The 57,671-nt window shown below is 60.4% G+C and carries 48 protein-coding genes (1 of these 48 running past the window's edge); 14 read left to right on the forward strand and 34 right to left on the reverse strand.

Annotation, left to right across the window (positions count from 1 at the left end; genetic code table 11):
• Positions 1-24: 24 nt before the first annotated feature.
• Entirely contained in the window at positions 25-399 is a 375-nt protein-coding gene (locus HX812_RS24160; RefSeq protein ID WP_038851520.1) for a hypothetical protein, read from the reverse strand.
• A gap of 19 nt (positions 400-418) precedes the next feature.
• Entirely contained in the window at positions 419-2,611 is a 2,193-nt protein-coding gene (locus tag HX812_RS24165) for a multiheme c-type cytochrome (protein WP_038851519.1), read from the reverse strand.
• 172 nt (positions 2,612-2,783) lie between these two features.
• Between HX812_RS24165 and HX812_RS24170 the strand changes: the two genes are divergently transcribed.
• Positions 2,784-3,452, forward strand: coding sequence for a DUF3313 domain-containing protein (locus HX812_RS24170; RefSeq protein WP_038851518.1), 669 nt, complete (start codon positions 2,784-2,786; stop codon positions 3,450-3,452).
• A 43-nt stretch (positions 3,453-3,495) separates the two neighbouring features.
• On the opposite strand, the gene HX812_RS24175 is transcribed toward HX812_RS24170, so the two are convergent.
• The 13 genes from HX812_RS24175 to HX812_RS24235 form a co-directional block, all read right to left on the reverse strand.
• Positions 3,496-5,988: a fused MFS/spermidine synthase gene (locus HX812_RS24175; RefSeq protein ID WP_038851537.1), complete on the reverse strand. Its 2,493-nt coding sequence runs from the start codon at positions 5,986-5,988 to the stop codon at positions 3,496-3,498.
• A 94-nt stretch (positions 5,989-6,082) separates the two neighbouring features.
• Positions 6,083-7,669, reverse strand: a complete 1,587-nt coding sequence (locus HX812_RS24180; protein ID WP_038851517.1) for an arylsulfatase — start codon at positions 7,667-7,669, stop codon at positions 6,083-6,085.
• A 76-nt stretch (positions 7,670-7,745) separates the two neighbouring features.
• Positions 7,746-8,747, reverse strand: coding sequence for an HAD family phosphatase (locus tag HX812_RS24185; RefSeq protein ID WP_038851515.1), 1,002 nt, complete (start codon positions 8,745-8,747; stop codon positions 7,746-7,748).
• On the reverse strand, positions 8,744-9,793 hold the full coding sequence (locus HX812_RS24190) for a BatD family protein (RefSeq protein ID WP_038851514.1): 1,050 nt from the start codon (positions 9,791-9,793) through the stop codon (positions 8,744-8,746). The genes HX812_RS24185 and HX812_RS24190 overlap by 4 nt, the downstream gene beginning before the upstream one ends.
• Positions 9,790-11,244, reverse strand: a complete 1,455-nt coding sequence (locus HX812_RS24195; protein WP_177128154.1) for a VWA domain-containing protein — start codon at positions 11,242-11,244, stop codon at positions 9,790-9,792. Before HX812_RS24195 ends, HX812_RS24190 begins: the two co-directional genes overlap by 4 nt.
• The gene (locus HX812_RS24200; RefSeq protein WP_038851535.1) at positions 11,231-12,223 is read right to left on the reverse strand and encodes a VWA domain-containing protein; all 993 of its coding nucleotides are present in this window, start codon (positions 12,221-12,223) and stop codon (positions 11,231-11,233) included. The genes HX812_RS24195 and HX812_RS24200 overlap by 14 nt, the downstream gene beginning before the upstream one ends.
• Positions 12,210-12,665: a DUF4381 domain-containing protein gene (locus HX812_RS24205; protein ID WP_033902906.1), complete on the reverse strand. Its 456-nt coding sequence runs from the start codon at positions 12,663-12,665 to the stop codon at positions 12,210-12,212. The genes HX812_RS24200 and HX812_RS24205 overlap by 14 nt, the downstream gene beginning before the upstream one ends.
• Positions 12,662-13,585: a DUF58 domain-containing protein gene (locus HX812_RS24210; protein ID WP_038851511.1), complete on the reverse strand. Its 924-nt coding sequence runs from the start codon at positions 13,583-13,585 to the stop codon at positions 12,662-12,664. The genes HX812_RS24205 and HX812_RS24210 overlap by 4 nt, the downstream gene beginning before the upstream one ends.
• Positions 13,582-14,556, reverse strand: a complete 975-nt coding sequence (locus HX812_RS24215; protein WP_038851510.1) for a MoxR family ATPase — start codon at positions 14,554-14,556, stop codon at positions 13,582-13,584. The genes HX812_RS24210 and HX812_RS24215 overlap by 4 nt, the downstream gene beginning before the upstream one ends.
• Before the next feature lie 12 nt (positions 14,557-14,568).
• Complete coding sequence (locus HX812_RS24220) at positions 14,569-15,591, reverse strand: hypothetical protein (RefSeq protein ID WP_371318383.1); 1,023 nt, start codon at positions 15,589-15,591, stop codon at positions 14,569-14,571.
• 98 nt (positions 15,592-15,689) lie between these two features.
• Positions 15,690-17,090 carry a DUF1254 domain-containing protein gene (locus HX812_RS24225; RefSeq protein ID WP_038851509.1) on the reverse strand — a complete coding sequence of 467 codons (1,401 nt, stop codon included), beginning with the start codon at positions 17,088-17,090 and terminating at the stop codon, positions 15,690-15,692.
• Between the two features lie 63 nt (positions 17,091-17,153).
• Positions 17,154-17,936: a hypothetical protein gene (locus HX812_RS24230; RefSeq protein ID WP_033902901.1), complete on the reverse strand. Its 783-nt coding sequence runs from the start codon at positions 17,934-17,936 to the stop codon at positions 17,154-17,156.
• Positions 17,937-18,127: 191 nt separating this feature from the next.
• Positions 18,128-18,493: a response regulator gene (locus HX812_RS24235; RefSeq protein WP_033902900.1), complete on the reverse strand. Its 366-nt coding sequence runs from the start codon at positions 18,491-18,493 to the stop codon at positions 18,128-18,130.
• A gap of 239 nt (positions 18,494-18,732) precedes the next feature.
• Here HX812_RS24235 and HX812_RS24240 point away from each other — a divergent pair, with 239 nt between their 5' ends.
• The 5 genes from HX812_RS24240 (at position 18,733) to HX812_RS24260 (ending at position 25,306) form a co-directional block, all read left to right on the forward strand.
• A complete protein-coding gene (locus HX812_RS24240) occupies positions 18,733-22,230 on the forward strand; it encodes a response regulator (protein WP_038851508.1) in 3,498 nt (1,165 codons plus the stop codon).
• Positions 22,231-23,061, forward strand: a complete 831-nt coding sequence (locus HX812_RS24245) for a protein-glutamate O-methyltransferase CheR (protein WP_012724198.1) — start codon at positions 22,231-22,233, stop codon at positions 23,059-23,061.
• Entirely contained in the window at positions 23,058-23,663 is a 606-nt protein-coding gene (locus HX812_RS24250) for a chemotaxis protein CheB (protein WP_038851506.1), read from the forward strand. Before HX812_RS24245 ends, HX812_RS24250 begins: the two co-directional genes overlap by 4 nt.
• Positions 23,657-24,850 carry a hybrid sensor histidine kinase/response regulator gene (locus HX812_RS24255; protein WP_038851505.1) on the forward strand — a complete coding sequence of 398 codons (1,194 nt, stop codon included), beginning with the start codon at positions 23,657-23,659 and terminating at the stop codon, positions 24,848-24,850. Before HX812_RS24250 ends, HX812_RS24255 begins: the two co-directional genes overlap by 7 nt.
• Before the next feature lie 78 nt (positions 24,851-24,928).
• Positions 24,929-25,306 carry a response regulator gene (locus HX812_RS24260; protein WP_003217591.1) on the forward strand — a complete coding sequence of 126 codons (378 nt, stop codon included), beginning with the start codon at positions 24,929-24,931 and terminating at the stop codon, positions 25,304-25,306.
• Between the two features lie 55 nt (positions 25,307-25,361).
• Here the strand turns inward: HX812_RS24260 and HX812_RS24265 are convergent, their stop codons facing one another.
• The 8 genes from HX812_RS24265 to HX812_RS24300 all read right to left on the reverse strand — a co-directional run bounded on the left by HX812_RS24265 (position 25,362) and on the right by HX812_RS24300 (position 37,463).
• Entirely contained in the window at positions 25,362-29,237 is a 3,876-nt protein-coding gene (locus tag HX812_RS24265; RefSeq protein WP_152514772.1) for a hypothetical protein, read from the reverse strand.
• A gap of 205 nt (positions 29,238-29,442) precedes the next feature.
• On the reverse strand, positions 29,443-30,159 hold the full coding sequence (locus tag HX812_RS24270) for a hypothetical protein (protein ID WP_038851503.1): 717 nt from the start codon (positions 30,157-30,159) through the stop codon (positions 29,443-29,445).
• A 4-nt stretch (positions 30,160-30,163) separates the two neighbouring features.
• Complete coding sequence (locus HX812_RS24275) at positions 30,164-30,664, reverse strand: hypothetical protein (protein WP_050572511.1); 501 nt, start codon at positions 30,662-30,664, stop codon at positions 30,164-30,166.
• Positions 30,648-32,024, reverse strand: a complete 1,377-nt coding sequence (locus tag HX812_RS24280) for a hypothetical protein (RefSeq protein ID WP_050572510.1) — start codon at positions 32,022-32,024, stop codon at positions 30,648-30,650. Before HX812_RS24280 ends, HX812_RS24275 begins: the two co-directional genes overlap by 17 nt.
• A 103-nt stretch (positions 32,025-32,127) precedes the next feature.
• Positions 32,128-33,798, reverse strand: coding sequence for an ATP-binding protein (locus tag HX812_RS24285; protein ID WP_038851501.1), 1,671 nt, complete (start codon positions 33,796-33,798; stop codon positions 32,128-32,130).
• The gene (locus HX812_RS24290; RefSeq protein ID WP_038851500.1) at positions 33,798-35,297 is read right to left on the reverse strand and encodes an ATPase domain-containing protein; all 1,500 of its coding nucleotides are present in this window, start codon (positions 35,295-35,297) and stop codon (positions 33,798-33,800) included. The genes HX812_RS24285 and HX812_RS24290 overlap by 1 nt, the downstream gene beginning before the upstream one ends.
• A gap of 143 nt (positions 35,298-35,440) precedes the next feature.
• On the reverse strand, positions 35,441-36,499 hold the full coding sequence (locus HX812_RS24295) for a tetratricopeptide repeat protein (RefSeq protein ID WP_038851498.1): 1,059 nt from the start codon (positions 36,497-36,499) through the stop codon (positions 35,441-35,443).
• A gap of 70 nt (positions 36,500-36,569) precedes the next feature.
• Complete coding sequence (locus HX812_RS24300) at positions 36,570-37,463, reverse strand: bestrophin family protein (protein ID WP_038851497.1); 894 nt, start codon at positions 37,461-37,463, stop codon at positions 36,570-36,572.
• Between the two features lie 200 nt (positions 37,464-37,663).
• Here HX812_RS24300 and HX812_RS24305 point away from each other — a divergent pair, with 200 nt between their 5' ends.
• From HX812_RS24305 to HX812_RS24320, 4 genes are read left to right on the forward strand one after another with little or no spacing between them, the layout of a single operon-like run.
• Positions 37,664-38,431: an SDR family NAD(P)-dependent oxidoreductase gene (locus tag HX812_RS24305; RefSeq protein WP_038851496.1), complete on the forward strand. Its 768-nt coding sequence runs from the start codon at positions 37,664-37,666 to the stop codon at positions 38,429-38,431.
• Between the two features lie 12 nt (positions 38,432-38,443).
• Positions 38,444-39,628 (forward strand): acetyl-CoA C-acyltransferase, encoded by a 1,185-nt coding sequence (locus tag HX812_RS24310; protein ID WP_038851494.1) that lies wholly within the window; start codon positions 38,444-38,446, stop codon positions 39,626-39,628.
• Positions 39,629-39,637: 9 nt separating this feature from the next.
• Complete coding sequence (locus tag HX812_RS24315) at positions 39,638-40,765, forward strand: acyl-CoA dehydrogenase (RefSeq protein ID WP_038851493.1); 1,128 nt, start codon at positions 39,638-39,640, stop codon at positions 40,763-40,765.
• A gap of 11 nt (positions 40,766-40,776) precedes the next feature.
• Positions 40,777-41,550, forward strand: coding sequence for an enoyl-CoA hydratase (locus HX812_RS24320; RefSeq protein WP_038851491.1), 774 nt, complete (start codon positions 40,777-40,779; stop codon positions 41,548-41,550).
• Between the two features lie 77 nt (positions 41,551-41,627).
• Here HX812_RS24320 and HX812_RS24325 read toward each other — a convergent pair whose 3' ends face one another.
• From HX812_RS24325 to arnC, 11 genes are all read right to left on the reverse strand, one after another.
• Positions 41,628-42,779 carry an acyl-CoA dehydrogenase family protein gene (locus tag HX812_RS24325; protein WP_038851490.1) on the reverse strand — a complete coding sequence of 384 codons (1,152 nt, stop codon included), beginning with the start codon at positions 42,777-42,779 and terminating at the stop codon, positions 41,628-41,630.
• 3 nt (positions 42,780-42,782) lie between these two features.
• Positions 42,783-43,886, reverse strand: a complete 1,104-nt coding sequence (locus HX812_RS24330) for an enoyl-CoA hydratase/isomerase family protein (protein ID WP_038851489.1) — start codon at positions 43,884-43,886, stop codon at positions 42,783-42,785.
• A 141-nt stretch (positions 43,887-44,027) separates the two neighbouring features.
• Positions 44,028-44,738 (reverse strand): HPP family protein, encoded by a 711-nt coding sequence (locus tag HX812_RS24335; protein WP_038851488.1) that lies wholly within the window; start codon positions 44,736-44,738, stop codon positions 44,028-44,030.
• Positions 44,739-44,910: 172 nt separating this feature from the next.
• Positions 44,911-46,533: a glycosyltransferase family 39 protein gene (locus HX812_RS24340; RefSeq protein WP_038851486.1), complete on the reverse strand. Its 1,623-nt coding sequence runs from the start codon at positions 46,531-46,533 to the stop codon at positions 44,911-44,913.
• Between the two features lie 3 nt (positions 46,534-46,536).
• The gene (locus HX812_RS24345; protein WP_038851485.1) at positions 46,537-47,916 is read right to left on the reverse strand and encodes a UDP-glucose/GDP-mannose dehydrogenase family protein; all 1,380 of its coding nucleotides are present in this window, start codon (positions 47,914-47,916) and stop codon (positions 46,537-46,539) included.
• Positions 47,913-48,314, reverse strand: a complete 402-nt coding sequence (gene arnF, locus HX812_RS24350) for a 4-amino-4-deoxy-L-arabinose-phosphoundecaprenol flippase subunit ArnF (RefSeq protein ID WP_033902883.1) — start codon at positions 48,312-48,314, stop codon at positions 47,913-47,915. The genes HX812_RS24345 and arnF overlap by 4 nt, the downstream gene beginning before the upstream one ends.
• On the reverse strand, positions 48,311-48,658 hold the full coding sequence (arnE, locus tag HX812_RS24355) for a 4-amino-4-deoxy-L-arabinose-phosphoundecaprenol flippase subunit ArnE (protein WP_033902882.1): 348 nt from the start codon (positions 48,656-48,658) through the stop codon (positions 48,311-48,313). Before arnE ends, arnF begins: the two co-directional genes overlap by 4 nt.
• Positions 48,655-50,310, reverse strand: a complete 1,656-nt coding sequence (gene arnT, locus HX812_RS24360; protein WP_038851484.1) for a lipid IV(A) 4-amino-4-deoxy-L-arabinosyltransferase — start codon at positions 50,308-50,310, stop codon at positions 48,655-48,657. Before arnT ends, arnE begins: the two co-directional genes overlap by 4 nt.
• A complete protein-coding gene (arnD, locus tag HX812_RS24365; protein ID WP_038851482.1) occupies positions 50,307-51,191 on the reverse strand; it encodes a 4-deoxy-4-formamido-L-arabinose-phosphoundecaprenol deformylase in 885 nt (294 codons plus the stop codon). The genes arnT and arnD overlap by 4 nt, the downstream gene beginning before the upstream one ends.
• Positions 51,191-53,182: a bifunctional UDP-4-amino-4-deoxy-L-arabinose formyltransferase/UDP-glucuronic acid oxidase ArnA gene (gene arnA / locus HX812_RS24370; RefSeq protein WP_038851481.1), complete on the reverse strand. Its 1,992-nt coding sequence runs from the start codon at positions 53,180-53,182 to the stop codon at positions 51,191-51,193. Before arnA ends, arnD begins: the two co-directional genes overlap by 1 nt.
• Before the next feature lie 2 nt (positions 53,183-53,184).
• On the reverse strand, positions 53,185-54,210 hold the full coding sequence (arnC, locus tag HX812_RS24375; RefSeq protein ID WP_177075063.1) for an undecaprenyl-phosphate 4-deoxy-4-formamido-L-arabinose transferase: 1,026 nt from the start codon (positions 54,208-54,210) through the stop codon (positions 53,185-53,187).
• A 401-nt stretch (positions 54,211-54,611) separates the two neighbouring features.
• Between arnC and HX812_RS24380 the strand changes: the two genes are divergently transcribed.
• The 4 genes from HX812_RS24380 to HX812_RS24395 form a co-directional block, all read left to right on the forward strand.
• Complete coding sequence (locus HX812_RS24380; RefSeq protein WP_038848971.1) at positions 54,612-55,424, forward strand: M949_RS01915 family surface polysaccharide biosynthesis protein; 813 nt, start codon at positions 54,612-54,614, stop codon at positions 55,422-55,424.
• Positions 55,425-55,532: 108 nt separating this feature from the next.
• Complete coding sequence (xerC, locus tag HX812_RS24385) at positions 55,533-56,447, forward strand: tyrosine recombinase XerC (RefSeq protein WP_038848970.1); 915 nt, start codon at positions 55,533-55,535, stop codon at positions 56,445-56,447.
• A 45-nt stretch (positions 56,448-56,492) separates the two neighbouring features.
• A complete protein-coding gene (locus tag HX812_RS24390; protein WP_038848968.1) occupies positions 56,493-57,080 on the forward strand; it encodes a hypothetical protein in 588 nt (195 codons plus the stop codon).
• Positions 57,081-57,224: 144 nt separating this feature from the next.
• Positions 57,225-57,671: the 5' portion of a GntR family transcriptional regulator gene (locus tag HX812_RS24395; protein ID WP_177128152.1), read on the forward strand. 309 nt of this gene lie beyond the right edge of the window; the window shows 447 of its 756 coding nt (coding positions 1-447); it begins with the start codon at positions 57,225-57,227; the stop codon falls past the right edge of the window.

The following is a 57,671-nucleotide window of genomic DNA, read 5'->3' on the forward strand; positions in this document are numbered from 1 at the left end:
AAGCCCGCTCACCACAAGGGCCTGTCACTTCAGCCCCCTCTGCGCTTCAAGTACAAACACCCAGCGGCTGAGGGGCGGTACATACCCTAAGTCCAGCACATCAAAAACCACCCAACCCCGAGTCCTCACTGAGAGCGCTTGAACGGTTTGGCTGGGAAAAATAGCGAATCCTTTACTGATCGAAAAGAGTTCATGCGGGGCATTGCCCGTGTAAGGCGGCCGTGGGTCGCCCAGGAGGGCAACCTGGAGGTTCCCTGCCACATCAGGAAGGCTTAAATTCAGCGTTTCGCCGGTCGCCAAACGACCAACGACCACACCGTCAGCGAGGATCGCAAGCAGGCCATTTCTTCCAAGGGCATTGGCGAAAAAGCCGTCCTTCCTGTGAATGGTAATGTCCATAAAGCTCGCCTCAAGAGGTTTATTTCAACGCAGGATCGCCTGGGTTGAGCGCTTTCCAGCCCTGCATTACAACCTGCGCCTTGGGCTCCTGACCGTTTTCCAGGTAGTACTGGATCAACGACAGCCGCGCATTGCGGTGATACGGCTGGCGCTTGAGCAGGTTTTCCAATTGCTGGCAGGCTTCGTCGACACGGGCGCTGTCATGCAACGCCACCGCCAGCACAAAGGTGAACTGGCCGTTGGCAGGCTCCAGGCGGGCGGCGTTGCGCAGGTGGGGCATGGCTTTTGCCGTCTCGCCCGAGCGAATCAGCATCAAGCCTTGGGTGTGCTGTAACAGTGCGGTGTCTGGGTGCCGGGCCAACTCATCAGCAATCAGGCCGCGTGCTTCTGGCGTACGGCCGTTGGCTTCCAACCACTGCGCCAGGGTGACCAGCGCCGGGAAGAAATCCGGGTCGCGCAGCAGCGCGGTGCGCAATTGCGCTTCCACTTTGTCGCCACGGCCGCTGGCCTGGTAGAGCATCGCCAGGTTGAGGTTGGCTTCGGCACGTTCGAGCAGACTTGATTGCACCTGTTCATATTCAGCAATGGCGCTGTCCCAGGCGGGGCCCTGGCCGGGCACGCTCAACAGGTCCCGCGCGACAATGATCCGCACGGCGCGCACGGGATCCCTGAGCAAGGGCGCGTAAAGGGTGACGCGTTCCGCTGGCGGCAGCAGGGCGCTGACGGCACGCACGGCACTTTCCCGCACTTGCGGGGCAGGGTGGAGGAGGTCCTTGGTCGCCAGTATCAACGCCTGTTCACTGGGATAGTTGGGCAGTTCGACCAACAGCGTCGCGCGTTGGATGGCCGGTAGGTTGCTGCGAGCCAGTTGGTCATACAACGCCTGGGACGCACCGGCTTGGCCGCCGCGAATCAACACCATGCTCTCGGCGTAAGTCGGTGCTTTCAGCACGTCCCGTGCCCCGGCAGGGATGCTGAAGCTGTGGTCATGACGCAAGTCGTTGCCCATATAGACCTTGCCTGGCATATGGCAGTCAACGCAGAACGAGCCCGGTTTACCGGTGTGTTCAGGGGAGTCGTAGTTTTTGGCCTGTAGCCCGCGCCCATCCACTGTGGTGATCGAAGTTTTGCCGGCGGTGTTATGGCATTGCAGGCACACCGCATTGCCTGGCGCCTTGAGTTCATTGCTGTGGGGGTTATGGCAGTTGCTGCAACGCACGCCTTTCTCGGCCATTTTACTTTGGGCGAAGGAGCCGTGTTCGAACACCTCATCCTTGATCTTGCCGTCCAGGGCATACAGCTCACGGGTCAGCACGCTGGGCAGGTAGTCGTCCATCAGGCGTTTACCCACGGTAAAGCCATCGCCCAGGGGCGCACGGCGTGCATGGCAGCGGGCGCAGGTTTCCAGTTCGACGGTGGCGTCCTTGTCTTTGAGGTCCACGGCAAAGCCTGCGTGCAGCAGGTCGCCCTTTTTCGCCGCCCATTGCAGGTGGTTGGACGCCGGGCCGTGGCACGCCTGGCAGCCGACACCGAGGCTGTTCCATTGGCTGTCGAAGGTGTTGTTCTGCGCATCGAAATTGCGCTTGTAGCCCGTGGTGTGGCATTCCACGCACATGAAGTTGGCGTTCTGGCTGGGTTTGCTCCAGTGCAGCGGGTTCTTGAAGTTCACGCCCTGGCCGGGATACAGGTGAAACCAGCGGTTCTGTTGGGTATCCCAAGCCACGCCAAGGGCTTGCAGGCGACCGCCGCCGACGTCGATCAGGTATTGCTGTAACGGTGCGATGCCAAAGGTGTAGGCCACCTTGAAATCGGCCACCTTGCCGTCGCTGCCTGGTGTGTTGACCCAGAACTCATCGCCTCGGCGGAAGAACCGCGTGGTCTCACCTTCGCCGGTAAAGCTCGCATCGTTGAAGTCCGCCGGCACGGTCTGCGGCGTGGCCAATTGCATCGCCAGTTGATGGTGCGAGCCCTGCCAATCCTTGGCCTGGGCTTGGTGGCAGCCTTGACACTGTTGCTCATCGACCAGGGTGGCCGGGGGCATGACCACCGGCTTGGCGATCACTACCGGCGGCGGCAACCGAGGCGTACTGGCCTGCAGGAAGAACCAGATCCCGGTCATGGCCAACAACAGCAACACAATCAAAACGGGGTACAGATAACGACGGGGTGATTCACGGTGGGGCGCAGCGTGTTGTTTTTTGGGCCTGGGCATTCCGACTTCCGTTGTCTTGATGCGTGGACGCTCTATTGGCGCGCTTAAGCTCTGTGCAGCTTTGACGCTGGGGGCTGGTCTGTCAAACAGGCCGCGCAAATGAGGTTAATTCCCCAGGATTGGCTATACCTACAGCTCACTGTTTCGATGATGATCGCCAGGGAGTTCAATAATGAAACTAAGGCTAATGATCAGCACGCTGTGCGTGGCGTCGGTCGCCATGGCAGGTTGTGCCAGCAAGGTCACTTCACCGGACGAGTACTCCGGCTTTCTCTCGGACTACAGCCAACTCAAGGAAGCCCAGTCGCCTTCGGGAGCCGAGGTGATGCGTTGGGTTGATCCCAAGCTGGACCTCAGCCGCTACCACGCGGTGTTCGTCGAACCGACGCAGTTCTACCCCAAGCCCCAGGCCACGGCGAAAATCCCGGAAAGCACCCTGAACGGCATCAACACCTATTACAACCAGGCGCTCAAGCGTGAGTTGGAAAAATCCCTGCCCCTGGCCAATGCACCTGGGCCGGGTGTGATCGTGGTGCGGGCGGCGATCACGGCCGTGAGCAGCAAGACCGAGGGCCTTGCTCCGTATGAATACATCCCTGTCGCCCTGGTCGTCGCGACGGTCAGCACCGCGTCCGGCCATCGTGACCAGGAAACCACCTTGGGCACAGAGGCGCAGTTCCTCGACGGCGCCAGTGGCAAGGTGCTTGCCCAAGTGGTGCGCAAAGGCACCGGGAAGCCGCTATCGAACGAGGCCCAGGTGATGAAGGCCGATGACGTGAAAGGTGTGATCGATGGCTGGGCGTCGGACTTGCATCAGTCCTACGTCAAGCTCAAACACTAGGCCGTCCGGAAAGGGAGAGGGCCTATGTGCCCTCACCACCGCTTCACTGACCGCCAAACCAACGGAAATAAGGATTGGCGCCGTCTGCGCGTATGACCTCTCGCATCTCCCGGCTCCAGGCATCCCGATCACCGTTATAGGCGTGCAGGCTGGCGCGGTAGAACTGCATCAGGCGCTGTTGTTCGGTCGTCAACGTTCGGGCGAAGGTCTCATCCGCATGGATCAGCGGCACGGGCACGCGCAGATCGAGCAAGGCCGGCAATACGCGGGTGATTTCCTTGCTGCGCACCCACGGCGCGTACTCGATGCGCGGTTGATCGTCGGTGACCGGCAACGTATCCCCGGCAAATCGTTCAAGGCCCTTGCGATCAGTGACCCAGGTTGCCAGCAGAGTCGCCGCCGAATCGATACCAACGTCCGCCAGGGCGCTGCGCACGCCCGGTTCCTCAAATCGTTGGTGTATGCGTTGTGCATCCAGGGTGATCGGCTCCAGGGAGCCCACCAGCAGCATCTCATGGAACTCGCTGGTCCACAGCGACGCGTACGGGAACACGTTGAGGAAGCTGCGCACCAAGGCGCGGGAGTCGTCGATGTTTTGCGTCGGCAGCGGCAGCCATTGGGCGAGCAAGCCGTTTTTCTCGAGGCGCGTGGCCGCTAATTCGTAGAAGTCCTGGGAATACAGATTTACCACACCGGCAGCGGAGGGCGGCGGGGGTTCCAGGGTGATCAGGTCATAGGCTTGCGGGTTGCGCAGCAGTTCCTGGCGACCGTCGCGCAAGCGCAAGTCGATGCCTGGATCGCTGGCGGCATTGAAGTTGCCTTTGAACAAGGGGGCGGCTTGCACCACCGCTGGCAGGAGTTCAGCGACCACCCGATGTTCCAGGCCTGGATAGCGCAATAGCGCACCCGCCGTGATGCCGGTGCCGAAGCCGATCACCAGCGCAGACTTGGGCTCGGCGTTGTGAATCAGCAGCGGCAACAGCGCCTGGATCCGCATATAACGCAACGATGGCATGGCGTCGCCGGTGTTGGAGATGCCCTGGATATACAGACGCTGAAACGCCCGCGCTCCTTGGCCCTGGGTAACGACTGCCACCGTCGCGCCACGGCCTTCCTGGTAAAACGCCAGGCTGGCGTTGCGCGCACCGGGTAGCAATTTGGCCAGGCGATCCTCTGGGGTCAACAGTGCTATCGCCAGCGACACCAGCCCCAGTGCAATCACCGCCTGCCGCCGTCCTTTTTTAACACCCTGGCCACGGCGTACCGCCAGGTACCCCACGACGCCAGCCACCACAGCCAACACTCCCAAGGTCCGTACCAACCCCAACCACGGGATCAACACGAACCCGCACAGCATCACCCCGATAATCCCGCCCAAGGTGTTGAAGGCCACCACCGCGCCGACGTCACGGCCGACATGCCGATTGCCCACACTCAAGCGCAACGCCACGGGAAACGCCGCGCCCAGAAGCAAGGTCGGCACAAATACGATGCACAACGCCGCCACTGCAAAACGTGCGCTCATCCCCGGCAGCTCGCTTGCGCCCAGGCCCAGCACCAGCGCTTCAGCCTGGGTTTGCAACAGCACCAACCAGCGCCCCAACAGGGCGATTTCCAGCAGCGCCACCAAGCCTGCGCCCGCGATCAGCAGGCCGAATACACCCCAGGGATCGCGAAGACGTTCTACACGACCTGACATCAACTGGCTGCCGATGAACAAGCCGGTCAGGTAGGTGGCAAGTACCACGGCGAACGCATACGTGCGGGTACTCATGAATTGCACGATGGACTGCGACCACACCACTTCATAACCGAGGGCAACGCCACCGGCGATGGCGTACAGCACCAATGCCAGTCGTGCCGGGTGCATGGGGCGCGGCTGTGCGATCTCAACAGGCGCTTGATGACGCACCGCCAACACTGCCCCCACCGCAGCAAGCAGATTCAGCATAGCCGCCATCATCGCGCTGCCGCGCACGCCAAACTGGGCAATCAATACAAACGCCGTGAGCAACGTCCCGACAATCGCCCCGGCGGTGTTGGCCGCGTAGAGGCGCCCACCCGCCTGGCTCAAACCCTTGGCGTCGATACCCAACGAGCGCACCAGTACCGGCAACGTGCCGCCCATCAACACCGCCGGCAGCCCGACCAGGGCAAACGGCAACGCCCAGGCCAGCAGGCCAATGCGTTGTTCCAACCAGGCAAACGGTTCGGCCGCCACGCCCAGGGCGAGCGTCGCGCCCACCCCGAGCAGGGCAACCAATAATTCCAGACCTGCATACAACAACAGCGGCCGCGCGAAGCGGTCCGCCAAACGTCCGAACAGCCAGCCGCCGAATGCCAGCCCGGCAAAAAACGCGCTGATGCCCGCAGTAATTGCATACACCTCGACGCCTACCACCAGGGACAGCTGCTTGATCCACAGCACCTGATACACCAAGGCCGCACCGCCGGAGAGGAACAGGAGGAGGGCGGGGATCAGGATGGGCAGGACAGCCGTGCGCACGACGACTGTGTTGGCGAAACGTGAAGACATGAGGATGACCTTGAACACTGAATCCAGGGGATGTACTCGGTCCAAATGTGGGAGCGGGCAAGCCCACTCCCACACTGGTCCTGTGTTGTTGTAGTTATGACGCGGGGGCTGCTTTCATCTTCTCTTCAATTTTTTTGTCTACCGCTTCACGAATCTGGTCGATGCTGAAGCTCGGCGGTTTCTGGCTCGGCGGGTAGTCGATGAAGGTCTGCAGGAACTTCGCTGCCTTGGTCACTGCTACTGCTCCCAGGTAGACGTTCTTCGTGGTCCAGTCATAATACTGGTCGGAAACCACGTCCGCTCGCTCATACGGGTCCATCCTCAAGTTAAAGATTTTCGGTACCCGCAGTTGCACGAATGGCTCGCTCCACACCCGGAAACCACCGGGCTGGCGTTGCTCGGCGAATACCACTTTCCAGTTGTCGAACCGCATCGAGACCAGCATGCCGTCGTCATTGAAGTAGTAGAACTCGCTACGTGCGCCTTTAGGCTGCTGGCCGGTCAGATAGGGCAGTTGGTTGTAGCCGTCCAGGTGCACCTTGAAGTTGGTGCCGCCCGTGGTGGGTGCCCAGCCTTTGAGCAACTTGTCCTTCACGTCGGCGTCACCCGCTGCGGCCAACAGGGTCGGGAACCAGTCCATGCCCGAGACCATCTCGTTGGAAACTTCACCCTGCTTGATCTTGCCCGGCCAACGGATGATCGCCGGTACCCGATACGCACCTTCCCAGTTGGAGTCCTTTTCGTTGCGGAACGGCGTGGTCGCCGCGTCCGGCCAGGAGAACTGGTTGGGCCCGTTGTCGGTGGTGTACACCACGATGGTGTTGTCGGCGATCTTCAGGTCGTCGAGGGTTTGCAGGAGTTTGCCCACATCACCGTCGTGCTCCAGCATGCCGTCGGCGTATTCGTTGCCGGGCATGCCGCTCTGGCCCTTGATCGAGTCACGCACATGGGTGAACACGTGCATGCGCGTGGTGTTCATCCACACGAAGAACGGCTTGTTGGCTTCGGCTTGTTTCTTGATGAAGGCCTGGGCCGCGGCGGTGGTTTCATCGTCGATGGTTTCCATGCGCTTGGTGGTCAAGGCGCCGGTATCTTCGATCTTGCCGTCGGCAAAGCTGTGAATCACGCCACGGGGGGTGTTGGCCTTGACGAATTCCACGTCGTCCTTGGGCCAGTAGGGACGTTCGGGTTCTTCTTCGGCGTTGAGGTGGTAGAGGTTACCGAAGAACTCGTCAAAACCGTGGTTGGTAGGTAGGTATTCATCCCGATCACCCAAGTGGTTCTTGCCGAATTGTCCGGTGGAGTAACCCAGGGACTTGAGCGCCTGGGCGATGGTGATATCACGTTTTTGCAGACCTACTGGGGCGCCCGGAATACCCACCTTCGACAGACCCGTGCGCAACGGCGTCTGGCCGGTGATGAAGGACGAACGCCCGGCGGTGCAGCTGTTCTCCGCGTAGTAGTCGGTGAACATCATGCCTTCTTTGGCGATACGGTCGATATTCGGGGTCTTGTAGCCAACCACGCCCATGGAATAGGCGCTGATATTGGTTTGCCCGATGTCATCGCCGAAGATCACCAGGATATTCGGCTTTTCGGCCGCCCAGGCAGATGCCGAGGCGCCGATCACCGAAACCGCCACCAGGGCGAGTTTCGGCAGCCACTTACGTATGCGAGTCATAAGACTTGCTCCTTTTAGGGCTTGAGTCGCATTGCCTGCGACCAACGTTTTTAACAGTCCATCGCGACGTCTTTTCTTATTGCACCTTCACTTGCACAGCTGGATCGAACGGATAGATACGGCCCCAGTCGCGTGCCATATCCACCACGGTCCACTGCTGTTGCTTGGCCAGGTCCAGTGCCTTGTCCAGGCGCCCCACCTGAGAATTGCGGTCGTAGGCCCATTCGCGCTGGGCATCGGTGTGGTGCACCAGGCCCATCAAGCGTTTGCCAGGGCCGGCGGCGGTCCATTGCAGCATTTGCAGGTCGCCGTCGGAGTTGCCGAAGGCCAGGATCGGTCGACGCCCGATGATGGCGTCGATGCTTTCGGGTTTGCCTGGGCCGTCATCGTTGTGTGCCAGCTTGGCGGTGCGCAGCACCTGCGGCTTGCCGTCCTTGAGCTGGTATTGGGTGACGAAGTTGGAGCCGATCACCTGCTCGGGCGGCACGCCGTACACCTCTTCGGCAAAGGCGCGCATGAAGGCGGTGTCGCCCCCGGAGACGATGTAGGTCTTGAATTGCTGGCTGCGCAGGTAGTCGAGCATTTCCAGCATGGGCTGGTAGATCATTTGGTCGAACGGCTTGCCGGTCTTGGGGTGACGGGCCTGCTTGAGCCAGTTCCTGGCGTTGTCGATAAAGGCTTCGGTGCTGACCCCAGTGTGGGTGGCGCCGATGATTTTCAACAAGCCGTCCATGCCAGCAGCGGCAAGGGCCTTGTGGTCGCCTTCGAGCACGGCCTGGAAGGGCTGCGTGGTTTTCCATTCCGGATGCTGCGGGGCCAGGCGCTTGACCTCGTCAAAGGCGAACAGCACTTCAAAGTACGCCGGTTGTTCGGTCCACAGCGTGCCGTCATTGTCGAACACGGCGATGCGTTCGGCGGGCTTCACGTAGTCCTTGGAGCCTTCGGCGGTCACCGCCTGGACGAACTCGATGATCTGTTTTTTGTTCGGGCCTTCGTTCCATGACGGCAGCGGATCGGCCGCCAGGGCAGGCAGGCTCAGGAGGAGGAGAAGGGGCAGGGCAGAACGCAGCGACGTCATGGGAAGTCCTTTTCGTGACGAGGGTTCAGTGGAACCAAGCGTAGTTGACGACAGGCCCAGCGCAATGCTGGCCATGCCTTTCGCCACAATGACCGCAGGCGGGGCCATAGGGCGCGGATCAGATAAGCCGCCAGCACCAGCACGACGATGGCCGCCATCCATCCCAGCAAATGCCGCGACAGCTGCCAGCGTGCGTGCTGCCCGAGCGCCTTGAGGTCGTCGGTGACGGAAAAGGTCGGCGTGTAGGCGCTGGTGGCCTGGGCCACAAATGTCAGTGCGGGTAACTGCGCGATTTGCAGGCGATGGTTGCGGCTGTCCCACCATTTAAGCTGGAGGGCGGGCAGGGTGTAATGGCCGCCCTTTTCCACGCGATACACCAGATGATCGATGCGTTGGCCACCGGTGAGGGTGCCGCGTCCGTCATCCAGGTTGCTGATGGCAGGCGCCTGCGGGTATCGGCGAAGCCCGCGGACGTCAGCTGCAACAGGCGACGGCAGTGACAGCCCTGGCGTGTTATCGGCTTGCAGGGTCACTGTCCGCGTCAGGCTGTCGCCAACCTTGAGATCGCCGGCCGCAAGGGTCTGGCTCAGGCGTAAACCGCTGGCGACCAGCACGGGTTCACCGGGCGCAAACCCAGGTGGCTGAGTGGCCTCAAAGGTCAGCGGCGCACTCTGCGCACTCAACGGCGCGCTGGCCTGGCCCGGCTGGGCACTTACCGTCAGCGCGGGCACGCTGAAGCGTAGCGCCGTGGTCGGCGTGATCAGGTAGGCGTAGCGCATCCCGTAGAAGGTTTGCCCGTCGATCACCTGTGTGGTGTGCTCGGCCTCGCCCCCCGGTTGCTGTACGCGTGCTCCCGCCAATTTCAGGTCCGGCAACGTCGCGGCGGCGGTGAACCAGGTATCCGTCAGCACATCCACCTGCACCTGAAACTGCTCGCCCACGACGACTGATGCACCGGGGATCAGTTGCGCGTTCACCCGTAATTGCGGTTCGGCCGCCCATAACGGCCCTGACAACAACAGCAACACGCCCCAGTAGCGCTTCATGGCCGCGCCTCCTGGTCTTGCAGGCTGAATTTGCGGCGCAGGAAGTTGGCCGGTGACGTGGTCAGGTTCTGCAACCACAGTGCGTCATTATTTGCCTGCTGGGTCTGGATCGCTTTGCTCTGCCCCTTGCCTGGTGCTTTATCGAACTTGATCTCATCCGGCTTGACCTGCGGCGTGTTGTTCGCCGCGCTTTCGGTGTCTTTTTTCAGCGCAATCGCCAGGGCCAGGTTGGCCGTGGCTTCAGGGAAGACGGGTTGCAACTGCAAGGCCTGTTGATAGGCCGCGATGGCGTCATCGAACTTGAAGCGACGTACATGGATGTTGCCCAGATAGAACGCTGCTTGCGCGGTGTTCATGGCGGCGAAGGTGGTTTGGGCCAGGTCGTAATCGGCGGCGTTGTAGGCGGCGATGCCTTTCCAGTAAGGGTCGACGAAGAGCGCGGCGGCCTGCGGGTAATGATGGTGCTCGAAGGCCCAGCGGCCTTGCTGGTCGGGCGTCATGAACGGATTGGCCTCGGCTTGCGTCGGCGGTAGCAGCAGGCCGAGCAACACCACTGCCGTCCAGTTCAGGCTCCAGCCCTTGCGCACACTGAACAACGCCAACAGCAGTAACGGCCAGCACAGCCAATAGCCAGCGTCTTTCCATTGCAACAGGCGTTGCTGCTCGTCGACGTTCTGGAAGTGCTGCTGGGCGTGCAGTTCGATCCAGTCCAGATCATCGTCATTCAGGGTCAGGCTGCCCAGCGGCGCCTCCAGGGCCGAGGCCAATGGTTTGAGCGTGGGACTGCTGCCGAGGGCCAGGATCAGGATCTGCAGCGCGTTGTCCTTGAGGGCGGGCAGTTGGGCGACATCGGCGCCATCCGTCACCAGCAGCAAGGTGCCGGGCGATTGCTGCAACAGGCGCTTGGCCTGATCGATCACGCCGGCTACATCCTTGCCGCTCTTGCTGATCAAGTCGGTGCCCAATGCCTGAATGAAGGTATCGAGCAAGGCCGGATCATCGGTCGGCGGCAACACCAGATGGGCGCTGCCGGCGTAGACCAGCAACGCGGTGCGCGCGCCTTTGCGGCGCTCGACCAGGTCATGCAGCTTGTGTTTCGCGGCGGTGAGGCGCGTGGGCGGCACATCGGCGGTGTCCATGGACGCTGACAGGTCCATGGCGATGATCAGCGGTGCACGGTTCTCCAGGAAATCCGGGCGGTCCTGCTGCCAGGTCGGGCCCGCCGCGGCGAAGGCACCGACGACCAGCAGCGCACTCACTAAATGCAGCGGGCGCAGGCGATGGCGATCGGTCGGCGTAAGCAGTAAATGCGGCAACAGGTGCGGGGCGATCGTGCCGCGCAGGCGGCGCTGCAGATCACGGCTGCGCTGCCACACCCACGGCAGCAGCACGCCCAAAATCGTCAATAACAGCCAGGCAGGACGCAGAAAGTGGAAGTCACTGAAGTCCATCAGCACGCTCCCGTTTCCATCGATGCGGCCACAACGCAGCGATCAAGTGATACACCACCAACACGATCAGCGCGGTACACAGCGGCCACCAGAACAGGTCGCGCTTGGGCTGATGGCTGAGGGTTTTCACCTGATGCGGTGTGATCTTGTCGAGCGTGGCGTAGACCTGATCCAGACTGTCGCGGTCTTCGGCACGGAAATAACGCCCACCCGTGGCGCTGGCAATGTCTTGCAAGGCGTTGAGGTTGACCTTGGCTTCGCCGCTGGCCTGCGGGTCGCCGATGCCGATGGTGTGGATGATCACACCCTTGGCAGCGGCCATGTCGGCGGCGTGGTCCGGCGTGATTGCACTGCTGGTGTCATTGCCATCGGTGAGCAGGATCAGCACTTTTTCCGGTTCATGGGCCTGGTCCAGCAGCTTGAGGCCAAGGCCAATGGCGTCGCCGATAGCGGTGTTCGGCCCGGCCATGCCTATGCCGCTGTCGTCCAATAACAGCGATAGGCTGGCATGGTCGAGGGTCAAGGGGGCCTGGGGGTAGGCGCCGCTGCCGAACAGGATCAGGCCTATACGGTCGTTCTTGCGCTGCTGGATAAAGCCATGCACCACCTGTTTGACGGCGGCCAGGCGGTCGATCTTGTGGCCGTTGGCGTCGGTAAAATCCTCGGTTTCCATGGATTGGGAGATATCGATGGCCAGCATCAGGTCGCGCACCGGTTGTTGGCGTTCGATGGGTTTTTCCACCCAGACCGGCCGGGCGACCGCCAGCACCAGCAACGCCCACACCAGCAGATTGAGCAGCAACTGGCTGCGATGAGTCCGGGCGCTGCGGGTAGACGCTTCACCGACCGCCTGGCGCATGCCGCCAAAAAACGGCACGCGCACCGCACTGCGCGCTTCGCGATACACCGGCAGGTAGCGGTAGGCCAACCACGGCAGCGGCAGCATCAATAGCAGCCAGGGATAGTCAAGCTGCCACATGGTGTTGCTCCACCCAGGCCTTGCACTGGGCCAACAGCTGCGGGTCCTGCGACGCAGTGCCGTAGGCCATCTGGGCCAGCCGTTGAGCGAGGTCGTCGGGAATCGGACCTCTGGCGTGGCGTTGCAGGAAGGCTTGCCACTCGGCGCCACGCAAGGTCGGGATACGTTGCTGTTCCTCCAAGGGAAGCGGCATCGACAGCGCGACACGCTTGAGCAATTCGGGCAACTCGCGCAGGTCTTCCAAGGTGTCCAGACGCACCAGCGCTTCGCGCCGGTAGGCATCACGTCGCCAGCGCAACCATTTGCGGCCTGCCAGCACCAACAGCGCCAGCACCACAACGCCCAGCAACACGCCCCAGCCCCAGGTCTGCGGCCAGTAACTGACCGGCGCAGGCAAGCTCAACTCCGTGAGTTGCTCGATGCTTGGCACGTGGCTGCTCACCGACGTTTCCCCAGTTCACTGCGCAACTGATCGGCGGCGGGCAGGGCGGTGCTGATCATCAAGAGTGGCACCTGGCTGCGGCGCAACAGGGTGGCGACATCCTTCAAGCGTCCGCCGATAAAATCCCCCAGGGGTTGGCGCACCTGGCGCTGGTCCACCGCCAGTTCCACCTGCAACTGGCCTTGGGTGACCCGCAGCTGTCCACGGCTGGGCACGTTGAGTGCCAAAGGGTCATACACTTGAAACGCGATCACGTCGTTGTGCGCTGACAGTTGCTGCATCAGTTGCAAGGTACGCGGCCCGGCGCCGGCAAAATCGCTGACCAGGCAGATCAGGTGATCGTGGCCCGCCACCGCCAGGCACTGCTGCAAGACTGTGTCCAACTGGCCGTCGCCTTCATGGTCAGGGTTCCTCGCCGTCAACGCCGCATTTTGCTGAGCGATGCAGCTGCACAAGGCTTCCACGCGTTTGCGGCTGCGCAAGGGCGCGACACTGTCGACACGCTGGTCGTTGAACACCAGGCCGCCGACACGATCCCCGGCGTTGAACACCATCCACGCCGCCAGCGCGCCCAACTCTGCGGCAATGGCAGATTTGAAGCTGCGCACCGAGCCGAAAAACATCGACATGCGCTGGTCCACTACGATCAGCGCCGGGCGGTCGCGCTCTTCGGTAAAGGTGCGCACCACCGGTTTGCCGGTGCGCAGCGAGGCGCGCCAATCCAGATGACGCAGGTCATCGCCCGGCTGGTAGCGGCGCAACTCATCGAAATTCAGGCCTCGGCCGCGCAGGCGTGACGCATGGTTGCCCGCCAGGATGCTGCCTTGGGGCTGACGCGCGACAAAGCTCAGGTCGCGGGCCTGGAACTGCAAGGCTATCAATTGCGCCAGGCTGACGTAGACAAACCCGTCGGCGTTCATGCGGGAATCGCTACTTTGCTGAGCAGCCGGTCAAGCACCTGATCAGCCGACACGCCATCCGCCACCGCGTCATAGCTCAATTGCAGGCGATGGCGCAGCACCGGATGGGCGACAGCCTGCACGTTGTCCGGCGTGACAAAGGCCTGGCCTTGCAACCAGGCATCGGCCCGCGCGCAGCGGTCCAGGCCAATGCCGCCGCGAGGGCTGGCGCCGAGGCTGATCCAGCGCGCCAGGTCGGCGTCGTAGTCGGCGGGGTGGCGGGTGGCGTTGATGATGTCGATCAGGTAACGGTCGATAGCCGGCGACACCTGGATCGCGCTGACTTCCTGGCGTGCGGCAAAAATCACCTCCTGCGCCAAGGTAAAGCCTTGGACCGTTTGGGTAACGGCCGCCTGTTCTTCTTCGCGCAACAGGCGCAACACCTGGCTTTCGTTGGCGGCGCTGGGGTAGTCCAGCAACAGCTTCATCACAAAGCGGTCCATCTGGGCTTCCGGCAATGGGTAAGTGCCTTCCTGCTCGATGGGGTTTTGCGTGGCCACCACGATAAACAGCTGCGGCAGCGGGTGACTGGCGCCGGCCACGGTGATTTGTCGTTCTTCCATGGCTTCCAGCAACGCCGCCTGGACCTTGGCCGGTGCGCGGTTGATTTCATCGGCGAGGATCAGGTTGCCGAACAGCGGGCCGGGCTGGAAACGGATCTGGTTCTGGCCGTCGACCTGATGCAGTACTTCGGCGCCGGTGATGTCCGAGGGCAGCAGGTCCGGGGTGAACTGGATGCGACTCATCTTGGCGTCCAGGTGCCGGGCCAAGGCCTTGACCGTGCGGGTCTTGGCCAGTCCCGGCAGGCTCTCCAGCAACAGGTGGCCGTTGGCGAGCAGGCCGAGCAGGATCTGGCGGATCACCTGGTCCTGGCCCAGCACGCTTTCGGCCATGCTGGCTTGCAAGGCGTTCAAATCGTTGAGTGCGGTCATGGCACACCTCGTTCACAGCATGAAAGTAGGGATCACCGGGATAAATGAAAGACGGAAGTTCCAGCGACTGCTGATCAGGTCGTCGGCGTGAATCACCGAGTACTGCACTTCACCGGAAATCCGCACCGGCAACTTGCCGAAATTGACGATGCGCCCGGCGCCGATGCCGATGGGGAAGTTGACCTTGTTGCCGTTTTCGGCCTTCCAGTTCACGGTGATATTGGGCGTCATGCCCACCCGCCACTGGCCGGGGCCGGGAATCGCGCGCTGGATGAAGTACTGGATGTTGGTCAGGCTCACGTCCTTGCGCTGGGCGTCGCCGCCCACCGACCACCAGTGCTGGGGAAAGAGGCCGAGCGTCCAGTCTTCGCCCAAGTACGCCGCGACAAACGCCGGGCCCAGGGCGTATTTTCCGGTGCCCAGTACGTCTTTTTCGGCGGTGGGGAACATCGCCGTCGGGCCAAACCCCCAGACCATCTTGCCGCCGTTGGCAAAGCGCACCGGTTGCTTGGGCGAGAACACGCCCACATAGGCCAGGTCGCCAAAGCCCGAGGTGCGGTCGAATGGATCGTTGACCACCGACGGGAAGTCGCGGTCTGTCAGCACGCCGTAGGGACTCATGCCGATCAGGTTGCCCGCCTTGGCGTTGACCGGCGCACTCACATAACTCACCGGCAGGCGGTTGATCAGGTTCCAGTCCTCGCCCAGGGCAATCGGGAAGGTCGGCATGAAGCTGTATTTGCCCAAGTAACGCGTGCCGTTACTGTGCGGGCCTTTGAGGGCGCTGTAGTCGAACTGGTTGAACAACAGCACCAGGTTGCCCACCGGGTTGTCCATCAGCTTGGCGATTTGTTCGGTCGAGGGGTCGCAACCGGCCTTGACCACTTGCTTGAGGTCAATGTCGAAGTCCTGTTGCAGGCGATGGCAGGTTTCGGGATCAGCTTTGGTCGCGTTCGACGTGCTGCCTAGCTCCGGCAACCCGGCGGCTGATACGCCGCAGCTGGCAAGAATGCCCACGGCGCAAAACCCATGCATACGTGCACGTGAAATCATGGCGTCATCCATCCTTGTATCGGCCTGATATCAGGGGGTTACGTGCCCGGCCTAACCCTGTCGCGGCCGGGCACGTGGTGTTACTTGAGCGGGGTCAAGGGTGGCAGTTTCCATTGACCATTACCGACCTCAGGCTTGGGCAGGTAAATGCGCAATACCGCGTAGAACGGGCCCGGTGGGGCCGGCAACCAGTTGCTCTGTTCGGCTTTCGGTGGCTCGTGGTGCTGCAGGGCCAAGGTCAGGCCGCCATCGGCATCACGCTTGAGGTTAGGCAGCATCCGCGAGTTGATCAGGTAGCGTTTCTTGTGATTGGGCACCAGCAGCTTGGTTTTGGCGTCGTACATGGTCAGCGACCAGAACGCGTCGGCAGGCGGCAGTTGGTCCTTGGCAAAGTGCACGGTGTAGCTGTGGCGTGCGCCATTGGCCGGCTTGCCTTCGCTGTCGACGAAGTAGCTGAGATACGCGGCTTCATCGGTGGAGTTGCCGAAAATACCCATGTCGGCACCGGCGTAGCGGTACAGGTAGTTGTTTTTCAGGCGATCCCGGCTGCCGAACAGGTCACCGCTGCTGACTTGGTGGGTGTCGACCTTGTCCTTCTTGAACGCCGCAAACTCAGCGCGCGCATCGGAGATGCCGTCTTCCAGGGCTTTGCGTTGTTCGGCGGTCAAGTCCTTGAGCTTGAACGGCGCACCGGGGGCTATACCGATCTTGGCGAAACGCGCCAGCAGGTCTTTTTCGCTGTCCTGGGGCGCGGCGAAGGTCAGCATGAAGTTCAGGTAGCGGAACAGCTGCGGGCCTTCGGTCATGGACGCCATCGGCTTGGGCCATTCGATCTTGGGCGCCTTGGCCGGCGCGGCCTGCTTCACATAACTGCTCAGCGCCTGGACTTTGTAGCCGCTCTGGATCTGCTTGACCTTGCCCAGGTCTTTGTCGTCGAACAACTGCGTGCGGTACAGGGCATAGGCGATATTGCTTTCACTGTAGACCACGCGATCCACGTCCACGGGCTGCTGACCCTTCCAGTCCGGGCCTGCGATCATGTAATGGCCGCCGTTGTTGCCGGTACTGCGGGTGCCCAGGTAGGCGAAGTTCTGCGTGTACAGGTCGATCAACTGCACCGAGTAGTAGCGGTTGTCCTCGATCTTGGGCAGGGTCAGCACCAGGGGTTCGCGACGCAGGTCCATCCAGACGAAAGAGTAGGGCGTGTCGGAGTTGGGTGTGACGAACGCCGTGTCCTTGGGGGTGAACACTTGCGCGGTGTTGCCGATCTGGTTGAACGGCGCCTTGAAGTTGGCACCGCCCTTGTCAACGGCCTGGGTGTAGAGCGTCTTGTACATTTCCACCACCGGAAAGCCATACAGATAGGCTTCCTTGGCAATCGCCCGGGCCTCGCTCGGAGTGGCCGTGAAGTCGGCCCAGGCGCCGGTACTCATGAGTATCGAGAGGCTCGCCAACAGCAGGCGCGTCGGTTTTCCAATCATGTTGTTGCGTCCTTCCAGAGATCTTTTTTGAGGGCGTGGGATGAAACCGCCGAGTTAACCGGTTTATTTGCCGAACGTCACGTTAATCCCTGCGAACAAGGTGAACTGGGGCAAGCCGTCACCTTTGCGCGCTACCGTCCATTGTGGCTCGACAAAGGCATTGACGATGTTGCTCCCGGCTTTCCAGGCCTTGCCCGCGCCAAACCCGATGGGAATGTAGTGGGTGTCGTTCTTCAAATCGAAGGTCCAAGTGCCCGTGGAACGCAGGTACCAGCCTTTCGGCAGGTTATGAATGATAAACGGCTGGAAAGTTGCACTCTCGACGTGCGGGCGGTCGCGATCGCCGGCAAATGAGCTTTGGTATTGCACCAGCGCGCCCAATAATCCCCTGGGCGAAGCGTCGATGGCGATTGCCGCCAGGCCGGCCTGCCATTTGCCGGTGCCCAGTTCGTCATGTTCGGCGGTGGGGGCGGTGATTTGCGGACCAATGCCCAACTGCACGCCGTCGGTCTTGAGCAGGAAGATATCGAACAGGTTCAGGTCGCCAATGCCTGTGCTGTAGCCGGTATGTGGATCGGGGCGGGTGCTGAGGGGGAGTGTGGCGCGCAGCAGTTGCGGCACGCCGATGAAATCTGACGGTGCAATCGGCAGGGTGCCGCGCAACAACAGGTCATTGGTGTGGGCGTTGCTGTCGTACAGGCGTGGCGTGTAGTAGTCCTGCAGGTTGGCGCCTGGCGCGAGGTTCAGGGGGTTATTGCTCTTGTTGGCCGTCTCGGCGTTATCCGCCAAAGCTGGCAGTGCGAAAACAGCCAGCATCAATGCCGACGCGTACGGTGACCCGAACATGTGCGCTCCCCCATACCTGGGTGACTATCCCTTCTGATTAATACCTGTAGGGCATGTCGGTTGAAGCTAGCAGCTAAATCCAGGCGCGCTAGCCATCCAAACGAATTAGTTGCGTAGGGCGGGATGTTTCAGACGTGTGCAAAAGGCCGCAAATAGCCGCCCTGGCTGGGCGGCCATGCACAAAAGAGGGGTCAGGCGGTGGGCAGCATCGATTTGACTTTGTCGCGTAATTGATCGATCGAGAACGGTTTGGCGATCACCTGCATGCCGGCAGGCACGTCGATATTTTCGGCATAACCGCTGGCGAACAGAATGGGCAGTGCGGGGCGCAACTCGCGCACTTTGGTTGCCAATTGCTTGCCGTCCATGTCCGGCAGGCCGACGTCGGTCATCATCAGGTCGATCACCTGAGCGGCGTTTTGCACCACTGCCAGCGCTTCTTCAGCATCGGCAGCCTCCAAGACACTGAATTCCAACTCCTCCAGGACATCGACGATCAGCATGCGCACGATGGCATCGTCTTCGACGACAAGGATGGTGGAGGTGACTGCGGACATAATATGGAATTCCCAAAAAAGGCGAGGTTTACACGCGGCCGTTCTGACAGGCCTCTTCCTTGAGTAAGCGCGCACTCATGACAAGTTCCCGCGGGCCGTAAAAACAATGCGATAGAAAAGACTAGGGAGAATAGCCTGTTCTTTTGTAGGAATCAGTACAAAACCGTTCCAGAAAAATGGTCTTGGCTGCCACTTTGGGGCAAACTCCCGGTTTTTCCACACTTGGCCAAGGCATGCCCATGACCCCTGCGTCGTCCGTCGATGAAAAGAGCTTTCGTAACCTCCTGAGCCGAAACGTCGCGCTGCCCTTGGGCGTGGGCGTGCTCAGTGCGGTGTTTTTCGTCTGCCTGATCACCTACCTGTTGACGGTGATCCAGTGGGTCGAACACACCGATCGGGTGATCAATAACCTCAATGAGTCGTCCAAGCTGACGGTGGACCTTGAGACCGGCATGCGCGGTTTCCTGATCACCGGTGACGAGCATTTCCTCGACCCTTACGAAGTGGCCAAGCCGCGAATCATTGCCGATTTGCGTAATTTGCAGGAGCTGGTGGCCGACAATCCGCAGCAAGTGGATCGTCTAAAGCGCCTGGAAGCCCTGCAAATCGAGTGGAACAAATACGCCCAGTCGATGATTGATATGCAGCGTGAGAGCGGTGACTACCGCAGCGCAGTCAAGGCGGGACGTGGCAAGCGCCTGACGGACGAGATCCGCAAGGAATACGACGACGCGGTGGCGATGGAACAGCAGTTCCGCATCACCCGCAATGAAGAAGTCACCCGCACTACCGTGATCAGCGTCACCCTGTACCTGGCATTTGTGCTCGGCCTGAGTGGTTTTCTGGCATACATTGGGCGTAAGCATTTAATTGCATTATCAGAGAGTTACAGCGCAAGCCTCGCGTCACAACAGAAGATTGCACGGCGCCTGGAGCAACAAGCGTGGTTGCGTAACGGCCAGACTGAACTGGCAGAACAAGTGCTCGGCCAGCTCACGCTGAACATGCTGGGCCGCAACATCCTGCAATTCTTTGCCCAGTACATGGGCTCAGCCGTCGCCGCGCTGTACGTGCGTGAAGAGCACGGCGGGCTCAAACGTGTCGCCACTTATGGTTTCTCCCGCGAGCAGGAGCAGAAGGAACAGTCGATCTACAGCGACGAGGGCATCGTTGGGCAAGCAGCCCAGCTGGATCGCCTGATTCGCCTGGACGATGTGCCGGTGGACTACTTCAAGGTCAGCTCCGGCCTGGGCGAAGGTCCGACCCGCAGCGTGCTGGTGATGCCGACCAGTGACGATGACCGCGTCAACGGTGTGATCGAACTGGGCTTCCTGCGTCCTCTGGAAGAACGTGACGTCGAGCTGCTGGAGCTGATCGCCGGGAATATCGGCACCTCCATCGAAGCCGCCCGCTATCGCCAGCGCCTGCAGGAAGTGCTGGCCGAGACTCAGCAGCTCAACGAAGAGCTGCAAGTGCAGCAAGAAGAACTCAAGACCGCCAACGAAGAACTCGAAGAACAGTCGCGCATCCTCAAGGAATCCCAGGCCCACCTGGAAACCCAACAGGCCGAGCTGGAACAGACCAACGAGCAGTTGGCCGAACAGACCGAAACCCTGGCCCAGCAGCGCGACGCCATGGACCGCAAGAACGCTGAACTCAGCCAGGCGCAGCTCGAACTGGAAGACCGTGCCGACGAGTTGCAACGTTCCAGCAAGTACAAGTCCGAATTCCTCGCCAACATGTCCCACGAGCTGCGCACACCGCTGAACAGCTCGCTGATCCTGGCCAAATTGCTGGCGGAGAACCCCCAGGAAAACCTCAGCGCCGAACAGGTCAAGTTTGCCGAGTCGATCTATTCTGCCGGCAATGACCTGCTCAACCTGATCAACGACATCCTGGATATCTCCAAGGTCGAGGCCGGCAAGCTGGAAATGCGTCCGGAAAACTCCAGCGTGGCACGCCTGGTTGACGGCCTGCGCGGCATGTTCGAGCCGCTGGCGGCGGATCGCAAGCTGGGCTTCCAGGTGGAAGTGCAGGAAGGCGCGCCGGGTATGCTGTTCACCGATCGCCAGCGCCTGGAGCAGATCCTCAAGAACTTGTTGTCCAACGCGGTCAAGTTCACCGAACAGGGCGACGTCAGCCTGTCGGTGTCCCGTGCACCGGGGGAGGGCATTGCCTTTACCGTACGCGATTCCGGCATCGGTATTGCGCCGGACCAGCAGGAAAGCATCTTCGAAGCCTTCCGCCAGGCAGACGGCACCACCAACCGTCGTTACGGCGGCACCGGCCTCGGCCTGTCGATTTCCCGCGACCTGGCGACCCTGCTGGGAGGCTATATCAGCGTGACCAGCGAGCCAGGCAAAGGCAGTATTTTCACGCTGGTCCTGCCGGAACAGTATGTCGAGCGCGAAGAAGACGCTGCCCCCATCGAGCAGCCGCGCCAAGTCGTGGTGGCGCCTGCGCCGACGCCCGTGAAGGTGTCGCCATTGCCAGTGGCCGACACCCAGCAGATCCCGCGCTTTGCCGACGACCGCGACAAGGCACCGTTCACCACGCGCTGCATCCTGGTGGTGGAAGACGAGCCGAACTTTGCCCGCATCCTCTTCGACCTGGCCCACGAGCTGGGCTACAACTGCCTGGTGGCCCACGGCGCGGACGAAGGCTACAGCCTGGCCGAAGAATACGTCCCCGACGCGATCCTGCTGGACATGCGCCTGCCGGACCATTCCGGGCTGACGGTGCTGCAACGCCTGAAAGAGCACGCCAACACCCGGCATATCCCGGTGCATGTGATTTCCGTGGAAGACCGCGTCGAAGCCGCCATGCACATGGGCGCCATTGGTTATGCGGTCAAACCGACCACCCGCGAAGAACTCAAGGACGTGTTTGCGCGCCTGGAAGCCAAGCTGACCCAGAAGGTCAAGCGTGTGCTGCTGGTGGAAGACGATGACCTGCAGCGCGACAGCATTGCCCGCCTGATCGGCGACGATGACATCGAGATCACCGACGTCGGCTACGCCCAGGCCGCCTTGGACCTGCTGCGTACGAATATCTACGACTGCATGATCATCGACCTCAAGCTGCCAGACATGCTCGGCAACGAGCTGCTCAAGCGCATGGCGACGGAAGATATCTGCTCGTTCCCACCGGTGATCGTCTACACCGGGCGCAACCTGACCCGCGATGAAGAGGCCGAGCTGCGCAAGTATTCGCGCTCGATCATCATCAAGGGCGCCCGCTCGCCGGAGCGCCTGCTGGATGAAGTCACACTCTTTCTGCACAAAGTCGAATCCCAGCTGTCCCATGACCGCCAGAAGATGCTCAAGACCGCGCGCAGCCGCGACAAGGTCTTCGAGGGGCGTAAAATCCTGCTGGTGGACGACGATGTACGCAACATCTTCGCCCTGACCAGCGCCCTGGAGCACAAAGGCGCCGTGGTGGTGATCGGGCGTAATGGCCGTGAAGCCATCGACAAACTCAATGAAGTCGACGATATCGACCTGGTGCTGATGGACGTGATGATGCCGGAAATGGACGGTTACGAGGCCACTGCCTTGATCCGCCAGGACCCGCGCTGGAAGAAGCTGCCGATCATTGCGGTGACGGCCAAGGCCATGAAGGACGATCAGGAGCGCTGCCTCGCGGCCGGTTCCAACGATTACCTGGCCAAGCCGATCGATCTGGACCGTCTGTTCTCACTGATTCGCGTCTGGTTGCCAAAGATGGAACGCATTTAAGTGGAGCGAAGTTTTTTGGAAAAAAGCAGCGATATTGAGCTGCGCCTGTTGATCGAGGCGATTTACCTCAAGTACAGCTACGACTTCCGCGATTACTCCGGGGCGTCGGTGAAGCGCCGTGTGGCCCATGCCTTGCGCCAGTTTGATTGCGCGACCATCTCCGCCTTGCAGGAGCGCGTGCTGCACGACCCTGCGGCGTTTATGCAACTGTTGCAGTTCCTGACGATTCCGGTGAGCGAGATGTTTCGCGACCCGTCGCATTTTCTGGCTATCCGCCAGGAAGTGGTGCCGCTGCTCAAGACTTATCCGTCGATCAAGATCTGGATCGCCGGCTGCAGCACGGGCGAGGAGGTGTACTCCATGGCCATCCTGCTGCGCGAGGAGGGGTTGCTCGAGCGTACGATCATCTACGCCACCGACATCAACCCGGCGTCGCTGGACAAGGCCAAGCAGGGCATCTTCTCCCTGGAGAACGTACGCGCCTACACCGCCAACTATCAGCAGGCCGGTGGGCAACGTTCATTTGCCGACTACTACACCGCGGCTTACGATTACGCGATCTTCGATAAAACGTTGCGCGAGAATGTCACCTTTGCCGATCACAGCTTGGCGACCGACAGTGTATTCTCAGAGACTCAATTAATTTCGTGTCGTAACGTACTAATTTATTTCAATAAAAAATTGCAGGATCGCGCATTTGGACTGTTCCATGAGTCGCTGTGTCATCGCGGCTTCCTGGTGCTGGGCAGCAAGGAGACCCTGGATTTCTCCGCATACGGCAAGCAGTTCGAACCCTTGGTCAAACAGGAACGGATCTACCGCAAACTATGAATCAAGCGGCTGCCAGCCCGGCATCGGTCCGGGGCATAGAAGCGATCGTCATTGGCGCCTCCGCTGGTGGAGTGGAGGCGTTGCTGACGATATTCGCCGAGCTGCCTGCCGATTTTGGCTTGCCGATCATTACCGTCCTGCACTTGCCGGACGAGCGTCGCAGCCAATTGGCCGAAGTGTTCGACCGCCGCGTGGCCATGCCTGTGGTGGAGGCCCGTGACAAGGAAGTGATCAAGCCGGGCACATTGTATTTTGCCGGCCCTGGCTATCACCTGTCGGTGGAGCACGACCGCAGCCTGTCCCTGAGCCAGGAAGACCGCGTGCACCATTCGCGGCCGGCGATTGATTTCCTCTTCGAATCCGCCACCGATGCCTATGGCACGGGCCTGTTGGCCATTCTGTTGACCGGCGCCAACCATGACGGCGCGCGCGGCCTGGCCCACGTCAAGCAACACGGTGGAACCACTGTGGTGCAAGAGCCCACAGAAGCACGCGTTGCCGTCATGCCCCGGGCAGCCCTGGCGCTGCACACACCCGACCACATTCTGACGCTGAGCCGCATTGGCTCATTGCTGGCTTCCCTGGAATATTCCCCATGTTAAGTACTGTCCAGGCCAAATTGCTGATTGTCGATGATCTGCCGGAAAACCTGCTGGCCCTTGAAGCGCTGATCAAGCGCGAGGACCGCCAGGTGTTCAAGGCATTGAGCGCCGACGAGGCCTTGTCCCTGCTGCTGGAGCATGAGTTCGCTATGGCGATTCTCGATGTACAGATGCCCGGCATGAACGGTTTTGAGCTGGCCGAGCTGATGCGCGGCACCGAGAAAACCAAGAACATCCCCATCGTGTTCGTCAGCGCCGCCGGCCGCGAGCTCAACTACGCCTTCAAGGGCTACGAAAGCGGCGCGGTAGACTTTTTGCACAAGCCGTTGGATATCCATGCGGTGAAAAGCAAGGTCAACGTGTTCGTCGACCTGTTCCGCCAAAGCAAGGCCATGAAGCAGCAGGTCGAAGCGCTGGAGCGCAGCCGCCGCGAGCAGGAACTGCTGCTCACGCGCCTGCAGGCCACCCAGGCCGAGTTGGAGCAGGCGGTGCGCATGCGTGACGACTTCATGTCGATCGTCGCCCACGAAGTGCGTACGCCCCTTAACGGCCTGATCCTGGAGACCCAACTGCGCAAGATGCACCTGGCCCGTGACAACGCCGCCGCGTTCACCCTGGACAAGATGCACGCTATGGTCGACCGCGATGAGCGTCAGATCCAGAGCCTGATCCGCCTGATCGAAGACATGCTCGATGTATCGCGCATCCGCACCGGCAAGTTATCGATACGTACGGCGCGTTTCGACTTGGCGCAGTTGGTGAGCAACATGGTCGAAAACTTCGCCCCTCAAGTGGCGGCGGCGGATTCGTCCATGAGCCTGATCGCCGACAATCCCGTGGTCGGCAACTGGGATGAGTTCCGCATCGAACAGGTGGTCACCAACCTGCTGACCAATGCACTGCGTTATGGGGCCAAAAGTCCGGTAGAAGTGCGCGTGTACAGCGAGCATGGCGAAGCGCGGGTGGAAGTGCGCGACCACGGGATTGGCATCAGTGAAGAAAACCAGAAGCGTATTTTCCAGCAGTTCGAGCGTGTGTCCGCGAGCCAAGTGGCTGCTGGCCTGGGCCTTGGGCTGTTTATTTCCGAACAGATCGTTGCGGCCCATGGCGGCACCATCGAGGTCGAGAGCCAGATAGGCGAGGGTGCCTTGTTCAGGGTGTGCCTGCCGTTGCAGGCCTCGGCATGAATTCAATCGTCACCTCGACGCAACCTCTGCGTGACCCCATGGTCGTAATTGCAGCAATTGACCGGACTAAGGCTTCCCATGAGTGAAGATGCACAAGATGTCGTTCTGATCGTCGAGGACGATGAATCCATTATGTTTGTGCTGGGTGAATACCTGGCCGGCCTGGGCTATCGGGTGTTGAAGGCGATCGATGGGGAGCAGGCCTTTGAAATCCTGGCGACCAAGCCGCACCTGGATTTGATGGTGACGGACTACCGTTTGCCGGGCGGGATTTCCGGCGTGCAGATTGCCGAGCCGGCGATCAAGTTGCGACCGGAATTGAAGGTTATTTTCATCAGCGGTTACCCGCAGGAAATCCTCGACTGCAACAGCCCGATCACGCGCAACGCGCCTATCCTGGCCAAGCCGTTTGACCTGGATACGCTGCAAGAGCATATCCAGCGGTTGTTGGCATAAATTGCCCTGAAGTGACCTCGCGCGGTAAGCGCGAGGAAACCCGAGCGGTGGTCTGTTATGTCAGATCCTCATAGTCAGAAAAATCCACGTCGGCAGGGTTGGATTGAGGCGTTTGGGGACCATTCGGCTTGATGACCTCCCCCGTGTAGGGTTCTCGTACGGGTTTGGAGGGCAACAGCTTGCCCTCGGAGCTGAAACGAACAGGGTTGTAGTCTGGAGAAACCGTGTAGATGCCTCGGTTATCGCCAGTCTTACCGGTCATCTTGTATTTGGTAATCTCTTTCTTGACGCCGTTAACATGCGCATCGATGTATTCGCGCTGCTTGACCCCGCCATTCTTGAACATACGTGCCGCGACATCTTCCACCTCTGAGTCGGTATGCATGACACCGAGGAAACCTTCAGTCGGTTTATTCGTCATCTTGGCGAGCTGGGCAGCAAATGACTCGTCCGCGCCCGTGCCGGAGTTGCACATGGTCAGGCGAATCTCACTGTATTTGCTCAGGTCTACCTTGGATGCTTTCAGTTGATCGAGTAACTCAGACGGGGTCAGGAATTCGCCATCAACTTGCATTAGCGCAGACTTGCCATTTGGAATCATCCCGCCATGGGCGTCCAGTGTCAGACGCAGTCCACGCTTGGTCACGTCTTCGGACATGCCAAGGCCATTGTTGATGATTCTGAAGTTTTGCATTTCCCCGCCCATGGCGATGCTGTTCGCTGAGAACATGGCAAGGGGCGCGCCGTAGGCTTTGCCAGTCACCGAATCATAGGCATACCATTTTCCTGCGTGCATGACCGCTGGGGTTTCCAGCGTCTGCTCCGCCAGTTTATAAGTGCCTGTTGCCGCCACGTCATAGCGCTGACTGGCCTTCAATAAATCGTATTGGCCCGCGGCGCCGCGCAGTTGCTTGATTGAGGAGCTCGCTGAGCGTGCACCCTTGAGTGCGATCGACGGCAGTTTTTCAATACCGTCCACAGGGTTCAGCGAGCCGATGGCCGCTCGGCCAACGATCTTGACAGCACGAGTTATCCGCGCCGCGCTGCTGGCGCCAACCTTCAGTGCTTTCGCGCTCTTGGCTGCTGCACTCAATCCAATCATGAAGCCGAAGGCGTCAAGTGTCAGATCTATAATGCCGTCCCCAATGTTACCGGCCTCGAAGTTCTTGATCGCTGAATACACCGGAAGAATATTCAGCAGGATTTCGCGGCTGTTCATGTAAAACGGTTGGCGGCTGTCAAACGTCGTCTGCCCCCGAGCTTCGCTTTCGTACGCGCCAATATCTGCGCTTTTCACCAATGCACCGGCAATGTAGGCGGTCCTGTCACTGGCGTAGCTGTCGGGAATGGCATCCGACGTCGGCTTTTCATCGGTGATGGTTGCTGCGTAGCGGCCCTCAGGAACAACCCTTGGATACTCAAAGGTTGTAATGCCAGCCCGGTAATCTTGAATCATCTTGCCGGGTTCAGCGGTGTTTTTGTCTTCACGCTTGCGGATCGTTTTCTGCTGCAAATTCACCTCGTAGAGGGTGACGACGCCGTTACGTTCGAGCTTGAGTAGAACAGCGTTCTTGTGTGGCACGGTGGCTTTCGTTGTCTCTCCAAAATTATCGGTTTTCACCTGCACATCCTTGAAAATATCCAGCTTGCCTTGCTCAATATTCTTGCGATCTTCAAGGGGGAGGGTGGCAATCAGGTGCTTGACCTGCGCGCCAATGGCAGTCTCCATGGCGCTGGTGTAAGCGGGGAAAGCCTTGTCGAATGCCGCATTGATATCAGGCAGATCGCGCGGAGTTTTCAGGCGTTCGATAGCCACGCTCGGGTCCGTGGATGTCCAGTCACGTCCCAGTGCCGCGCCATACCCACCGTTCAGGTAGATATCGACAATCGAATGCGGCCCCACGTCATCCCGATCCTGTGCCTTGGTCAAGGACTCGATGCAGGGCTTTTCGTAGTCGATATCATCGCCATATGCCTTTTTCAATGCCTCGACGGCCAATTCCCGCCGCGTTGGCATGTCGGTGGAAAACGTCGTTGAAGCAGCGCTCAGCTCTTCGATCTGCCGGGTGAATGCAGTGCGTATCGATGTCATCTGGGGCGCTGTGTACTCATCCTTTGCATTTGTCTCGACCACGCCATTGGCCACCCCCCAGTCTTTCAGCGCGATTTGTTGGGCTGTGTATTCAACGAGCTGATCATGATGGGTGATCGGCGCCAGGTTGGTATTCGCCATCACCTGGGCATAGGTCATCAATGCTGTCGATCCTGGTGCCTTGGCCTCGAGGCGCGCCACTGCCACCTCAAGACCCACCCAGGAGTGGGAGCCATAAGCGATGGTGGCAGGCACATCCTTGACCAAGAACGCCGGCGCACGGCGGGCCAGCAAGAGGTGGGCGGCAACGGGGGCGAGTTCTGCGCTAGCTTTTTGCTGGCCCTCAAGGTGGTCAGACAGCGCCTTGACCACCTGCGATGGGTGTTTGCCGAAATGCGCGGGGCTCGCCAGGTCGAAACCGGCCACCTTATTACGGGTAGACGCGCCGGAACGGTCCAGCAAGGTGTCCTGGTCCAGGGACAGTTGAAGCGCCGTCAACAACCAATCGGCAACGCTGGATTCAGTGTGAAGTCCGCCGAACTTGTCTTGTAGAGATTTACCAACCCGCTGACCTTCCGCAGAGTCGATGATACCTTCGATCACCCTGCGCGGGTGCGCCAGCATTGAGGTGTCCAGCACCAGCCTGCTGGTCAGCTGTCTGAACAGACCGTGTTTTGCCCCCGGTGACATCGAAAGCGTTTGGGAACTGCTCACCTGCACTTGATGGCTCGGTGGTACTGGCCAGGATAACGCGCCTCCGAGATCTCCATGGGGGGGAGACAAGGGTGAAGCAGCAGTGACGCTGACAAAAAGGCTTTTCAGCTCTGCAAGGCTCGTTGGTATCGTCCAACCATGGTCCTCCATAAACCGTTTTAGTGTGACCTCTCCTGGGTGTTTCAACGCCTGAACGCGTTGGTAGGACGATTGGGGGTCAAGTGGCAGGGTGGTGACATCGAAGAGGTTTTCCAGAGCGCTTTTCAGCGGGGCGCTGAACAGCGCGGTGTTCTGGCTACCGCCTGAGCCGATGGGTAATCCCGCCTTTTCCTGGGCATCCAAGTACAACGGCATGAACGCATCGAACACTGGACCAATGACCTTGCGTGCAAACGTATGTCGGTTACTGACATCGCCCATTTGACTCTTCTGATGCTCAAGCGCGTCCTCTTTGCCTTCGTGGGCGCTGCCCGCGAAGGCCTTTTGCTGCTCCAACTGCGTAGCACGTTCGTTGGCTTCCTCTGCGGTTTTTGGCAGGGGATCGCCGTAAAACGCCGCCACATCCTTGGCCAGTGCCATGCCGTCTGTGGGCGCGCGTATGGAAGTTTGCCCGCTTGCCAGGACTGTCGATGCCTGCATGATGATTGACCAAGACAATGGCAGCGCTTGGCTACCACCACCAACGAAACTGCCGAAGTATTTGACAATACCTAACGCATTCCGGGCAGTCGCCGGCGGTTTGACGGTGAGCGCGGCAAAACCCGCAATGGCGCCGCGCGGCGGGAACAGCACAATGGATTTTGACAGGTCTATCCGGTTTTGCTGCGCCCATTCCTTGAAGTCCGGTGACTGCAGCAGCGTCGTCAAATGGTGACGCCATTGCCCCAGTGTGGAGTCAGACGGGATCGGTCCAACCGGTTCAAGTTCAACGTTCCAAGGCTTGTCCTGATTATTGCGCAACACATTGGTATAAAGCCCAGCCAACCGATTGTCACCCTCTGGAGCCTGCGGATGTGGGGTGGTCGGCAGGACCGACAGTGGAGCGCGCGACGTCTGGCTGATGGGATGTTTAAGGGGAGCGAAATGGGGCTGCAAAGAGCTGGGGCGGTTTGTGGAGAGGGTCATGTGGGCGTTCTCTGTCGGGACTTTTCAATAGGCGCGCAGTATCTTTCTGCGTTGACTTGCTAGCCATTCGTGTGACGACGGAGGCGATTGATTCCAGGATTCGTGCACCCAACAATTACCAGTTAATGCGGTGAAAATGTGGGTGCCGGTCAGTTTTACCGCGTGCTGACTGCGTGATCGTCGCGAGGCCGCTGTTTTCAGCAAATCATGGTTTTAGTTTGTTGACATTGGCATTGAGCACGCTGGCCGGGGTAAAGGCGAACTGCCAACCTGTATTCCCATTAAATCCGTCGATGAAGTTCTGCAAGCCTTTGTGTTTGCCATTGCCAAGGTTGTAAACCGTCATTGCGCCACTGAGCTGGGGCGGGTTGCCATTCCTCACCATTGCCGCATCCAGGTCCAGGTTGTTGGTGTTGAAAAGCATCAACTCATTGCTACTGGTTTTCTGGACGTAGACAGTGTGACCAAACTGGCCATTTGGCGTGGAGTGCTTGAAATTGAGAAACCCAGACTCGGTAATCTCGGCCGGGTTGAATTGATCGTTCAATTTGCCTGGTTTGATCTCCATGAGCTCAAGGTAGCGGGTTGAATAATTGATGCCGTCACTGCCGCTCGTTGCGTCTGTAATGGCATCGAATACTTTGGCAGAGAGCGTCTTTTCAGCCTGCCCGACGCGCAGGGACGCTTGATAACAGTTCAGCGCATGGTTGTCCGGATCTGCATGCAGTTTCTCCCAGTTCATCTTCAATTGCTGGTGGCTGAGGGGGCGTGGCGTAGCGGACGGAATAATTTGCGCCTCATACAGTTTTTTGAACGCCGGACCGAAGACACTGTTTTTCTGCTGCCACTCATCGTCGTGGTCAAAGACCTTGAATTTCAGTGTGTTGGAATCGTTGGCGTGGGTTTTATACTGCACATTCATTTTTTTATCGTGGCGCCATATCAGGAAAGGCCTTGGCCAGTTCCTGCAGCCCGTTTTGCCTAACATCGGGCATTACCCTCGAATGGGCGGCAGACGCCGCACTCAATTCGCTGATGTGTTGATCAAATGCCTTGCGCACCGCCAGCATGGCCTCATCCGACACAGGAAACTCCATCCCGGTGACGACCGCCCAATCCTTAAGTGCCTGTTGCTGGGCCTGGTACTCAACCTGGCGCTGCTCAAGGCTGATCGGCGCGATGTCGGCGGCGAGCATTACTTGCGCATACGTCATCGCCGCCGTAGCCCCCGGCGCGCTCGCCTCGATGCGTGAAACTGCGGTAGCGAAGCTGACCCAGCTATGGGTACCGAACTTCACCGCATCGGGGATCCCCTTGACCAGCAACTCCGGGGCCTGAGAGGACAACAGCAGGTGTGCCAAAAGCTGAGCTTTTTCGTAGGAAGAGGACCTGCCGGTGTCAAGCAAGTGATCAGTCAGTGTCAGCACAATCTCTGACGCTGTGTACGCACCATTTCTGGCATCTGTAAGCAAAAAAACCCGCGATATTGCGTTTATCGCCTTGCTGGGCGTGCTGTGGATCAGCGCTCATGGCCGCTAGCAACCAATCATTCGCACTGCCGCTGACGGATCTGTTATTAAACCGGGCTTGAATCGCTTGACCCAGCGCACGGCCTTTTGGCGAGTTGATCAGGCGATCGAGCAACTGACGCGGATTGCTTAACGCCTCAGGCGCGATGACTTCTTTGTCCAGCAAGTATTCAAGCACGTTGGCGAATGGCGAAATGTCGATATCGCCAAAGGACCCCTGACGCAGGTCTGCCATGAGTTCCAGTCGTGTGAGGTTGTCTGCGGGCAGCGGCCAGTCGAGCGCACCCGCGTAGTTGTCATGCTCGGGACGTACGGGGGGTGGCGTTATCAATGCCTTTACAATATTTTCCAACTGGGCGTGATCGGTTGGAATATCCCAGCCGTTACTTGCAAACAACTGTCTGAGACTGGGTGTAGTGCCCGCATAATCAGAATCACTGTCGGGATGGACCGATGCATGGTAGTCCGTCAGATAGGTCGAGATCTCAGCCGTGTCCGACTCCAGTCCCGCGAGCAACGTCTTCAATGTTTCAGCGACGTTGAAGCGGGTATGCACGTTACCCAGCAAGGCTTTTTGCTGTTCCAAGGTGTCTTCGTCGCGCTGGGTGCGCACATCGGCGAATGCTGCATCGTTGATCACAGGAAAGCCTTTCCCCGCCGCAAAGTCTGCGACGCGCTCCTGGGGTGTTGGGAGCGGCTGAATATTGCGATCTCTGTAGAAATGACCGATCAGTACCATCGGTGCAATGTTGCTGGTCTTGGCCTGAGGCGGCTTGAACGTCGCAAAATATGAGCCGGCAGCAATAACGCGTGCGGCCGCCCACTGCGCATCCTCCTGTCCCACGGTGTGTTTGACTTGCAGCGGGTCCAGTAGGCGTTTGAGCCTGAACATGACTTGTCCCGTGCCTGGGTTGATTTCCACTGAGTCCGGGTCAATGCCGCGATCATTCATCCATTGCGTGATATCGGGCGCCTGGAACGCACGTCTCAACTGCGCCCACCATTGACCGAACGTGGAGTTGGCTGGAATGGGCGACACCTGACCGTCCATAACATGATCATCCAAGGACTTGGCCAGCGTTATTCCGTAGTGTTTTGACAGCTCCAGATCGCCTTGGCTGCGGGTGTTTCCTTGAGGCGGGGGAGACTCTATGGGTTGGCTACTGGCAGCAAGGGGCGCTTGCGTGAGGGGGCGCTGCTGAAATTGGGTCAATGGCAGGTGGCGGGGCGCTGTATGGATTGGGCCGGCAACGGTCATAGGTTCGCTCGTCGGGATGTATGAATACCAGAGTGTTTGTATTCATAACCACAACAACGATTCCAATCCTAATGTGTGTAGCTGTTGCCAGACATATCACGCTTTATTGCTGGATCATTTCCCGAACTTTCGCCGTCAACAAATCGAACGTGAACGGCTTGGTGATCAGTTGCATGCCCGGATCCAGAAACCCACCCCGCACCGCCGCATGCTCGGCATAACCGGTGATGAACAATACCTTGAGCTCTGGCCGGATCTGTCGGCCGATTTCCGCCAGTTGGCGGCCGTTCATGCCGGGCAGGCCGACATCGCTGATCAGCAGGTCGATGCGCTGGTCTGACTCAATGATCGGCACGGCTGTATCAGCATCACCCGCTTCCACAAACCCATAGCCCAACTCTTTAAGCACTGCGCTGACGAGTACACGCACCGCAGGGTCGTCCTCGACGATCAGTACCGTTTCTCCGGCATTGGCGAAGGGCAGCAGCGCTGCATCGGCCGCCACATCGGCCACGATTTCGCCAATGAACCGAGGCAGAAACAGGCTGACTGTCGTGCCTTTGCCGACTTCACTGTGAATGGTGACATGACCATGTGACTGGCGGGCGAACCCGTAGATCATCGACAACCCCAGGCCCGTGCCCTGGCCGATAGGCTTGGTGGTGAAGAACGGATCGAACACGCGCCCCATCACACTTTCGGGAATACCACAGCCCGTGTCGCTGACGCTCAACTCAACGTAATCACCGGGTTTCAAGGTGCCATAGGCGGCCGTGAAGACGCTGTCGAGGTGGCGGTTGGTGGTTTCCACGGTGAGGCTGCCGCCGTTGGGCATGGCGTCCCGCGCATTGATCACCAGGTTGAGCAGGGCGCTTTCCAATTGATTGGGGTCGGCCTCGGCGGTCCACAGCTGGCCAGTGAGGCGCATGTCCAGGGCGATGCTCTCGTTGATGCTGCGTTGCAGCAACTCGCCCATCGAGGTCACCAGTTGGTTGATCTCCACGGGTTTGGAATCAAGGGACTGGCGACGGGAAAACGCCAGCAAACGGTGAGTCAGGCCGGCGGCGCGGTTGGCCGATGTCACGCCGAGGTCGATCAGGCTGTCGAGGTCGTCCAGTTTGCCTCGGGACACGCGCCTTCGCAGCAGTTCCAGGCTGCCGATAATGCCAGTGAGCATGTTGTTGAAGTCATGGGCGATACCGCCGGTCAACTGGCCGACCGCTTCCATCTTCTGGGATTGGCGCAAGGCGTCTTCGTTGTGGCGCAGTTGGGCAGTGCGCTCCTCGACTTGCTGCTCAAGGGTTTCCAGCGTGCGCTGCAGGCGCAGTTCGCTTTCACTCAGATCGATCAGCCGGTCGCGGGCTTCGTATTGCCGACGACGCCCGCGCAGGGCGGTGCTGACCAGGCTGATCAGCGTCACCGGATGGAACGGACGCTCCAGGAACGTCACGTTGCCCAGCAAGCCGCTGAACTGGGATGAACCGTTCTGTTCGCTGCCGCCGTGGTGGGTCATCAGAACGATAGGCAAGTCTGACCAGGCGGGTTGTTGGTGCAAATGCTCCAGCAACGGGTCCAGGTCAGCGCCGCGCAGCGCTTCGGCGGCGATGATCAGCAAGCCGCTGCCGTGTTCCAACGCCTCACACAGCATGCCCAGGTCACTGGCAATGATGCCGCTGTACCCGGCCTCATTGAGCATCATCAGCGCAAGCGAGCTGTCACGTCCCAACGGCGCGAGGATGATCGCGCGCTCGGAGACAGGCGTAACGGCCGTCACTAGCCCATATCCTTGAGCAGGGGCGAGCCCGCGCCCATGTAGGTGGGAATGCCGCGCAGGACACCCTGGAAGTTGTTCAGCGGCTCGCCGACGGTCATGCCACGGCTGCCGATGCGGTACTCACGAATCGTCGACTCGTGGGAGCCGGTACGTTTCTTGATAATCGAAATGGCCCGACGCACCTCACCGATGGCCTCGAAGTAACGCAGCAGAATCACCGTGTCGGCCAAGTAAGTGATGTCGACCGGCGCCTGCATGTCTCCGACCAAACCATGCTGGGCGACGGTCATGAAGGTAGCGGCGCCACGGCGGTTGAGGTACAGCAGCAGTTCGTGCATGTGCAGGATCAGTGCGTTTTCTTCCGGCATTGCAGCCTGATAGCCGTTGATACTGTCGATGACCACAGTCTTGATCCCGCCCTCATCCACACAACGCCGGACGCGGTGGGAGAACTCGCCGGGCGACAGTTCAGCGGCGTCCACTTGCTCGATCAGCAGGTTGCCGGTGGCTTGCAAGGCCGCCAGGTCGATGCCCATGTTCTTCATGCGCTCGAACAGCAGGCCCAGCTCTTCATCGAAAATAAACAGCGCGGCCTTTTCGCCACGGGCCACGGCGGCGGCGGCGAAAATCATTGAGATCAGCGATTTGCCCGTACCGGCAGGGCCGAGGATCAAGCTGCTGGAGCCGGTCTCTATGCCACCGCCCAACAACGAATCCAGCTCGCGGATGCCACTGGTAAGCGTCTCGCGGTTGTAGCCGCCACGATGCTCGGCTGCGACCAGGCGTGGGAACACATGCACGCCGTCTTGCATGATGGTGAAGTCATGGAAGCCACCACGGTATTTCTGCCCGCGGTACTTCACCACCCGCACCCGACGGCGCTCTGCACCGTAGTTGGGGGTCAGTTCTTCCAGGCGGATCACACCGTGGGCCACGCTGTGCACGGTCTTGTCGAGGGACTCGGTGGTCAGGTCATCCAGCAGCAGGACGGTGGCGTCATAACGCACAAAGTAATGTTTGATCGCCAGGATCTGCCGTCGATAACGCAAGGAGCTTTGTGCGAGCAGGCGGATTTCGGACAGGCTGTCGATGACCACGCGGGTTGGCTTGACGCGTTCGACCACTTCAAAGATCTGCCGTGTGGCTTCACCCAGCTCCAGGTCGGAGGAGTACAGCAGGCTCTGCTGGTGCTCAGCGTTGAGCAGGCTTTCAGGCGGCGTCAGTTCGAAGATATGGATATTGTCGTCCAGGTCCCAACCGTGGGACTTGGCACCCTGGCGCAATTCTCGTTCGGTCTCCGAGAGGGTGATGTACAACGAGGTTTCGCCGTTTTTCGCGCCCGCCTGCAGGAAATGCAGGGCAACGGTGGTTTTGCCGGTGCCGGGTTCACCTTCCAGCAGAAACAAGTGGCTGCGCGATAGCCCGCCGGAAAGAATGTCATCCAGACCTTCGATGCCGATGGCCGCTTTTTCACTGAACAGCTCGTTGGATGTAGACAAGGAGTGCCCTCAGGTCACGTACAAATAGAAGAGCGCGCCGCCTCGGGCGCGCCATAATCACTTGACCGTAGTGGCCATTGGCGGTTCAACGTTTCGTAAAATTTGTACAACGGTGGCGTGCATTTACAAGTTTTAGCCTGAACCTACAGACCTTGTTGCAACGCCGGATCATCCGGATTCTGTTGCTCAAGCTGCGCGAGCAGAACCTGGACGTTCTGCAACTGGCCGCTTTCCTTCCAGTAGTTGATCAGCAGCACCCGTGCCTTGCGATTGGCGGGGTGGCGCTGAATGATTTCTTCCAGTTGGCGCTGGGCGGCTTCCAGCTCTTGCTGGGCGTGCAGCGTGGTGGCGAGGTCGTAGCGGTAATCCTGATTGTCCGGCTCCAGCTCTACCGCCTTGGACAGGCCGAGCAGCGCGTACGGCCGCTCGCCGTGGTGCAACAGCCACATGCCCAAGGCATGTTGCAGGTAGGCTGACTCAGGGTGCGCGGCCAATTGGCGCGCCAGCAACTGGCGGGACTCTTCAGTCTTGCCTTGTTTATCCAGCAATTCAATCTGAGCCACTACTGCTTGCAGATTGTCCGGTTGCAGGCGCATGGCTTGTTCCAGGGCATTTTGCGCTTCTGGCAACAGGGCGCTGTGGATGTACAGGCGCGCCAGTTGGATCCAGCCTTCGGCCGATTCGGGCTGGGCCTTGAGTTTCTTCACGAACTCATCGAGGACCTGCTGCAAGGGCCCGAAGTACAGGCCCAAGGTATCGGGCGATAGGCCAAGCAGGGCATTGGCGGCGGCAAACCGCACGTCCTGCTCGGGATCGTCGAGTACCGGCCCGAGCAACAGGGTGCGTTGACCGGTGGGCACCAGGCCGACAATGCTGTGGATGGCGGCTTCGCGCACCAGGGGCGACTCGCTGGCCAGGTCTTTGTCTGCCAGCTTCAGCGCTTGGGGGCTGGGGTAGTTGGGCAATTCAGCATGCAACGCAGCGCGACGTTCGGGCGACAGGTCCGGCCGGCCCAGTTGCTGGTACAGCACACGCGCGGCACCCGCCTCGCCGTTACGCGCCTGTTTCAGGGCCTTGGAGTAACCATGGGCGATGGCGGGCGCTACAGCCACCGGGGTGGAGCGAGAGAAATACCAAGTGATCATCACAATCAACAACAGGGCGCACAGGCCGACGATGGAGTAACGGCGTGACTTTGACATGCAGGCGTCCGAAAGCGTGGGCAGCAGAGCCGTCAGCTTCGGTCAGACCACGGCAGGTGTCAAACCCGCATCAGGTCAGCACGTATTCCACCGGCTCCAGGGGCGGCGGCAGGTCGGTTTCGCCGAGGGCCGCCAATACTTCGCGCTCCAGGGTTCGCAGGAGGGCATTGCAGGGCAGGTCGTTTTCGTCAAAGCCGAACGGGTCTTCCAAGTCATCACCGATTTCATCGAGGCCGAAAAACGTGTAGCTGACAATGGCGGTAAACACCGGCGTCAGCCAGCCCAGCGGCTCGGCCATGGCAAACGGCAGCAGGATGCAGAACAGGTAAATGGTGCGATGCAGCAGCAGCGTATAGGGGAAGGGCAGCGGCGTGCTCTTGATCCGCTCGCAGGACGCCTGCACCTGGCTGAGGCTGACCAGGCGCGCCTCCAGTTGGGTGTAGCGCCATTCGCTGATCACGCCTTGTTCGGCTAATACGGAAAACCGCGCGCCGACCTGTTGCAGCACGTTATCGGGCAAGTTGGGGTGGCTGGCCTGGACCTGACTCCACGGCTTGATGGCCTGGGCTTCATCTTCATGACGCAGCCGGGCGACCAGGCCATGGGCAAAGCCACACAGGCTGCGCAGCAAACCCGCACGCTCGACGGGATCGCGCAGCACCTGGGTTTCGCGAATCAACGAGCGCACGTCGATGATCATCTGCCCCAGTTGCTTGCGGCCCTCCCACCAGCGGTCATAGCAGGCGTTGTTGCGAAAACTCATGAAGATCGACAACGACAGGCCGAGCAAGGTGAATGGCGTGGCATTGACCTTGGAAAAGTATGCCGGGTGCAGGGTTTCGACCAGCACGATCACCGAGGCCAGGAGCGTGACCAGCAAACTGCGCAAGGCGATGCGCTTGGCAATCGAGCCTTTGAGGGAGAACAGGATGCCCAGGAGGTTGGGTTTGGGTCGGACTATCATTCAGGGGCGGGCTTCTTGGGTGGCGCAGCCCATCAGAGTAGAAGCCTGCAGTGTGCCCGTCCAATCGCTTGGGCTGACCGGCTGATCGGCGCGGTCGATGACTGGCCAAACCAGTCAGGCAGGTTGAGGGCTTTGACCATTGCCGCAGTGGCGCTCTGGGGCGACTATTTCGACGACTCGGACTGTTAAAGAGAATAACAATGCAGATTGAAAACAAGATCTTCCTGGTCAGCGGCGGCGCCTCGGGCCTGGGTGCGGCCACCGCTGAAATGCTTGTAGCGGCAGGCGCCAAGGTGATGCTGGTAGACCTTAACGCCGAGGCCGTGGCCGCCAAGGCCCAGCAGCTGGGCGAGAATGCCCGCAGCGCCGTGGCGGACATCAGCCAGGAAGCGGCCGCCGAAGCCGCCGTGCAGGCCACCGTCGCTGCGTTTGGCGGGTTGCATGGGCTGGTGAACTGCGCCGGCGTGGTCCGCGGCGAGAAAATCCTCGGCAAGAACGGCCCCCACGGCCTGGCCAGCTTTGCCCAGGTGATCAACGTCAACCTGATCGGCAGCTTCAACCTGTTGCGCCTGGCGGCCGCCGCCATTGCCGACACCGAGGCGAATGCCGACGGCGAGCGCGGTGTGATCATCAATACCGCCTCCGTCGCCGCGTTTGACGGTCAGATCGGCCAGGCGGCGTATTCCGCGTCCAAGGGCGCCATCGCCAGCCTCACCTTGCCGGCCGCACGGGAGCTGGCGCGCTTCGGCATCCGCGTCATGACCATCGCGCCCGGCATTTTCGAAACACCGATGATGGCCGGCATGACCCCGGAAGTCCGCGATTCCCTGGCGGCCGGCGTGCCATTCCCGCCACGCCTGGGTAAACCCGCCGAATACGCCGCGTTGGTGCGGCACATCATTGAAAACAGCATGCTCAATGGCGAGGTGATCCGTCTCGACGGCGCCTTGCGCATGGCCGCCAAGTAAGGAGGATTTTCCATGACCGATCCCATCGTGATTGTCAGCGCCGTGCGCACGCCCATGGGCGGCTTCCAGGGCGACCTCAAGGGCCTGACCGCGCCGCAGTTGGGTTCTGCCGCGATCCGCGCCGCCGTCGAACGTGCCGGTATTGCTCCCGATGCCGTGGATGAAGTGTTGTTTGGCTGCGTACTGCCCGCCGGCCTCGGCCAGGCGCCGGCACGCCAGGCAGCGTTAGGCGCAGGGTTGGATAAAGCCACGCGTTGCACCACCCTCAACAAAATGTGCGGCTCAGGCATGGAAGCCGCGATCCTCGCCCATGATTCGCTGCTGGCCGGCAGCGTCGACGTGGTGATTGCCGGTGGCATGGAAAGCATGTCCAACGCGCCGTACCTGCTCGACCGCGCCCGCAGCGGCTACCGCATGGGCCACGGCAAGGTGCTGGACCACATGTTCCTCGACGGCCTGGAAGACGCCTACGACAAGGGTCGCCTGATGGGCACCTTTGCCGAGGATTGTGCCCTGCACAACGGTTTTACCCGTGAGGCCCAGGATGCGTTCGCCATCGCGTCCCTGACCCGCGCGCAGGAAGCGATCTCCCACGGCCATTTTGCCGCTGAGATTGTCCCGGTACAGGTCACCGTGGGCAAAGAACAGAAAACCATCCTGCATGACGAACAGCCACCCAAGGCCAAGCTGGACAAGATCAGCAGCCTGAAACCGGCGTTCCGTGAAGGCGGTACAGTGACGGCGGCCAACTCCAGCTCGATTTCCGATGGCGCGGCGGCCTTGCTGCTGATGCGTCGGTCCGAGGCCGGGAAACGGGGTCTCAGGCCCTTGGCCGTGATTCATGGGCATGCGGCGTTTGCCGATGAACCAGGGTTGTTCCCAGTGGCGCCGGTGGGCGCTATCCGTAAGCTGATGACCAAGACCGGCTGGAAACTGGATGAAGTGGATCTGTTCGAGATCAACGAAGCCTTCTCCGTGGTCAGTCTGGTGACCATGAGCAAGCTGGAAATTCCCCACGCCAAGGTCAATATCCACGGCGGCGCCTGTGCCCTGGGCCATCCGATCGGTGCTTCCGGTGCGCGGATCCTGGTGACGCTGCTGTCGGCCCTGCGCCAGAACGGCCTCAAGCGTGGCGTCGCCGCCATCTGTATCGGCGGTGGTGAAGCCACGGCCATGGCTGTTGAATGCCTGTACTAAGGACTGACCATGCTGCCCAATGACGAACAACTGCAAATCAGCGACGCCGCCCGGCAATTTGCCCAGGAACGCCTGAAACCCTTTGCCGCCGAATGGGACCGCGAGCATCGCTTTCCCAAGGAAGCCATCGGTGAAATGGCCGAGCTGGGCTTCTTCGGCATGCTGGTGCCGGAACAGTGGGGCGGTTGCGACACCGGCTACCTGGCCTACGCCATGGCCCTGGAAGAAATCGCCGCCGGTGACGGCGCCTGCTCCACCATCATGAGCGTGCACAACTCGGTAGGCTGCGTGCCGATCCTCACGTTCGGCAACGACCAGCAGAAAGAACAGTTCCTCAAACCCCTGGCCAGCGGCGCCATGCTCGGCGCCTTCGCGCTGACCGAGCCCCAGGCCGGTTCCGATGCCAGCAGTTTGAAAACCCGCGCGCGCCTGGACGGTGATCATTACGTACTCAATGGCTGCAAGCAGTTCATCACCTCCGGGCAGAACGCCGGGGTGGTGATTGTGTTTGCCGTGACCGACCCTGCGGCGGGCAAGCGTGGGATCAGCGCGTTTATCGTACCCACCGACTCACCGGGCTACAGCGTGGCACGGGTCGAAGACAAGCTCGGCCAGCATGCGTCCGATACGTGCCAGATTTTGTTTGAAGACGTGAAGGTTCCGGTCGCCAACCGTCTCGGGGAGGAGGGCGAAGGCTACAAGATTGCCTTGGCCAACCTCGAAGGCGGACGTGTTGGCATCGCCTCGCAAGCGGTGGGCATGGCCCGCGCCGCGTTTGAAGCGGCTCGCGACTATGCCCGCGAGCGTGAAAGCTTCGGCAAGCCGATCATTGAACATCAGGCCGTGGCCTTCCGCCTGGCGGACATGGCCACGCAAATCGCGGTCGCCCGGCAGATGGTGCATTACGCCGCCGCCCTGCGTGACAGCGGCAAGCCTGCGCTGGTAGAAGCCTCGATGGCCAAGCTGTTCGCCTCGGAAATGGCCGAGAAAGTCTGTTCGGCCGCCTTGCAAACCCTGGGCGGTTACGGTTACCTGAGCGACTTCCCCCTGGAGCGGATCTACCGCGACGTGCGGGTCTGCCAGATTTACGAAGGCACCAGCGATATCCAGCGCATGGTCATCTCACGCAATCTCTAAGGAGCCGATACATGAGTTACGAAACCATTTTGCTCGACGTCCAAGGCCGCGTCGGGCTGATTACCCTCAATCGCCCACACGCCTTGAACGCCCTGAATGCGCAACTCGTCAGCGAATTGAACCAGGCGCTGGATGGCCTGGAAGCCAACCCGGAAATCGGCTGTATCGTGCTGACGGGTTCCAAGAAAGCCTTCGCCGCCGGTGCCGACATCAAGGAAATGGCCGAGCTGACCTACCCGCAGATCTACCTTGACGACCTGTTCAGCGACAGCGACCGCGTGGCCAACCGCCGCAAGCCGATCATCGCTGCCGTCAATGGCTTCGCCCTCGGCGGCGGCTGTGAGCTGGCGCTGATGTGCGACTTCATCCTGGCCGGTGACGGCGCCAAATTCGGCCAGCCGGAAATCAACCTCGGCGTACTGCCGGGCATGGGCGGCACCCAGCGCCTCACCCGCGCCGTGGGCAAGGCCAAGGCCATGGAAATGTGCCTGACCGGGCGTTTTATCGACGCCGTAGAAGCGGAGCGCTGCGGGATTGTCGCGCGGATCGTGCCCGCCGATGAACTGCTGGAAGAAGCACTGAAAGTCGCCACCCTGATCGCCGGCAAGTCGGTGCCGATCAGCATGATGGTCAAGGAAAGCGTGAACCGTGCGTTTGAAGTGAGCCTGTCGGAAGGCGTGCGTTTTGAGCGCCGGGTGTTCCATGCGGCGTTTGCGACGCAGGATCAGAAGGAAGGTATGGCAGCGTTTGTTGCGAAACGTGCGCCGGAGTTCAAGGACAAGTAACGCGGTTGTGTGAACACTAGAGCTCAAATGTGGGAGCGTCGAACCGCCGCTCCCACATTGGTTTTGCGCTATGTCAATTAAAGCTGGTAGTGCTTGAGCTCCCTGGCAATCACCATCCGCTGAATCTCGCTGGTCCCCTCGTAAATCTGCGTGATCCGCGCATCCCGGTAGTAACGCTCCACCGGATAATCCTCCAGATAGCCGTACCCGCCATGAATCTGCATCGCTGACGAGCAGACTTTCTCGGCCATTTCCGAGGCAAACAGCTTGGCCTGGGAGGCTTCCGACAAGCATGGCTTACCGGCACTGCGCAATCGCGCAGCATGCAGGATCAGCAAGCGTGCGGCATTCAGTTGGGTCTGCATGTCGGCCAGCAGGTTGGCCACGCTCTGGTGCTCAATGATCGCCTTGTTGAACTGCACGCGATCACGCGCATACGCCAACGCCGCTTCAAAGGCGGCACGGGCGATGCCCAACGCCTGGGCGGCAATACCGATGCGGCCACCTTCCAGGTTGGAGAGGGCAATCGCCAGGCCTTTTCCGCGCTCACCTAACAGGTTGGCCTCGGGCACTGTGCATTGGTTGAGGGTGACGGCGCAGGTGTCGGACGCGCGGATGCCCATCTTGTGTTCGGTGCGGTCCACCACGAAGCCCGCTGTTGCGGTGGGCACCAGGAACGCCGAGATGCCTTTTTTGCCCAGTTCGGGGTCGGTCACGGCAAACACGATCGCCAGTTTGGCGCGCTTGCCGTTGCTGACGAATTGCTTGGCGCCGGTGATCACCCACTGGCCATCGCGCAGCTCGGCGCGGGTGCGCAAGTTGTGGGCTTCGGAACCGGCCTGGGGTTCGGTCAGGCAGAAGCAGCCAATCGCCTGGCCGCTGGCGAGGTCCGCCAACCAGGTCTGCTTTTGCACTTCTGTGCCGTAGTTGAGGATCGGCCCGCAACCCACTGAATTATGGATACTCATCAGCGCGCCCGTGGCGCCGTCGCCGGCAGAAATCTCCTCCACGGCGAGGGCGTAGGCGACGTAATCGACATAGGTGCCACCCCATTCTTCCGGCACCACCATGCCCAACAGGCCGAGCTCGCCCATCTTGGCGACCAGGGCGTCGTCAATCCAGCCGGCTTTTTCCCACGCTTGTGCGTAGGGCGCGATTTCGCCACGGGCAAAGTCGCGCGCCATGTCGCGGATCATCACTTGTTCTTCAGTGTATTCAATGTCTTGCATGGCTTAGTTCGCAACCTTCTCGAAGTGATGAAAGAAGCTTTCCACATGGCTGAGAGCCAGTCCATGCAGGGAGGGTGGGTTCCAGCGCGGGTTTTTATCTTTGTCGATGATCAAGGCGCGCACGCCTTCGATCAGGTCGCCACGTTCGAACCATTGGCGGTCCAGGTGCAGCTCCAGGGCAAAACATTGCTCAAGGGGCAGGCGCCGGCCACGACGCAGCATCTCCAGGGTCACAGCCATGGCCAGGGGAGAGCGCGTCTGCATCAGGTTAGCGGTGCTCAGTGCCCATTCATGGCTGTCGCCGACGGTGACTTGCTGCAGCTGCTCGACGATGCTCGGCACATCCGGCAGTGCGAAGAAATGGTCGATGGCGGTGCGCAAGGCGGCCAGCGGTGCGTCGGGGAGTTGCTGCACAGCCAGCTTGGCGAGCACGCCTTGCAGGTCCTTGAGCGGCGAGTCGTGCCATTGCAGGCGGTCGAGCTTCTGGTCCAGGTCGGCCAGCTTGTTGCTTTCAAGGTGCCAATCCGCCAAACCGCAGTAGAGCGCGTCGGCTGCGCGGATCTGCACCCCGGTGACACCCAGGTAAATCCCCAGCTCACCCGGAATACGCGGCAGGAAGTAACTGCCGCCCACGTCAGGGAAGTAACCGATGGCCACTTCCGGCATCGCCAGGCGGCTGCGCTCGGTGACCACACGCAAGTCCGCGCCTTGCACCAGGCCCATGCCGCCACCCAGGACAAATCCATCCATGAGTGCCAGCACCGGTTTGCGGTAATGGTGGATGGCCAGGTCCAGTGCGTATTCCTCGACGAAAAAGTCCTGATGCAGCGTGTCGCCGTTCTTGAAGCTGTCATACAGCGAGCGGATATCGCCTCCAGCACAGAAGGCCTTTTCACCGGCGCCGCGCAGGACCACGGCGTACACCTGCGGGTCATCGGCCCAGGCCTGCAGTTGGGACGCCAGGCTGCGCACCATGTTCAGGGTAATGGCGTTCAAGCCAGCGGGGCGATTGAGGGTGAGGTGGCCGATATGGTTACGGACCTCGGCGAGGACTTCGTCCTGAAGTGTTTCTGCGTGGCTAGCTTCGGATGAAACCTGAGCAGTCATCGATAACTCCCTGCTTTTATTGTTCTTTATCAAGATGTTCGCGGACGAACCATCCCGCGATCGTACCAGTGCAAATTTGCCCAGTACAACCGTGAATCCTGCAGGTCGTTTTTGCATTTATGCAGGGAAGGGAAGATGGCCTCAAGGCACCCGGCTGGCCAGGACTTCACCGATGCTGCGGCGTCGCGCGTGGGTTTCTGCGGCGTGGATCAATTGTTCCAGCTCCGTGGGCGCCACATCGTAGAACTGCTCCATTTCAGCCAGGGCCAGCTTCAAATCGGCGGCAGTGATTGCGGGGTCTTGAGCGGCATCAGGGTTCTTCAAGGTAAGCGTCGGTGCTTCAGCGGCGCCTTTGGGATACCGCGTGCGAGTGGCGTTGTTGTAAGCCAGCGCACAGGCCAGCAGCGCGCCAGCCCCGAGCAATACCGCACCCAACTCATACCAACCGAGGGCGGCAGAAGCAGGGTCGGCCAACACCAGCGTCATGGCCAGGCCACCGGCTGGAGGATGCAGGCAGCGCAGCCAGCACATCAACACCACGGTCATGCCCGCTGCGAGGCAGGCGCCTCCCAATGAAGGGCCCAGGACGCGAGCCACCAGCAGCGCCACGACACCCGCACACAAATAGCTGCCGATAATTGACCAGGGTTGCGCCAGGGCGCCGGACGAAACAGCGAACAACAACACCGCCGAAGCCCCGAGCGGGCCCAGCAGGTGCAGCGCCACTTCCATGCCAAACACGTGTGAGCACAGCCAGACACTGAACAGCGTGCCCAGGGCCATGCCGATGGCGGCACGGCTCCATTCGGTGGGGCGGGTGTTGATAGCAGCGGGTAACCAGCGAGCGAGCATTGAAAGGGGATCCATAAACAGCGGGCAAAAAAAAGGCTTGTCTGGTTGCCCGGAAAAGCCCTTTGAAAGTTCCAACATTTGGGGGAAGGAACGCATGCAGTGTGCCGCCCCGGAGAACAGGGCGCCAATGCATATTAATGAAGGTTGAGTGCAAAAAAAATGAAGTTAAGCCTCAGGGTTGTGGGCTTTTTTCCAAATGCAGCAGCACATAAGGGTTACGATCAAATTCGCCGGCCAAGGTCGGCGTGATCGAACGCAAGCGTGGGTCCGTCAAGCCTTCATAATCCGCCTCGCTCATCACCAGCCACGCGGGCCCCTGAAGGGGCTTGAGGTCGGCCGCCTGCTGAGTGAACAACGGCACCTGGTCGCAATCGAGGTTGACCATGTACTTGATGGCCTTGGCGTCTTTGCCCAAGCCGTGCAACACCACCGGTGCCTTTTGCTGCATCACCTGTTCATGCACTTGCAAAGTAAAGGTGCGGGTGTCGTAGACACTGCGCTCCAGCGGTTCGACCACCATGATGTAGGTGGCCCATACCGCCAGTACCGCGGCAAACGCCGGTCCGACCGCACGCAGTTGTGTCTTGAGCAGCGCCAGCAGTGCCACGACTTGCAGCACCCCCAGCACACCGAGGATCCAGCCCAGATCGCTCAACTGTTCCGGATAGTGCGGCCGCGCCAACAGCAACCCGGCGATCAACAGTGTCGGCAACAACGTCCAGATACCCAGCATCAATCCGCGCAACCCGGCAAACAGCCGCCCGTGTGCAACCTGAAACGGATACGCCGCAATTATCGCCGCCATGGGCAGCATCGGCAGTACATAGCGCGCTTTTTTCGCCTGGGGAATCGACAAGCCCAGCATCACCAGCAAGCCGGCGGCCGCGCAGTACCACACCAACTGCAACGCCGGCCCCGGCGCCCGCCGCCCGCTGATCAGCATGGCCAACAGCACCAGCACAGCCATCGGATACGCCAGGGCATAGTTGCCCAGGGAGCTGGTGAAGTAATACAGCACGCCGCTGGAGCCTTCGCTGCCGTCCATGCGCCCGAGGAACTGCATGCGGATCACGTCCTGCATGAACTGTTCGCCGCCACTGAGCTTGGCCATCAGCAACAGCAAGCCGACACAGGCCACCAGCAACGCCAGCCCAAGCAAGCCGAAGCTGAACAGTTGCCGCCATTGACGGTTGATCAGGTAATAGCTGCACAACACGCCCGTGGGAATGACCAGGCCAATCGGCCCGCGCACGGCAAAGCCGACAATCAGCAGCAGGTACAGCCAATGCAGGCGTTTACCGGCGCCAAAGTGATCGTGGGCATAGCCCAGGTAAAACACCGCCAACGCAATCGCGGCCAGCATCTGGTCGAGGGACACCGAGCGGGTTTCGCTGATGAAGGTGCTGCTCAGCAACAGGATCGCAATGCTCAGCAAGCCCCAACGCTGGGAGTAGGGCGCGGTCAGGCGATACACCAGGGTAACGATCACCGCCGAGGCCATCGCCGTAGGCAACCAGGCTGTAAGGCTGGTGACCTGGCCCAGCGGCAAGGACAACAACCACGTCAGCAGCGTCGACGTGGCCAGGTAATCCGCATAAGGCTGGCCGTAGGTGGTCGGGAAGAATCCCGGCCCATGGCGCAGCATCTCCTGGGCGAACAGCACGAAGCGGGAATCGAAGCCGATAATCGCCTGGTGCCAACTGCCGGCGATGAACAGTAACAACGCCAGCAATCCCAAACCGAGGGATTGGAGGCGGATCGTTGGGGTTAACAGGGGCGGTCGATCTTTGTTCACGTCTCAGGCTTCCACGACCTGCGGCAACCATTGTTGCTGCGGAATCGGCAACTGGCAGGAGTCGCCACGGCCGATCGGGTAGTACTGGAAGCCTTTGCGCGCCAGGCGCTCGCCGTCGTAGAGGTTGCGGCCGTCGAAGATCACTGGGGTTTTCAGGCGCTGGTGGATCAGGTCGAAGTCCGGCGCCTTGAACTGCTGCCATTCGGTGCAGACGATCAGCGCATCGGCGCCGCCCAGGGTGGATTCCGGGGTGCCCATCAGCATCAGCCGTGGATCATCGCCGTAGATACGCTGGGTTTCCTGCATGGCTTCCGGGTCGAACGCGCGCACGTTGGCGCCGGCGGCCCACAAGGCTTCCATCAGCACACGGCTCGGCGCATCGCGCATGTCGTCGGTGTTCGGCTTGAACGCCAGGCCCCACAAGGCAAAGGTCTTGCCGCGCAGGTTGCCCTGGAAGAACGCATTGATGCGCTCGAACAACTTGCTCTTCTGGCGCTGGTTGATGGCTTCTACCGCTTCCAAGAGGTCGCTGGAGCAGTTGGCCTGCTTGGCGCTGTGGATCAGGGCGCGCATGTCCTTGGGGAAGCACGAACCGCCATAACCGCAGCCGGGGTAGATGAAGTGGTAGCCGATACGCGAATCGGCACCAATGCCCAGGCGTACGGCTTCTATGTCCGCGCCCAGGTGTTCGGCCAGCTCGGCGATCTGGTTGATGAAGCTGATCTTGGTCGCCAGCATGCAGTTGGCGGCGTATTTGGTCAGCTCGGCGCTGCGCAGGTCCATGAAGATGATGCGGTCATGGTTGCGGTTGAACGGGGCGTACAGATCCCGCATCACCTCGCGCACTTCTTCGCGCTCGCAGCCGATGATGATGCGGTCCGGACGGCGGCAGTCGGCCACGGCCGAGCCTTCCTTGAGAAATTCCGGGTTGGAGACGATATCGAACTCCAGGTGACGGCCCGCCAGGTGCAGGGCTTTTTCGATATGCGCGCGCAAGGTGTCGCCGGTACCGACAGGCACGGTGGATTTTTCCACCAGGATCACCGGCTCCTTGCGATGACGAGCGACCGCATCGCCCACCGACAGCACGTACTTCAGGTCCGCCGAGCCGTCTTCGTCCGACGGCGTGCCCACGGCGATAAACAGCACTTCGCCGTGTTCGACCGCGAGTTTCTCGTCATGGGTAAAGTGCAGTCGCCCGCTTTCCAGGTTTTCCTTGACCATCGCTGCCAGCCCCGGCTCGAAGATCGTCACATGGCCTTTCTGCAAAGATTCGACCTTGTTTTTGTCAACGTCCATGCAGATGACATCGTGACCGACTTCGGCCAATACGGTGGCCTGCACCAGACCGACGTAACCACTACCAAATACACTGATTTTCATGGGGCATTCCTGGGACTTGTAGCGCTAGCACGACGAGAGTTGATAACCAGCACACCGAGGATGACAAGCGCCACCCCCAGGGTTTTTGAAACGGAAAAATGTTCGTTGAACACCGGCAGGCTGGCCGCCAGCAGGTACACCAGCGCGTAGCTGATGCTCAACAGTGAATAGGCGCGGCCCAGTGGCAGATGCTTGAGCGCGCCGAGCCAGCAGAGCATCGACAGCGCGTAGGCGAGGATCGCCAGGCTCACCACGCCGAGGGCGCCAAGATCGATCTGTGCACTGAGCCATTCGTTGGGCAGCGGCAAGCGCGTCATGCTCCAGCGCATGCCCAACTGGGCAGCACTGACCAGGCCGACACTGCCCAGGGCCAGGGCAAAACCTTGGACCCGGCTCATACGTGGCGCCCCAACAACACCACACCACCGATTACCAGCGCCACGCCCAGCCAATGACGGCTGTCGATGGGCTCATGAAAGACAAACCGCGCCACCAGCGTGACCAACACAAAGTTCAGGCTGAGCATGGGGTAGGCAATGCCCACTTCCAGGCGCTGCAACACCAGCAGCCACACCAGCAGGCCCAACCCCAGGCACATCAGCGCCGACCACAACCACGGCGAACGCAGTTTCAGCGCCCAGCCCTGGGGCACATCGCGCCAGCTTTCCACGGCGAATTTCTGCGACACCTGGCCCATGCAGGTCAGCAAGCACGCGGCCAATAACAGCAGCAGGGTGATCACGGCGTCACCTGCGGGAAGATCAGGATCACGATATTGCCTTGCTCATAGCGCTTGCCGTCATTGGGCAGCAGCGCCACTTCAGCGATTTCATCGTCACCTTTGACGCGCATCACCACGCCGACCGGGCCCTGCTTGCGCGCCTCGCTCATCCATTGCTGGACTTGAGTGGTGTCAATCTTGTGGTGCGTGGCGTCTGGGTAGGCCAGGCCGTATTTGACTTCGCCGACGGTGTTGTAGAGCGTCACGTCCGGCCGCGCCAGGCGCCACGACAGCGCCGACGCTGCGCCGAGGTCATTGCTCAGCAGGGCCGTGGCCGGCTGTAACTCCTGCAGGTGATCGATGATGAAGTGGTCAGGCGTCTTGTTGTAGACCACCGAATGCGGCAATGCGGCGGGCAGCAAGGCGACCATCAGCCAACTGCCGAGTACCGGCGCGGCCCACAGACGTAGAGGTCGCGCAGCCTGCAGCAGGTTGACCAGGATCCAGGCAAACAGGAAGGTGAACACCAGCACCAGGCTCAGGGTTTCCTGGCCGTGTTCATACACCGGTTTTTTCAATTGGAACCAGCTCAGCGCCAACAACACCACTACGCCGATGATCAGGTTCAACCAGCCATTGATGCGCAATGCGCGGTAACGACCCTGGGCCAACTTGTCGGCCAGGGTATTGCCCATCAACAAGGCCAACGGCAGCAGGCATGGCATGATGTAGGAGGGCAGCTTGCCCTTGGCCAGGCTGAAGAACGCCAGGGGCATCAGCAGCCACAGCAACACAAAGCCGATCTTTGCGCTGCGCTTGTCCTGCCAGGCCTGTTTGAGCGTGGACGGCAACAACGCCACCCACGGCAGGCAGAACGCAACCAGCAGCGGCAGGTAATACCAGAACGGCTCGGCGTGCTGGGCATCGTCGCCGGCAAAGCGCTGGATATGCTCGTGCCAGAAGAAGAAGTTCCAGTAGTCGGGCTCTTGCAGGTGCACGGCCAGCGCCCACGGCAGACTGACTACAATCGCTACAACCACCGCCACCAGGCCATAACCCAGCAGCTCACGGAAACGCTTTTGCCAGATCGCATAGGGCAGGGCGATCAACACGGGGAGCAACCAGGCCAGGAAACCCTTGGTCATAAAGCCCATGCCACAGGCAAACCCCAACAGCACCCAGGCACCGAGTCGCCCATTACGGGTGGTGCTGTCGAAGCAAAACCACAAGGCCACACCGGTCAGGTTGACCCAGAACGTGAACTGCGGATCGAGGTTGGCATAACCGCCCAGGGCCGCCACGCTGACAAAACTCATGTACAGCACGGTGCTGATCAGGCTTTTTTGCGGGTCATTCCACAGACGGCGTGACACCAGGTACACCAGCAAAATGCTCAGGCCAGTACTCAAGGCCGACGCAAAGCGCACACCGAACAGGTTCTGCCCGAAGATCGCCTGGCCCAGCGCGATCATCCAGTAGCCCGCGGCTGGTTTCTCGAAATAGCGGATGCCCATGAAGTGCGGCGACGCCCACTTGCCGGTCAGCAGCATTTCCTGGCTGATCTGCGCGTAGCGCGTTTCGTCCGGAATCCACAGGCCGTGGGTGGCCAGCGGCAACAGGTAAAACACGCCAAACGCCAACAGGAGCAGGGGCAGGGCCCAACGGCGGATCATGCCTGTTGCACTCCGAGCCAACCCTCGCGGCCGGGCAAGGCGCCGCGCACCAGCTGTTGCTGGGGCAGGGTGGTCAGGTCCGCCGGCAGCAAGTCGCCCAGCGGTTTGAACTCGATGCCGCGCTGCCCTGCCTGGGCGAGCAACTGGCAAAAATCATTGGCCATCAGAATCCCTTCTACTTCTGCGTGGATCGTATAGACGTTGAGCTTCGACGCGGCAAAGCGGTCGAGGATGAACGTGTTGAAGTCTTTGGCAGCCACCACCGGCCCGACGACTTCGTCGAAGGTCGGCAGGTCCACCGGAATTTGTGGGGTGCCCGCGCTGCCATCGGCCAACGTTGGACGAAACAGGCTGGTGCCCCGGCAATCACTGTTGTAGCGGAAATTGAAGCCTTGCTTGGCTTGCACCACGCGCTCGTCGGCACGCCAACCGGCGGCGGCCGAACAGTCTATGCGCTCGCCGAGAATGTCATTCAAGGTGTCGACGCCACGGCGGATCTGTTCGATCAGCTGTGCCTCGCTCCAGCGCCCGGTGTTGGCCTGCCAACCGTGGTGGTCCCACGCATGCAGGCCCACCTCATGCCCGGCGGCCTTGGCCTGGCGCATCAAGTGCCCCAGGTCACGGCCGATCGGCTTGCCGGGCCAGGCGGTGCCGGCCAGCAGGATATCCAGGCCATACAGCCCGACGGCGTTGGAACGCAGCATCTTCCACAGGAACTGCGGTCGGATGAGACGCCACAAGTGGCGCCCCATGTTGTCCGGCCCGACACTGAAGAAGAACGTCGCTTTAACCCCCGCTTCATCCAGGGATTCGAGCAACCTTGGCACACCTTCACGGGTGCCGCGGTAGGTGTCGACGTCGATTCGCAAGCCTGCCTGCATTACTTCTTGTCCGCTATTTCGAGCATGGCTTCACGCAGGAAGAAGTCCAGCGTGTTGCCAATGGTTTCGCTCATTTCCACGGTCGGCTCCCAGTTCAACAGGCGCTTGGCATTTTCGATGCTTGGCTTGCGGTGGGCCACGTCCTGGTAACCGGTGCCGTAGAACGCCTTGCTTTCTACGTCGCGGAAACCGGCGAACGGCGGGAAGTTGCCACGCAGCGGGTGCGCTTCGAACTGACGCAGCAGCTCTTCACCCAGTTGACGGATGCTGGCTTCGTTTTCCGGGTTACCGATGTTGATGATCTGGCCGTTGCACACGTCGTTGTCGTTATCAATGATGCGTGCCAGGGCTTCGATACCGTCAGCGATGTCGGTGAAGCAACGCTTCTGCTCGCCACCGTCGAACAGACGGATCGGCGTGCCTTCCACCAGGTTCAGGATCAGTTGGGTAATCGCACGGGAGCTGCCGATCCGCGCCGAGTCCAGGCGGTCGAGGCGCGGGCCCATCCAGTTGAATGGGCGGAACAGGGTGAAGTTCAGACCTTTGGCGCCGTAGGCCCAGATCACACGGTCCAGCAGTTGCTTGGAGACCGAGTAGATCCAGCGTTGCTTGTTGACCGGGCCGACCACCAGGTTGGAGGTGTCTTCGTCGAAGTACTGGTCCTGGCACATGCCATAGACTTCAGAGGTCGACGGGAAGATCACGCGCTTGTTGTACTTGACGCAGTAGCGCACCAGCTTGAGGTTTTCTTCGAAGTCCAGCTCGAACACGCGCAGCGGGTTACGGGTGTATTCGATCGGCGTGGCGATGGCCACCAGCGGCAGGACCACGTCGCACTTCTTGATGTGGTACTCGATCCACTCGGTGTGGATGCTGATATCGCCTTCCACGTAATGGAAATTCGGGTGGCTGCGCAGGCGCTCGATGGCGTCGGAGCCGATGTCCAGGCCGTAGACTTCGTAGCGGTCGTCACGCAACAGGCGCTCGGACAGGTGGTTACCGATAAAGCCGTTCACACCGAGGATCAGCACGCGAGTACGGCGTGGCTTGCGGCCGGACTCGGCGCCACGCAGCACGGAACCGTCGACCAGGCCCAATTCGTTGGCCAGGGAAGGACCGGCCAGGTACAGGCCGTTGTCGTTGCGCTGGCCGAACTTGACCACCAGGGAGTCTTCACCGCAGGCAATGCGCAGCGGGTTGACGCTGATCACACGGCCCGGCGCGAGGCCTTCGTTGCCCTTGACCACCTCGGCTTGCCACACGATCAGCTTGTGCTCGCCCACCGCGCAGAAAGCGCCCGGATACGGTTGGGTTACGGCGCGCACCAGGTTGAACAGTTCTTCAGCCGGCTTTTTCCACTCCAGCTTGCCATCGGCAGCGGTACGGCGACCGAAGTAGGTGGCCTGGCTTTCGTCCTGGGCGGTTTCAGCCAATTTGCCTTGGGCCAGTTGCGGCAGGGCATCGCGCAGCAGGTGGCTGGCGGCCTCGCGCAGTTTGGCATGCAGGGTCAGGCCGGTATCCGTGCGGTCGATCACGACTTTCTGTTGGGCCAGGATCGCGCCGGCATCGGCACGCTTGATCATGCGGTGCAGGGTCACGCCGGTTTCGGTTTCGCCGTTGACCAGCACCCAGTTGGCCGGGGCGCGGCCACGGTATTTGGGCAGCAGCGAGCCGTGCAGGTTGAACGCGCCTTTGCGGGCGGTGGCCAGCAGGGGTTCGCTCAGCAGGTTGCGGTAGTAGAACGAGAAAATGTAGTCCGGGTTCAGCTTGGCGATGCGCTCGATCCACAGCGGGTGGTTGGCGTCTTCCGGCGCGTGCACCGGGATACCGTTGCGTGCGCACAGTTGGGCAACGGAACCGTAGAAGTTGTTTTCCTTCGGGTCGTCGGCATGGGTGAACACAGCAGCAATTTCGTAACCGGTGTTGAGCAGCGCTTCAATGCCTGCACAACCAATGTCGTGGTACGCGAATACAACAGCTTTTGAACTCATGTTTAGACCTGATCAGCAGAAGTAGAGGTATGGGAAGACACCAGGCCGTCAACGACGACCACGGGAGCCGGTGCTGCCGGTTGGTTGCGCAGCACTTTTTCGATAAAGAAGCGCGGGCGGGCGCGCACATCGCTGTACATGCGGCCCAGGTATTCACCCAAGAGGCCCATGCCGATGAACTGGCCGCCGGTGAACACGAACAGCACCGCGAACAGCACGAACAAGCCGTCGCCGGCCCAGTCGGCACCAAAGGCCAGGCGCATGACGATCAACGCCAGGGCAAACAGCATGCCCAGCGCCGCCAGGCTGAAGCCAACGATGGAGAGCAGGCGCAGCGGGGTGGTGGTCATGCACGTCAGCAGATCGAACATCAGACTGATCAGGCGCATGGCGCTGTATTTGGATTCACCGTGTTCACGCTCGGCGTGGTGCACCAGGATCTCGGTGGTGTGGCGGGCAAAGCCGTTGGCCAGGATCGGGATAAAGGTGCTGCGCTCGCGGCAGGCCAGCATCGCGTCGACGATGGTGCGGCGGTAGGCGCGCAGCATGCAGCCGTAGTCAGTCATGGCAACGCCAGTAGAGCGCTGCACGGCCAGGTTGATCAGGCGCGAAGGCCAGCGGCGGAAGGCCGAGTCCTGGCGATTGTTGCGCACGGTGGCGACCACGTCGTAACCCAGGGCGGCTTGTTCCACCAGGCGCGGGATTTCTTCGGGCGGGTTTTGCAGGTCGGCGTCGAGGGTGATCACCACTTCGCCCCGGCACTGCTCGAAACCGGCCATGATCGCCGCATGCTGGCCATAGTTGCGGTTGAGGATCACCGCGACCACGTTGCTGCCGTCTTCAGCGGCGGCGTCCTCCAGCAGTTGGGCCGAATTGTCGCGACTACCGTCATCCACCAGGATGATTTCGTATTCGTAGGCCAGTTGCTGGCAGGCTGCAGTGGTGCGACGCAGCAATTCAGGCAGGCTCTCTTGTTCGTTGTAGACCGGAATGACGATCGACACGCAATGAATAGGGTAGGGTTTCAAAGATTCATGACCTCGGGGTTAGAGCAACTTGGCGCGTGGCAACAGCAGCAATCATTGGGCGAAAGTCCAGGCCGCAGGTAAACAAACGGCGCTAAAGATGAAGCGTAATCAAGAGGTTAGACGATATAGCGCGGTTTGCTATGAAGTACTGTGTTCAAGATTAAGCGTAAAAATGTGGAACAGATATGAAAGGCAGATGAAAAACTCGTTTATTTGACAGGTAGACAGCTAGGGTTCAGCTAGGCAACTAACGCTTAGTTGGCAGGCCAAATAGGAACTGTTCGCTGTGCATTTGGTTCAACTTCTACGCGCGACCCTGCCCAGCGAAATGAATGAAGAATCTTCTCTGCAATGCGCCCCAAGTGCCGGTAAAGTAAGCCGTCTCTTGCCAGGGTGATCGGATGAATAGCGTGCAGCGTTTACGGGGCCAGTTGCGGCCTGTGTTGATGGGTTTGTTGTTGAGCATGGCCTGTATCACCAACGTACAAGCCGACGGCGGGGTCGCGCTCACGAGCATCGACCAGGTGCCGGACGGTGTGGAAGTACGTGGCAAGCAAATCGCCGCCTACACCTGGGATGACAAGCAAGGCAAGAACCTGCTGGTGCTCGCCGAGCAGGTCAGCGAGCGTGACGACGACGGCACTCAATCGGCGTTTGTGTACGCGGCCCAGTACCTGATCGATGGCAACCGCCCCAAGCGCGTATGGATGCTCTACGACGATGTGCAGCATTGCGAGTTCGACGCCTCGCTGCGCTTTGACCGGGCTGCAACCAAGGTCACTGACCTGACCGGCGATGGCATCACCCAGGCCACCGTGGGCTATTCGCGCACCTGCACCAGTGATGTCAGCCCTAACGAATTCAAGCTGATCATGCATGTCGGCAAGTCGCAGAAGTACCGTTTGCGCGGTGTCGACCGGGTCGGCGCAGCCTGGTGGGACGAAGAGGCCGGCGCCCTGCGTGGCATGCCATTACCCAAGGATTGCAGCGTGGCCGGGCAGCAAGCGTTGGTCAGCCAGTACAAGGAGCAGGGCACCGAGTTGCCATTGCCCGGTTGCTACGGCGACGAGAAGGACTTTGCCAAGGCCCCCGAGGCCTACCTGACGTTCATGCGCCAGCACTGGTTCGCGCTGATGCAGAAACAAGACAGCGACTGGAGCCAGGCCCAGGTCCAGCCGCAGGACCCTACCGAAGATGACGACACCGCCCCGTGATTTTGTGCAAGGGCCGGTCCTGGGTTAGACTCGGCCTTCGCCAATTCACTAAATACCTCGATTAATCAAAGGCTTATTCGAGGTATTTAAGCCAAAGGCTGACATAACTTGACTGAGTCTATCCGCAACCCGCTGACCCTTTACCTCACCCGCCTGGCGCCCTCCAGCCAACTGACCATGCGCTACGTGCTGCAAGACGCGGCCGACCGCCTGGGCTTCGAGGACATCAACCTCGAAGACATCGACTGGCACCTGCTGCAACCCGAGCACGTGATTGCCCTGGTCGCCGCCTTGCGTAAGGACGGCTATGCGCCGAACACCTCATCGCTGTACGTCAACGCGGTACGCGGGGTGATGAACGAGGCCTGGCGCCTGAACCTGATCAGCCAGGAACACCTGCTGCGCATGCGCACCGTCAAGGCTGCAGCGGGCACGCGCCTGAGCCAGGGCCGCAACCTGCGGCGCAGTCTGATCCGCGAAATGATGGAAGTCTGCGCCTCCGACCCACGGCCTCAAGGCCTGCGGGATGCGGCAGTGATCGGCATTCTCTATGGTTCCGGCATGCGCAAGTCGGAGTCGGTCAACCTCGATCTGGCGCAAATCAATTTCGAAGAACGCAGCTTGCGGGTGATCGGCAAGGGCAACAAGGAGTTGATCAAGTATGCGCCGGACTGGGCGTTTACCAAGTTGCAGGCGTGGCTGGCGTTTCGCCGCGAGCAGCTCAAGGAAGGCGAACAGGACGACAGCTTCCTGTTCAACCGCATCCGCCGCGGCAGCCATATCACCCGCGAGCGCATTACCAAGCACGCGATCTACTACATCGCCCGCCAGCGCGGTGAGCAGGTGGGCGTGAAGATAATGCCCCATGATTTTCGCCGCTCGTTCATCACGCGGGTGATCGAGGAGCATGACCTGTCGATTGCGCAGAAACTGGCACACCACACCAATATCCAGACCACCGCCAGCTATGACGTGCGTGACGACAACGAGCGGCGGCGGGCGGTGGATCGGTTTGATTTGTGAATTTCCGGCTCTAGGGCCTCACTTGACCAGGGAAGATGTAACGACATGACGTTTGTGGAGTTTTGGTGGACAACCATCGTGGCGGTGGTTGTCTGGGCCGTGCTGACGGCCTGTATCTGTCAACGCGTACGAAGCGGCAACGTGTGGAAAGGCTCCACTGCGGCGCGACAAAATATCCTTTTGGGTTTGTTACTGGTCTTGCTGTCGGCAGTTCCACCGGCGTTTTTGTGGGACAAGCTCGACGACTTCAAGGCTTACCAAGATGAACAGTCCCGACACACACAAGCCGAGATTGATAAAACCAACGCGGATACTCACCGAAAGCAATGCGGCCAGGCCCTCTCGGAGGGTAAGCAATGTGATGCCCTCGTACCGGGACCGGACATTTCCTCATTCAGCCAGCCTCTGTATCGATCGCTGGATAAACTCATCGATGTCATTGGCCTCGTACTTGGCCTGTTGGGTGGTGCGCTGGGGGTGAACATTTTATCCGATGGCTTGCTCAGGAAAGACGCTGCGCCGGTGCGCCTTGTCCGGCGAGAAGTCAAAACGACGCGAACGATCGGCTTCAGCAATTGGCAGATCAAGCAGGTCACCACCAGGTCCTGTACCCGCTCAAGCGAAAACGTCTGACCCGATTTGGTAACTGGCCATACCTGCCAGAGGCATGGCCGCCGTGGGAAAAATCGACCTTAAGCTTATGCGCAAACGATATTTCCAACGGCGGGCTTAGGCTGATTAAGATCACGTCATAACTCGTTATGACAAGTGGCCTTGATGAACGATTCCAGCCTTTCCCCGCTGTCCAGCATCCCCTTGCATGCGCAACTGCGCGACCTGTTGCGCAGTCGCATTCTCGACGGTGAATACGCGCCCAATACCCAAATGCCTTCCGAAAGCGAGCTGGGCGCGCGCTTCAAGGTCAGCCGTATTACCGTGCGCCAGGCCCTGGGCGACCTGCAGAAAGAAGGGCTGATCTACAAGATCCACGGCAAGGGCACGTTTGTGTCCAAACCCAAGGCTTACCAGAACGTCAGCACCTTGCAGGGTCTGGCCGAATCCATGACCGAACGCGGCTACGAGGTGATCAACCGCCTGCGCAGCTTCCGTTTTGTACCGGCCGACAAGCAGGTGGCCGAGCGCCTGGGCGTGGAGGAGGGCACTGTGGTGGCGCAGATCAAGCGGGTGCGCCTGATCAACCGGGAGCCGGTGTCGCTGGAAATC

The organism is Pseudomonas sp. IPO3749, assembly GCF_013386605.1.
Classification (GTDB): Bacteria; Pseudomonadota; Gammaproteobacteria; order Pseudomonadales; family Pseudomonadaceae; genus Aquipseudomonas; species Aquipseudomonas azotoformans_A.

What these genes read in the sequence shown, in the direction of transcription:
- HX812_RS24195 (WP_177128154.1), bottom strand. Translation starts at nt 11,244, where the DNA reads ATGGACTTCAGTGACTTCCACTTTCTGCGTCCTGCCTGGCTGTTATTG.
- HX812_RS24325 (WP_038851490.1), bottom strand. Translation starts at nt 42,779, where the DNA reads ATGCAAGACATTGAATACACTGAAGAACAAGTGATGATCCGCGACATG.
- HX812_RS24330 (WP_038851489.1), bottom strand. Translation starts at nt 43,886, where the DNA reads ATGACTGCTCAGGTTTCATCCGAAGCTAGCCACGCAGAAACACTTCAG.
- HX812_RS24225 (WP_038851509.1), bottom strand. Translation starts at nt 17,090, where the DNA reads ATGATTGGAAAACCGACGCGCCTGCTGTTGGCGAGCCTCTCGATACTC.
- arnA (WP_038851481.1), bottom strand. Translation starts at nt 53,182, where the DNA reads ATGAGTTCAAAAGCTGTTGTATTCGCGTACCACGACATTGGTTGTGCA.
- HX812_RS24270 (WP_038851503.1), bottom strand. Translation starts at nt 30,159, where the DNA reads ATGAATGTGCAGTATAAAACCCACGCCAACGATTCCAACACACTGAAA.
- HX812_RS24255 (WP_038851505.1), top strand. Translation starts at nt 23,657, where the DNA reads ATGTTAAGTACTGTCCAGGCCAAATTGCTGATTGTCGATGATCTGCCG.
- HX812_RS24280 (WP_050572510.1), bottom strand. Translation starts at nt 32,024, where the DNA reads ATGACCGTTGCCGGCCCAATCCATACAGCGCCCCGCCACCTGCCATTG.
- HX812_RS24220 (WP_371318383.1), bottom strand. Translation starts at nt 15,591, where the DNA reads ATGCATGGGTTTTGCGCCGTGGGCATTCTTGCCAGCTGCGGCGTATCA.
- HX812_RS24380 (WP_038848971.1), top strand. Translation starts at nt 54,612, where the DNA reads ATGAATAGCGTGCAGCGTTTACGGGGCCAGTTGCGGCCTGTGTTGATG.
- HX812_RS24310 (WP_038851494.1), top strand. Translation starts at nt 38,444, where the DNA reads ATGACCGATCCCATCGTGATTGTCAGCGCCGTGCGCACGCCCATGGGC.
- HX812_RS24250 (WP_038851506.1), top strand. Translation starts at nt 23,058, where the DNA reads ATGAATCAAGCGGCTGCCAGCCCGGCATCGGTCCGGGGCATAGAAGCG.
- HX812_RS24260 (WP_003217591.1), top strand. Translation starts at nt 24,929, where the DNA reads ATGAGTGAAGATGCACAAGATGTCGTTCTGATCGTCGAGGACGATGAA.
- HX812_RS24305 (WP_038851496.1), top strand. Translation starts at nt 37,664, where the DNA reads ATGCAGATTGAAAACAAGATCTTCCTGGTCAGCGGCGGCGCCTCGGGC.
- arnF (WP_033902883.1), bottom strand. Translation starts at nt 48,314, where the DNA reads ATGAGCCGGGTCCAAGGTTTTGCCCTGGCCCTGGGCAGTGTCGGCCTG.
- HX812_RS24240 (WP_038851508.1), top strand. Translation starts at nt 18,733, where the DNA reads ATGACCCCTGCGTCGTCCGTCGATGAAAAGAGCTTTCGTAACCTCCTG.
- HX812_RS24185 (WP_038851515.1), bottom strand. Translation starts at nt 8,747, where the DNA reads ATGACGTCGCTGCGTTCTGCCCTGCCCCTTCTCCTCCTCCTGAGCCTG.
- HX812_RS24230 (WP_033902901.1), bottom strand. Translation starts at nt 17,936, where the DNA reads ATGTTCGGGTCACCGTACGCGTCGGCATTGATGCTGGCTGTTTTCGCA.
- HX812_RS24235 (WP_033902900.1), bottom strand. Translation starts at nt 18,493, where the DNA reads ATGTCCGCAGTCACCTCCACCATCCTTGTCGTCGAAGACGATGCCATC.
- arnT (WP_038851484.1), bottom strand. Translation starts at nt 50,310, where the DNA reads ATGATCCGCCGTTGGGCCCTGCCCCTGCTCCTGTTGGCGTTTGGCGTG.
- HX812_RS24160 (WP_038851520.1), bottom strand. Translation starts at nt 399, where the DNA reads ATGGACATTACCATTCACAGGAAGGACGGCTTTTTCGCCAATGCCCTT.
- HX812_RS24300 (WP_038851497.1), bottom strand. Translation starts at nt 37,463, where the DNA reads ATGATAGTCCGACCCAAACCCAACCTCCTGGGCATCCTGTTCTCCCTC.
- HX812_RS24180 (WP_038851517.1), bottom strand. Translation starts at nt 7,669, where the DNA reads ATGACTCGCATACGTAAGTGGCTGCCGAAACTCGCCCTGGTGGCGGTT.
- HX812_RS24170 (WP_038851518.1), top strand. Translation starts at nt 2,784, where the DNA reads ATGAAACTAAGGCTAATGATCAGCACGCTGTGCGTGGCGTCGGTCGCC.
- HX812_RS24315 (WP_038851493.1), top strand. Translation starts at nt 39,638, where the DNA reads ATGCTGCCCAATGACGAACAACTGCAAATCAGCGACGCCGCCCGGCAA.
- HX812_RS24190 (WP_038851514.1), bottom strand. Translation starts at nt 9,793, where the DNA reads ATGAAGCGCTACTGGGGCGTGTTGCTGTTGTTGTCAGGGCCGTTATGG.
- HX812_RS24215 (WP_038851510.1), bottom strand. Translation starts at nt 14,556, where the DNA reads ATGACCGCACTCAACGATTTGAACGCCTTGCAAGCCAGCATGGCCGAA.
- HX812_RS24265 (WP_152514772.1), bottom strand. Translation starts at nt 29,237, where the DNA reads ATGACCCTCTCCACAAACCGCCCCAGCTCTTTGCAGCCCCATTTCGCT.
- HX812_RS24200 (WP_038851535.1), bottom strand. Translation starts at nt 12,223, where the DNA reads ATGTGGCAGCTTGACTATCCCTGGCTGCTATTGATGCTGCCGCTGCCG.
- arnD (WP_038851482.1), bottom strand. Translation starts at nt 51,191, where the DNA reads ATGCAGGCAGGCTTGCGAATCGACGTCGACACCTACCGCGGCACCCGT.
- HX812_RS24320 (WP_038851491.1), top strand. Translation starts at nt 40,777, where the DNA reads ATGAGTTACGAAACCATTTTGCTCGACGTCCAAGGCCGCGTCGGGCTG.
- HX812_RS24345 (WP_038851485.1), bottom strand. Translation starts at nt 47,916, where the DNA reads ATGAAAATCAGTGTATTTGGTAGTGGTTACGTCGGTCTGGTGCAGGCC.
- HX812_RS24295 (WP_038851498.1), bottom strand. Translation starts at nt 36,499, where the DNA reads ATGTCAAAGTCACGCCGTTACTCCATCGTCGGCCTGTGCGCCCTGTTG.
- HX812_RS24390 (WP_038848968.1), top strand. Translation starts at nt 56,493, where the DNA reads ATGACGTTTGTGGAGTTTTGGTGGACAACCATCGTGGCGGTGGTTGTC.
- HX812_RS24210 (WP_038851511.1), bottom strand. Translation starts at nt 13,585, where the DNA reads ATGAACGCCGACGGGTTTGTCTACGTCAGCCTGGCGCAATTGATAGCC.
- HX812_RS24165 (WP_038851519.1), bottom strand. Translation starts at nt 2,611, where the DNA reads ATGCCCAGGCCCAAAAAACAACACGCTGCGCCCCACCGTGAATCACCC.
- HX812_RS24335 (WP_038851488.1), bottom strand. Translation starts at nt 44,738, where the DNA reads ATGCTCGCTCGCTGGTTACCCGCTGCTATCAACACCCGCCCCACCGAA.
- HX812_RS24175 (WP_038851537.1), bottom strand. Translation starts at nt 5,988, where the DNA reads ATGTCTTCACGTTTCGCCAACACAGTCGTCGTGCGCACGGCTGTCCTG.